We start from the raw sequence: 51,095 nt of genomic DNA, 5'->3' as shown, positions 1-51,095 counted from the left end.
GGAAGATCTCGCCTTCGGCCAGGCCCGACTGCTTCAGGCCCTTCATCAGGTCTTCGGTGCTGATCGCCTTGTTGCCTTCGATCTCGATGCTCGACACCGACGGGCGCTCGACCACGTTGATGATCAGCACGTTACCGTCGCGGTTGAGCTGGATGTCCTGGAAGAAGCCGGTCTTGAACAGCGAACGGGTGGAATCCACCAGCCGCCGGTCATCAGCCTGGTCGCCGACGTTCAGCGGCAGGGCGCCGAACACGCTGCCAGCGGAAACCCGCTGCAGGCCGTTGACACGAATATCGGAGATGGTGAAGGACTCGGCGTGAACTTCAGCGATCATCAGTGCGGACATGACCGCAGTTAGCAGCAGACGTTTCATGAAGTCCTTTTATTCCAACTGGCAATAAACTACCCGCCGCATGGAAACGGCCGGTTCGCAATTGAGCGAAGCTTTTATAGTCGACCCAGATCGTTGATCAGGGCGAGCAACATCACCCCTACGACCAAACTGATACCGATCTGGACCCCCCAACCTTGCACCCGATCCGACAGCGGACGACCGCGCGCCCACTCGACCAGGTAAAACAGCAAATGCCCCCCATCCAGTACCGGGATGGGCAGCAGGTTAAGAACCCCCAGGCTAATGCTCAGGTAGGCCAGGAAATTAAGGAAATCCCCCACGCCGGACTGGGCTGAAGCGCCCGCCACTTTAGCAATGGTTATCGGTCCACTCAAGTTTTTTACCGAGAGCTCCCCGAACAGCATTTTCTTCAGCGATTCAAGGGTCAGGATGCTCATGTTCCAGGTACGCGACAAGCCCTCGCCCACCGCCTCAAGCGGGCCGTAGCGCACCTCGCGAAGCATGCTGGCCGGCCACTCGCCGCCCTTCACGCCCGCGCCCAGGTAGCCACCCACGGCCTTGCCCTCGCCCTTGCGCGCCAGGGTGACGGGCACATCCAGCATCGCGCCATCGCGCTGCACGCGCAGCAGCACCTTGGCCTCGGGGCGGGCACGCACGCTGTCTACCACCTGCTGCCAGTCGCTCAGCGCGACGCCGTCGAGGGCCAGCAGGGTATCGCCAGTCTTCAGACCAGCGGCAGCGGCCGGCCCCTTGGGGTCGATCTCGGCCAGCACGGGTGTGATCGCCGGGCGCCATGGCCGCAGGCCCAGGGATTGAATCGGGTCGGGCTCGTCGGCGCCCTTGAGCCAGCTGTCGAGTTTCACCTGCACCTGATGCTCGGCGCTGGCGCCTTCGTCGCGCACCCCAACCAGCAGCGTGCCGCTCTCGCCCAGGCGGCGAACCAGTTGCAGGTTGACAGCTGACCAACCACTGGTCGGTTTGCCATCGATGGAAACAATTTCCTGACCGGCGGCAAGGCCCGCCGAGGCCGCCAGGCTGCCAGACTCCACCGCACCGATCACCGGGCGAATCTGCTGGCTGCCGAGCATGGCCAGCAGCCAGAAGAACACAATGGCCAGCAGGAAGTTGGCAATCGGGCCGGCAGCGACAATGGCGATGCGCTGGCGCACCGACTTGCGGTTGAACGACTGGCCGGCCAGCGCTGACGGCACGTCGCCCTCGCGCTCGTCGAGCATCTTGACGTAGCCGCCCAAAGGAATCGCCGCCACGACGAATTCGGTGCCCTGTTTGTCATGCCAGCGCAGCAGCGGCGTGCCGAAGCCCACCGAGAAACGCAGCACCTTCACGCCACAGCGGCGCGCAACCCAGAAATGGCCGAATTCGTGGAAGGTGACCAATACACCCAACGCCACCAGGGTGCCGATAATCATGTAGAGCGCAGTCATGTGTTTCTCCGAATGACGTTCAGCAGAACCCCGGGGCCTTGGTAATCAGCGGCCGTGGCGTCGCAGCCACTCGCGGGACAACTCCCGCGCCCGCTGGTCGGCGGCAAATACCGCATCCAGCGAGGGCAGCGCCACCACCGGTTCCTGGTCGAGCACCTGTTCGATCATACCCGCGATCTCCGGGAAGCGGATACGCCGCTGGAGAAATGCCTCGACCGCGACCTCGTTGGCCGCATTGAGCACTGCAGGGGCACTGTTGCCAGCCTCGGCCGCCTGCCGCGCCAGGCGCAGGCAGGGGAAGCGCTGCTCATCGGGTGCCTGGAAGTCCAGGCGGGCGATGGCGAACAGGTCCAGCGGGGCGACACCAGAGTCGATACGCTCGGGCCAGGCCAGGGCATTGGCGATGGGCGTGCGCATGTCCGGGTTGCCCAGCTGGGCCAGCACCGAACCGTCCACGTAGTCCACCAGCGAATGGATCACGCTCTGCGGGTGCACCACCACCTCGACCTTGGCCGGGGTTGCATCGAACAGCCAGCAGGCCTCGATCAGCTCCAGGCCCTTGTTCATCATGCTGGCCGAGTCCACCGAAATTTTCCGGCCCATGGACCAGTTGGGGTGGGCACAGGCTTGTTCTGGCGTGACATCGGCCAGGGCTGCGTGCGGCGTCTCGCGAAACGGCCCGCCCGAGGCGGTCAGCAGGATACGGCGCACGCCCACCTGGCCCAGGCCGCGAGCGTAGTCCACCGGCAGGCACTGGAAGATAGCGTTGTGCTCGCTGTCGATCGGCAGCAGCACGGCGCCGCTGCGGCGCACGGCGTCCATGAACAGCGCGCCGGACATCACCAGCGCCTCCTTGTTGGCCAGCAGCACCTTCTTGCCCGCCTCGACAGCAGCCAAGGTCGGGCGCAGGCCCGCCGCGCCGACAATCGCCGCCATCACCGCGTCAACTTCCGGCGCACCGGCCACGGCGCAGAGGCCCGCCTCCCCTTCCAGCACCTCGGTGGCACAAGCGGCAGCCGCCAGGCCCTCGCGCAGGCGCGCGGCGGCCTCGCCGTTCGGTACCACGGCATACGCCGGGCGATGCCGCACGCAAAGGGCCAGCAGTTCATCGATACGCGAGTAGCCGCTGAGGGCGAACACCTGGTAACGCTCGGGGTGGCGCGCGATCACATCCAGGGTGCTGAGGCCGATCGAGCCGGTGGCCCCGAGCACGGTAATCCGCTGCGGGGCGCTCACATCACACCCCATTCGGCAGCCCACAGCAGCACGGCGAAGATCGGGATGGCCGCGGTCAGGCTGTCGATACGGTCGAGCACGCCACCATGGCCTGGCAGCAGGTTGCTGCTGTCCTTGATGCCGGCGCGGCGCTTGAACATGCTTTCGGTCAGGTCACCGACCACCGACGACATGACCACCAGCGCCGCCCCCATCAGGCCCAGCAGAATCTGGCCGATACCCCAGTCGCGGGTGATACCGACCACCAGGGTGATGACCAGGCTCACCGCCAGGCCGCCGTAAACGCCTTCCCAGCTCTTGCCCGGGCTCACCTGCGCGGCCAACTTGCGCTTGCCGAAGGCACGGCCCGAGAAGTAGGCACCGATATCGGCCGCCCACACCAGCACCATGACCGACAGGATCAGCCAATTACCCAGTTGCCAGTGCTTGAGCAGGATCAAGCCCTGCCAGGCCGGCAGCAGGATCAACAGGCCGATCAGCAGCTTGCAGGCGGCACTGGCCCACAATTCGCTGCTGCGGGGGTAGGTCAACACCAGCCAGGTGGCCAGTGCCCACCAGATCACCGACGCACCCAGCACCCAGGGCGCTAGGTCTGGCATCAGGTGCAGCAGCATCAGCGCACCGGCCACCACGGCGGCATAGGCGATGCGCAGTGGCTGGGCCATCAGCCCGGCCAGGCGCGCCCATTCCCAGGCGCCCAGGGTGACCACGAAGCCGATGAACAGGGCGAAGTCCCCGCCATTGAGCAGGAAAAAACCACCCAGCGCGATCGGCAACAGGATCAGCGCAGTAATGATGCGTTGTTTAAGCATTAAGCACGAGCTCCAGCCTCGACCTGCTCGCTGGTTTTACCGAAGCGGCGCTGGCGCGAAGCGAAATCGGCCAGGGCATTGCGCATGGCCTCGTGTTTGAAGTCCGGCCAGTACAGGTCGGAGAAGTACAGTTCGGCATACGCCAACTGCCACAGCAGGAAGTTGCTGATGCGGCGCTCGCCACCGGTGCGGATGCACAGGTCCGGCAACGGCAGTTCGCCGGTGGCCAGGCACGCCTGCAACAGGCCGGGGGTGATGTCGTCCGGGCGCAGGTGACCGGCCTGAACTTCACGCGCCAGGCGCTGGGCAGCCTGGGCAATATCCCACTGGCCGCCGTAGTTGGCGGCGATCTGCAGGATGAAGCGATTGTTGCCCGCGGTCAGCGCCTCGGCTTCGCGCATGGCGGCCTGCAGCTCTGGGTGGAAACGCGAGCGGTCACCGATGATGCGCAGGCTGATGTTGTTCTCGTTCAGGCGCTTGGCCTCGCGACGCAAGGCCGAGAAGAACAGCTCCATCAACGCCCCGACCTCTTCGGCCGGGCGCTGCCAGTTCTCGCTGGAGAACGCGAACAGGGTCAGTACCTCGACCCCGGACTGGGCGCACACCTCGATGACCGCGCGCACCGCATCGACGCCGGCCTTGTGCCCGGCAACGCCGGGCAACAGACGCTTCTTCGCCCAGCGGTTGTTGCCATCCATGATGATCGCGACATGACGCGGCACCGAGGACGGTGCCGCCAGCTTGGTCTTTTCCATTAAAAAACCCCGGCCTTAGACGGCCATCAGGTCCTTTTCCTTGGCTTTGTATGCAGCATCGACTTCAGCAATGAACTTGTCGGTCAGCTTCTGGATCTCGTCCGCTGCACGACGCTCTTCGTCTTCGCTGATTTCCTTGTCCTTGGTCAGCTTCTTCAGGTCGCCCAGGGCATCGCGACGCACGTTGCGCACGGCCACCTTGGCATCTTCGGCAACGCCGCTGGCCTGCTTGGTGTAGCCCTTGCGGGTTTCTTCGGTCAGGGCCGGCATCGGTACACGGATGGTGGTACCGGCGCTGGATGGGTTCAGGCCCAGGTCGGAGGTCAGGATCGCCTTCTCGATGGCGGCACTGAGGTTCTTGTCGTGGGCAACGATCTTCAGGGTACGGGCATCTTCAACGGTGATGGCGGCAACCTGGTTCAGCGGCATCTCGCTACCCCAGGCAGTGACCTTGACGGTATCCAGGATGCTTGGGTGAGCGCGGCCAGTACGGATTGCAGCCAGGTGGCGACCCAGGGCCTCGATAGACTTACCCATGCGCTCCTGCGCGTCTTTCTTGATATCGTTGATCATTTTTGAACTTCCTCGATCAGAGTTCCTTCCGCGCCGCCATGCACGATGTTCAGCAAGGCGCCGGGCTTGTTCATGTTGAAGACGCGCAGCGGCATCTTGTGGTCGCGGCACAGACAAATGGCCGTCAGATCCATTACACCCAGCTTGCGATCCAGCACTTCATCGTAGGTCAGATGATCGAACTTCTCGGCATGCGGGTCCTTGAATGGATCTGCAGTGTATACACCATCGACCTTGGTTGCCTTCAATACCACGTCGGCATCGATTTCGATGGCGCGCAGGCAAGCGGCGGAGTCGGTGGTGAAGAACGGGTTGCCAGTGCCGGCAGCGAAAATTACCACTTCCTTGGCATTCAGGTGGCGCATGGCTTTGCGGCGATCGTAGTGATCGGTCACACCCACCATGGAGATGGCCGACATGACGATGGCGGTAATGTTCGCCCGCTCCAGCGCATCGCGCATGGCCAGGCCGTTCATCACGGTTGCCAGCATGCCCATGTGGTCGCCGGTGACGCGGTCCATGCCGGCTGCACTGAGCGCCGCACCACGGAACAGGTTGCCACCGCCGATAACCAGACCGACCTGAACGCCGATACCGACCAGTTGGCCGACTTCCAGCGCCATGCGATCCAGGACTTTCGGGTCGATCCCGAACTCTTCCGAGCCCATCAGGGCCTCGCCGCTAAGCTTGAGTAGAATGCGTTTATAGCGAGCCTGATGACCACTGCCCTGCTGAGCCATTGCGAATCTCTCCTGCGGCGTTTGTAAAAATTCTGGCGGGCTGCTTGAGCCTGCATGTAACTCTAACGTGACGCAGCGACTGCGTCAGCGAGCAACGGCCTTGAAAACCGCTCCCGCTTTGACAAAGAGGCTGCGCGCGTGAGCGGGCAGCCTCTTTGGGGCGACAGACGGGGCTGTCTTACTGCTTGGCAGCAGCTACCTGGGCGGCAACTTCGGCAGCGAAGTCGTCGACCGGCTTCTCGATGCCTTCGCCAACCTTGAAGTAGGTGAAGGAAACGATTTCAGCACCGGCTTTCTTGGCCAGCTCGCCAACTTTGACTTCTGGGTTCATGACGAAAGCTTGCTCTTTCAGCGAAGCTTCGGCCTTGAACTTGGCGATACGACCGGCAACCATGTTCTCAACGATGTTTTCCGGCTTGCCGGCGATCTTGTCAGCGTTCAGCTGCAGGAATACGCCCTTCTCGCGCTCGATGGCCTCGGCGGAGATTTCCGACGAATCCAGGAACTCTGGGTTCGAAGCGGCAACGTGCATGGCGATGTTCTTGGCCAGCTCGACGTCGCCGCCTTTCAGAACGACGGTAGCGCCGATCTTGTTGCCGTGCAGGTAGGCGCCGACCACGTCGCCTTCAACGCGCACCAGGCGACGGATGTTGACGTTTTCGCCGCACTTGGCAACCAGGGCTTCACGAGCAGCTTCACGCGAGGCGATCAGCGGAGCGGCGTCGGTCAGCTTCTGGGCGAAGGCTTCTTCCAGGCTTTCGGCCACGAAGTTCTTGAAGTCGTCTTGCAGGGCCAGGAAGTCGGTCTGCGAGTTCACTTCCAGCAGGACGGCGGATTTGCCGTCGGTCTTGACGGCGATGGCGCCTTCAGCAGCCACGTTGCCAGCCTTCTTGGCGGCCTTGATGGCGCCCGAGGCACGCATGTCGTCAATGGCTTTCTCGATGTCGCCGCCGGCCTTTTCCAGGGCCTTTTTGCAATCCATCATGCCTTCGCCGGTACGCTCGCGCAGTTCTTTGACCAGCGCCGCAGTAATTGCTGCCATTTCAAAATCCTCTTGGAAAGTTTTTCAACCATTCCACCCGTTCGACACGGGCGTTAAATTCTGCAAATCGCTGCCTTGATATCAGCTCGCCCATGATGCAGGGCCGTTGCTGACAGCAGGATTTCAAGGTGGCAAAAAGGGGGCCAAGCCCCCTTTTCGCGTGCCAAGTAGACGCTAGCGCCTATTACTCAGCAGCAGGTGCAGCCGCTTCTTCAGCGTAGACTTCAGTGCCGCCGGCAACGTTGTTGCGGCCGCGGATGACGGCGTCAGCCATCGAAGTCATGTACAGCTCGATAGCGCGAATGGCGTCATCGTTACCTGGGATAACGAAGTCAACGCCTTCTGGGCTGCTGTTGGTATCGACAACGCCGATAACCGGGATGCCCAGCTTGTTGGCTTCGGTGATAGCAATGCGCTCGTGGTCAACGTCGATCACGAACAGGGCATCAGGCAGGCCGCCCATGTCCTTGATACCACCCAGGCTGCGATCCAGTTTTTCCAGGTCGCGGGAACGCATCAGGGCTTCTTTCTTGGTCAGCTTGGCGAAGGTGCCATCTTCGGCCTGGGTTTCCAGGTCGCGCAGACGCTTGATCGATGCACGGATGGTTTTGTAGTTGGTCAGCATGCCGCCCAACCAACGGTGGTCAACGTATGGCGAACCTGCACGAGCTGCTTGCTCGGCAACGATCTTGCCGGCGGAACGCTTGGTGCCGACGAACAGGATCTTGTTCTTGCCCTGGGCCAGGCGCTCTACGAACGACAGAGCGTCGTTGAACATCGGCAGGGTTTTTTCCAGGTTGATGATGTGGATCTTGTTACGCGCGCCGAAAATGTACTTGCCCATTTTCGGGTTCCAGTAACGGGTCTGGTGGCCGAAGTGCACACCGGCCTTCAGCATATCGCGCATATTGACTTGGGACATGATAGTTCCTTGATAAGTCGGGTTGGGCCTCCACGTATCCCAATGACCAACCCGCGGATTCGTGAATCCGGGGCACCCAGGCCATCGTGTCGACACGTGTGTGGGTTTAGTGCTGACGGGGTCGTCCCCGAAAGCGGCGCATTTTATACCACAGACCGCGAGCGAACGGAACCCGGATCGGGTCGCGTCCGTCAGCGCTTTTTGCAGCACCCCGGCAAACAGGCCAGAATGCCTTCCATAGACAGCAGCATGGCCGCCTTTATCCCGACAGAATGCCGCCCCGCTCTGTTAGAATCCGGCCTTTCCCGTTTGTTCGCGCCGCCAGCGGCGCCGTAGAGAGCCTGTAATGACCGTCACCATCAAGACTGCAGAAGACATCGAGAAGATGCGCATCGCCGGCCGCCTGGCCGCCGAGGTGCTGGAAATGATCGAGGAACACGTCAAGCCCGGTGTCACCACCGAGGAGCTCGACCGCCTCTGCCACGACTACATCGTCAACGTCCAGCAGGCCATCCCGGCGCCGCTCAACTACAAGGGCTACCCCAAGTCGATCTGCACCTCGATCAACCACGTGGTGTGCCACGGCATTCCCAACGAAAAGCCACTCAAGGACGGTGACACGCTCAACATCGACATCACCGTGATCAAGGACGGCTACCACGGTGACACCAGCCGCATGTTCCACGTCGGCACCGTACCCGTGTGGGCCGAGCGCCTGTCCAAGGTCACCCAGGAGTGCATGTACAAGGCCATCGAGCTGGTCAAGCCGGGGTGCCGCCTGGGCGACATCGGCGAAGTGATCCAGAAGCACGCTGAAAAGAACGGCTTCTCGGTGGTGCGCGAGTTCTGCGGCCATGGCATCGGCAAGGTGTTCCACGAAGAGCCGCAGATCCTGCACTACGGCCGCGCGGGCACCGGCATGGAACTCAAGGAAGGCATGACCTTCACCATCGAGCCGATGATCAACCAGGGCAAGGCCGACACCAAGGTACTGGGCGACGGCTGGACCGCCATCACCAAGGACCGCAAGCTCTCGGCCCAGTGGGAACACACCCTGGTGGTGACCGCCACCGGCTACGAGATCTTCACCCTGCGCAAGGACGACACCATCCCGCGCACCTCGGCCTGATTGCCCCCAGGCCACTTCACAAACAGGAACGCGACGCGATGCCCCAGGTGGATCCCGAGCTGTTCGACCGCGGCCAGTTCCAGGCGGAACTGGCCCTCAAGGCGAGCCCTATCGCCGCTTTCAAGAAAGCCATCCGCCAGGCCGGCGAGGTGCTCGACAAGCGTTTTCGTGCCGGCGCCGAAATCCGCCCGCTGATCCAGGCCCGCGCCTGGCTGGTCGACAACATCCTGCAACAGGCCTGGAACCAATTCGACTGGGGCGACCCCAGCGGCATCGCCCTGGTGGCGGTAGGCGGCTATGGCCGCGGCGAGCTGCATCCGCACTCGGACATCGACCTGCTGATATTGCTCGGCGCCGCCGAGCACGAACAGTACCGCGACGCCATCGAGCGCTTTCTTACCCTGCTCTGGGACATTGGCCTGGAAGTGGGCCAAAGCGTGCGCAGCATCGACGAATGCGCCGAGCAAGCCCGCGCCGACCTGACGGTAATCACCAACCTGATGGAAAGCCGCACCATCGCCGGCCCCGAAGACCTGCGCCAGCGCATGCTCGAAGCCACCAGCACCGCGCACCTGTGGCCAAGCAAGGAATTCTTCCTGGCCAAGCGTGCCGAACTCAAGGCCCGCCACCACAAGTACAACGACACCGAGTACAACCTCGAACCCAACGTCAAGGGCTCGCCCGGCGGCCTGCGCGACATCCAGACGGTGCTCTGGGTAGCCCGCCGCCAGTACGGCACCTTGAACCTGCATGCACTGGCCGGCGAAGGTTTCCTGCTGGAAAGCGAGAACGAGCTGCTGGCCTCCTCCCAGGACTTCCTGTGGAAGGTGCGCTACGCCCTGCACATGCTCGCCGGCCGCGCCGAAGACCGCCTGCTGTTCGACCACCAGCGCAGCATCGCCGCGCTGCTGGGCTACACCGACGAGAACCCCAAGCGCGCCATCGAGCAGTTCATGCAGCAGTACTACCGGGTGGTGATGAGCATCAGCCAGCTGTGCGACCTGATCATCCAGCACTTCGAGGAAGTCATCCTCGCCGATGACGACAGCGGCACCACCCAACCGCTCAACGCGCGCTTCCGCCTGCACGACGGCTACATCGAAGCGGCCAAGCCGAACGTGTTCAAGCGCACCCCGTTCGCCATGCTGGAAATCTTCGTGCTGATGGCCCAGCACCCGGAAATCAAGGGTGTGCGCGCCGATACCGTGCGCCTGCTGCGCGAACACCGGCACCTGATCGACGAAACCTTCCGCAAGGACATCCGCAACACCAGCCTGTTCATCGAGCTGTTCAAGTGCGAAATCGGCATTCACCGCAACCTGCGGCGGATGAACCGCTACGGCATCCTTGGCCGCTACCTGCCGGAGTTCGGCCTGATCGTGGGGCAGATGCAGCACGACCTGTTCCACATCTATACGGTCGATGCGCACACCCTCAACCTCATCAAGCACCTGCGCAAGCTGCAGTACACGCCGGTGTCCGAGAAATTCCCGCTGGCCAGCAAGCTCATGGGCCGCCTGCCCAAGCCCGAGCTGATCTACCTGGCCGGGCTCTACCACGACATCGGCAAGGGCCGCCAGGGCGACCACTCCGAGCTCGGTGCGGTGGATGCGCAGAAGTTCTGCGAGCGCCACCAGCTGCCGGCCTGGGACACCCGGCTGATCGTCTGGCTGGTGCAGAACCACCTGGTGATGTCGACCACCGCCCAGCGCAAGGACCTGTCCGACCCGCAGGTCATCAACGACTTCGCCCTGCACGTGGGCGATGAAAAACGCCTGGACTACCTCTATGTGCTGACCGTGGCCGACATCAACGCCACCAACCCCAGCCTGTGGAACTCCTGGCGCGCCAGCCTGCTGCGCCAGCTCTACACCGAAACCAAGCGCGCCCTGCGCCGGGGCCTTGAGCACCCACTGGACCGCGAGGAGCAGATCCGCCAGACCCAGTCCGCGGCGCTGGACATCCTGGTGCGCGAAGGCACAGACCCGGACGATGTGGAACAGCTCTGGTCGCAATTGGGCGACGACTATTTCCTCAAGCACAATGCCGCGGACGTTGCCTGGCACAGCGATGCGATCCTGCAGCAGCCGGCAGACGGCGGCCCGCTGGTGCTGATCAAGGAAACCACCCAGCGCGAATTCGAAGGCGGCACGCAGATCTTCATCTACGCGCCCGACCAGCACGACTTCTTCGCCGTGACCGTGGCGGCCATGTCGCAGCTGAACCTGAACATCCATGACGCGCGGATCATCACCTCCAGCAGCCAGTTCACCCTCGACACCTACATCGTGCTCGACAATGACGGCGGCTCGATCGGCGACAACCCACAGCGGGTTCGGCAGATACGCGACGGCCTGACCGAAGCGCTGCGCAACCCCGAGGACTACCCGACCATCATCCAGCGCCGGGTACCGCGCCAGCTCAAGCACTTCAACTTCCCACCGCAGGTGACCATCCTCAACGATGCCCAGCGCCCGGTGACCATCCTCGAAATCACCGCACCCGACCGCCCGGGCCTGCTGGCCCGCCTGGGGCGGATCTTCCTGGAGTTCGACCTGTCGCTGCAAAATGCCAAGATCGCCACCCTTGGCGAGCGCGTGGAAGACGTGTTCTTCATCACCGACGCCGACAACCAGCCGCTGTCCGACCCGCAACTGTGCAGCCGCCTGCAGGAAGCCATCGTGCAGCAACTGCAGGCCGGCCAGGCGAGCGACAGCAGCCCGACCCGCGTGACCTTTTAACGACTAGACGATTGACGAGAACTTGCGCCGATGAACCATGCCTTGACCCAGCTTCAGCCCTACCCGTTCGAAAAGCTTCGTGCCCTGCTGGGCAGCGTGCAGCCTGCGGCGGACAAGCGTGCCATCGCCCTGTCGATCGGTGAGCCGAAGCACGAATCGCCGGCGTTCGTCGCCCAGGCCATGGCCGACAACCTCGACAAGCTGGCGGTCTACCCCAGCACCCTGGGCCTGCCAGCCCTGCGCCAGGCCATCGGCCAGTGGTGCGAACGCCGCTTCGGCGTGCCGGCCGGCTGGCTGGACGCCGAGCGCCACATCCTGCCGGTGAATGGCACCCGTGAAGCGCTGTTCGCCTTCACCCAGGCCGTGGTCAACCGCGCCGACGACGGCCTGGTGGTCAGCCCCAACCCGTTCTACCAGATCTACGAAGGTGCGGCCCTGCTGGCCGGGGCTACCCCGCATTACCTGCCATGCCTGGAAAACAATGGCTTCAACCCAGACTTCGACGCCGTGCCGGCCGAGGTGTGGAAACGCTGCCAGATCCTCTTCCTGTGCTCGCCAGGCAACCCCACCGGCGCCCTGGTGCCGATGGACACCCTGAAAAAGTTGATCGCCCTGGCGGACGAGCACGATTTCGTGATTGCCGCCGACGAGTGCTACAGCGAGCTGTACTTCGACGAGGACGCGCCACCACCAGGCCTGCTGAGCGCCTGTGCGGCGCTTGGCCGCAGCGATTTCGCCCGTTGCGTGGTGTTCCACAGCCTGTCCAAGCGCTCCAACCTGCCGGGCCTGCGTTCGGGCTTCGTCGCCGGTGATGCGTCGATCATCAAGCCGTTCCTGCTGTACCGCACCTACCACGGCTGCGCCATGCCGGTGCAAACCCAACTGGCCAGCATCGCCGCCTGGCAGGACGAGGCCCATGTGCGCGAGAACCGCGACCAGTACCGTGCCAAATACGATGCAGTGCTGGAGATCCTGCAGCCGGTGTTGGACGTGCAGCGCCCGGATGGCAGCTTCTACCTGTGGGCCAAGGTGCCGGGCGATGACGCCGCCTTCACCCGCGACCTGTTCGAGGCGCAGCACGTGACCGTGGTGCCGGGCTCGTACCTGTCGCGTGAAGTGGGCGGTGTGAACCCCGGCGCTGGCCGGGTGCGCATGGCGCTGGTAGCGCCGTTGGCCGAGTGCATCGAGGCGGCGCAGCGGATTCGCGCGTTCTTGCAGAATCGTTAACTGCCCCACACCCGTTGGCGGTGGGCCCTGGTAGGAGCGAGCGCAGCTCGCGATGGGGCGCGCAGCGGCCCTAGGTTTTCAGCTTCGCAGCACAGGATGTCGGGGCTGCTTTGCAGCCCATCGCGAGCTCTGCTCGCTCCTACCAGGCCGGCGCAAAATCCGTTGCGCCGGCCTACCTGACCTGCCCCAGGTTGGCCTCACTCATATCCAGCTCGCCCAGTACCTGGCGCACCACCTCATCGCCCACCAAGTGCTGGCGATGCAGGCTGTACAGCTCCAGCCGCTGCGCCCGCAGCGCCCGCAAGCGCAAACGGCGCTCCAGCAAATCCATCTGCTCGGCCAGCGCACGTGCCTCGGCAGTGTCGTTGTAGCTGTCCAGCTCATCCCGGTACTCGGCCATCAACCGCGCCTTCAACTCGGTCGCCAAGGTGGCCTGTGCCGCATCCTGGGGTGCATTGGCATCGATCACTTCCTCTGCTTCCAGGGCGTGGATCGCCGCCTCCGCCGTCCGCCGCCAGGCCTCCTGCACTTCCTGATGCAGCCGTTCGTCAGGGCTCTTGGTGATGCCACGCAGCAACAGCGGCAAGGCGATGCAGGCACCGATCAGCGACAGCAGGATCACCCCGGCGGCAATGAAGATCAGCAAGTCGCGCTCGGGAAACGCCTGGCCCGCCCCCATCAGCAACGGCACCGACATCACGCCCGCCAGGGTCACCGCCCCGCGCACCCCACCCAAGGTCAGTAGCCAGCAGGAACGCATGGTCGGCATCAGCACCAGGGCCGGCTTGCCCCGCCAGCGGCGCACCACGCCAATGGCCCGCCAGATGCTTTGCACCCAGACGAAGCGCAGCAGGATCAGCGCAGCGAAGATCGCCAGCACATCCAGGCAGCGCCAGGCCAAGGTGGGCCATACGGTGGTTTCGTGGCTGACAACGGCCTTGATGATGTCGGGCAATTGCAGGCCCAACAGCAAGAAGATCAAGCCGTTGAAGGCAAACTCCAGCAGCGACCAGACACTGCGGTTGAGCAAGCGGGTGCTGGTCTGGCGTGGCAGCAGGTCGAGCCAGCTCTGCATCATGCCGGCGGCCACTGCCGAGAGGATGCCCGACACGCCCAGGCGCTCGGCGAGCACGTAGGCGGCGAAGGGCAGCAGCAACATGAACACCACGTGGGTGGCCGGGTCATCCCAGCCGCGGGCGATCATCCAGGCGCGCAAACGGCCGATCAGCCAGCTCAGGGCCACCCCCACCGCCAGGCCACCAAGGGCGACCAGCACAAAACTGAAACTGGCATCGGCCAGCGAGAACGCGCCGGTAATGGCAGCCGCCAGGGCGAACTTGAAGGTCACCAGGCCCGAGGCGTCGTTCATCAGGGCCTCGCCCTGCAGCATGTGCATCAGCGGGGTCGGCAGGCGGTCCTGGGTGATTGCCGATACCGCCACCGCGTCGGTGGGCGACAGCACGGCGGCCAGGGCGAAGGCCACCGGCAGTGGAATGCTCGGCAACAACCAGTGAATGAAGTAACCGGCACCGACCACGGTGAACAGCACCAGCCCCACGGCCAAGGCCACCACCGGCCCGCGGATGCGCCAGAGCTCACGCTTGGGGATTCGCCAGCCGTCGGCGAACAGCAATGGCGGCAGGAACAGGAACAGGAACAGTTCAGGGTCCAGGGCCACATGCAGGCCCAATGTCGGCCAGGCCAACAGCGCGCCGGCGGCGATCTGCACCAGGGGCAACGGCAGCGGGATCATGCGCCCGACCAGTTTTGACACGCTTACCAGCGTCAGCAGGATGAGGACGGTGTAGGCGGACTGCATCCGTGAAGGCTTCCTTTCTTGAACCTGAAACGACGAACGGGGGGCGAGAGATCGCCATTGAAACAATATGTTAGCGGTCATCGATGAATCGATACCGCTGCACGATAGTCGCAGGTGCCCGGTAAATATGTAACATGATAATACCCAGGCATCGTGAGTATCTCGGGTGCCTGCGTTCACTTGTAAAGTTGACACAGGGCCGTATAATCAAGCTTAACGAATAACGTTAAGCATTCAGACGCATGATTCGAAGCTTCATCTGTACTGATACGCAAGCACTCTTCACCACTGGGAAGACACGGCGATGGGCTGATATCAAATCAGTCGCAGAACGCAAACTGGCCATGCTCGATGCTGCATCAGAACTACGTGACCTGCGCTCGCCACCCGGTAATCGCCTGGAGGCCCTGAGCGGAAACCGTACTGGCCAGCACAGCATTCGTGTCAATGACCAATGGCGCCTGTGCTTTACCTGGACCGATAACGGTCCGGCCAACGTTGAAATTGTCGATTACCATTGAGGTGCATCATGCTCAAGAACGGTATGCGTCCAATCCATCCCGGTGAAATCCTGCGAGAGGACTTCCAGAAAGAAATGGGCTTCAGCGCCGCCGCGCTGGCCAGGGCCTTGGGCGTCGCTACCCCCACCGTCAACAATATCCTGCGCGAGCGGGGCGGCGTCTCCGCCGATATGGCGCTGCGCCTGGCCGTCTGCCTCGACACCACGCCCGAGTTCTGGCTCAACCTGCAAAGCGCTTTCGACCTGCGCACCGCCGAGCAGCAACATGGCGATGAGATCCTCGGATCGGTTCAGCGTCTGGTCGCCTGAGCGGCATCCCCGATCGATCAACAGGAGCGCCACGGGCGTGGCGCCGCGAGGATCGTTCCCGCATAATCCCGCGACTGACATTCGGAAATGGAGAGATTGGGGCAGCCTTTGGCCTCAATGCACACAATGACCTACACGCTCTACGGCATCAAAGCCTGCGACACCATGAAAAAGGCGCGTACCTGGCTCGACGAAAAAGCCATCGCCTACCAATTCCATGATTACAAGACCCAAGGCATCGACCGTGACAGCCTGAACCGCTGGTGCGACGAACACGGCTGGGAAGTCATCCTCAACCGTGCCGGCACCACCTTCCGCAAGCTCGACGACGCCAGCAAGGCCGACCTCGACCAGGCCAAGGCCGTCGAACTGATGCACGCCCAGCCGTCGATGATCAAGCGCCCGGTGCTCGACCTTGGTGGTCGCACCCTGGTCGGCTTCAAGCCCGACCTGTACGCCGCCGCGCTGGCCTGAGCCCCTACCCTATTTCGCACGAGGTAATCACATGTCCAATACCCTGTTCAGCCTGGCCTTCGGTGTCGGCTCCCAGAACCGCCAGGGCACCTGGCTGGAAGTGTTCTACGCACAACCCCTGCTCAACCCGAGCGCCGAGCTGGTTGCCGCGGTAGCGCCAATTCTCGGCTACGAAGGTGGCAACCAGGCCATCGCCTTCAGCAATGCCCAGGCCGCCCAGCTGGCTGAAGCCGTGAAAGGCGTCGATGCCGCCCAGGCCGCCCTGCTGACCCGCCTGGCCGAAAGCCACAAGCCGCTGGTCGCCACCCTGCTGGCCGAAGATGCAGCGCTGAGCTCCACCCCGGAGGCCTACCTCAAGCTGCACCTGCTGTCGCACCGCCTGGTCAAGCCACACGGCGTGAGCCTGGCCGGTATCTTCCCACTGCTGCCGAACGTGGCCTGGACCAACCAGGGCGCCGTCGACCTGGGCGAACTGGCCGAGCTGCAACTGGAAGCGCGCCTGAAGGGCGAGCTGCTGGAAGTGTTCTCAGTGGACAAGTTCCCGAAAATGACCGACTACGTGGTCCCGGCCGGCGTGCGCATCGCCGACACCGCCCGTGTGCGCCTGGGCGCCTACATCGGCGAAGGCACCACCATCATGCACGAAGGCTTCGTCAACTTTAACGCCGGCACCGAAGGCCCTGGCATGATCGAAGGCCGCGTGTCCGCTGGCGTATTCGTCGGCAAGGGCTCGGACCTGGGCGGCGGCTGCTCGACCATGGGCACCCTGTCGGGCGGCGGCAACATCGTCATCAAGGTCGGCGAAGGCTGCCTGATCGGCGCCAACGCCGGTATCGGCATTCCGCTGGGCGACCGCAACACCGTTGAAGCTGGCCTGTACATTACCGCCGGCACCAAGGTGAACCTGCTGGACGAGAACAACGAGCTGGTCAAAGTGGTCAAGGCCCGCGACCTGGCTGGCCAGACCGACCTGCTGTTCCGCCGCAATTCGCTCAACGGCGCGGTGGAGTGCAAGACCCACAAGTCGGCCATCGAGCTGAACGAGGCGCTGCACGCCCACAACTGAGAACCCATGGCGGTTTGAAGTGTTAAGATCGGGTCTGGCGTGCATGCGCCAGACCCGATTTTCATTCCAGGCCCCGCGAACATGTTCCAGCCCTCCCCCTGGCGCGCCGATTTCCCCGCCATCGCCGCACTGCAACGCCAGCACCAGACTTACCTGGACAGCGCCGCTACCACCCAGAAACCCCAGGCCCTGCTCGACGCCTTGAGCCACTATTACGGCCATGGTGCGGCCAACGTGCACCGTGCCCAGCATTTGCCTGGCGCGCTGGCGACCCAGGCCTTCGAAGCCAGCCGGGACAAGGTGGCTGCCTGGCTCAATGCCGGGACCTCGCAGCAGATCGTGTTCACCCATGGCGCCACCTCGGCGCTGAACCTGCTGGCCTATGGCCTGGAACACCGCTTCGAGGCAGGCGATGAGATCGCCATCAGCGCCGTGGAACACCACGCCAACCTGCTGCCCTGGCAGCAACTGGCGCAGCGGCGCAACCTGCGCCTGGTGGTACTGCCGCTGAACGATCATGGCCACATCGACCTCGACCAGGCCCTGCAACTGATCGGCCCACGCACCCGCGTGCTCGCCATCAGCCAACTGAGCAACGTGCTGGGCACCTGGCAGCCGCTGCCAACGCTGCTGTCCCACGCCCGCGCCCAAGGCGCGCTGACCGTGGTCGATGGCGCCCAGGGCGTGGTGCATGGCCGCCATGACGTACAGCAACTGGGCTGCGACTTCTATGTGTTCTCCAGCCACAAGCTGTACGGCCCGGAGGGTGTCGGCGTGCTGTATGGTCGGCGCCAGGCGCTGGACGCGCTGCGCCACTGGCAATTCGGCGGCGAGATGGTGCAACTGGCCGACTATCAAAGCGCCAGCTTTCGCCCTGCGCCGCTGGGCTTCGAGGCCGGAACCCCGCCGATTGCCGGGGTGATCGGCCTGGGGGCCACGCTCGACTACCTGGCCAGCCTCGACGCCCAGGCCGTGCAGGCCCACGAAGACAGCCTGCACCAACACCTGCTGCGCGGCCTGGCCGACCGCGAGGGTGTGCGGGTGATTGGCTCGCCGCAGGCGGCCTTGGCCAGCTTCGTGATCGACGGCGTGCATAATGCCGACATTGCCCACCTGCTGACCGAGCAGGGCATCGCCGTGCGCGCCGGGCACCATTGCGCCATGCCGCTGCTCAGGGGGCTGGGCCTGGACGGGGCGATTCGGGTCTCCCTTGGGCTGTACAACGACAGTGACGACCTGCAGCGTTTCTTCGACGCGCTCGATCAGGGCCTGGAGTTGTTGCGATGACCCTGCCGATTCCGGCCCAGGAGGCCTTGGCCCAGTTCGAGCAAGCGCGGGGTTGGGAGCAGCGGGCACGGCTGCTGATGCAAATTGGCGATCGCCTGGAGCCCTTGGACGAGGCCGAGAAGGTCGAGGCCAACCGCGTGCATGGCTGCGAAAGCCTGGTGTGGCTGGTGGCCGAACGGGTTGACGGCCTGTGGCGGTTCAAGGCGAGCAGCGATGCGCGGTTGTTGCGGGGTTTGCTGGCGCTGCTGTTGGTGCGGGTGCAGGGGTTGGGCAGTGTGGAACTGGGCGGCCTGGACTTGCGTGAATGGTTCAGCCAGCTGGGGCTGGAGCGCCAGCTTTCGCCTTCGCGCAGCAATGGGTTGCATGCGGTGTTGCAGCGGATGGCGGAGTTGGTGGCTACCGCTTAAGTCGGCGGCGCCTGCTTCGCGGGGCAAGCCCGCTCCTACAGAGACCGTATACGCCGTTGTGGGAGCGGGTTACTCGCGGCACGGTTATTCGGGCTTGACCCGCTCCGAGGGCCGCCGCGCCCCCGCCACCAACTTCTCGATGGCCTTGCTCGCCGCCACCATGCCGAACGTCGCGGTCACCATCATCACCGCACCAAAGCCGCCGGCGCAGTCCAGGCGCACGCCTTCGCCGACGAAGCTCTTCTGCAGGCACACACTGCCGTCGCCCTTGGGGTAACGCAGCTGCTCGCTGGAAAATACGCATGGCACGCCATAGTTGCGGCTGGTGTTGCGCGAGAAGTTGTAGTCCCGGCGCAGGGTGGAGCGCACCCGCGAGGCGAGCGGGTCGTTGAAGGTCTTGTTGAGGTCACCGACCTGGATCTGCGTTGGGTCGATCTGCCCGCCCGCGCCGCCGGTGGTGACGATGGCGATCTTGCGCCGCCGGCACCAGGCGATCAATGCGGCCTTGGCCATCACGCTGTCGATGCAGTCGACCACCGCGTCCAGCTGTTCGGTGATGTACTCGGCCATGCTGTCGCGGGTGACGAAATCGGCCACTGCATGCACCGTGATTGCCGGGTTGATCGCCCGCAGGCGTTCGGCCATCACCTCGACCTTGGGCCGCCCCACCTGCCCTTCCAGGGCGTGGGCCTGGCGGTTGGTGTTGCTGACACAGACATCGTCGAGGTCGAACAGGGTGATTTCGCCCACGCCACTGCGCGCCAGCGCCTCGGCCACCCACGAGCCCACCCCGCCAATGCCGACCACCGCCACATGGGCCTGGTTCAGGCGCTGCAGGCCCTCGTCGCCGTACAGCCGGGCAACGCCGGCAAAGCGTGGATCTTCTGTGCTCATGTGGATACCCCTGGGCGCTCTACCGCAAAAAACCGGCGCGCATTATAGGCCAGTGGCCGCCTCTACCTCCATCGTTAGGAAACACCCTACCATTGCTGCTTTAATATCCTTTCACTTGGACAGAAACGGATCACAATGTCTTCTCGCAAATTCGGCCTCAACCTGGTGGTGGTCCTGGCCATCGCCGCGCTGTTCACCGGTTTCTGGGCGTTGATCAACCGCCCGGTTTCCGCACCTGCCTGGCCGGAACAGATCTCCGGCTTCTCGTACTCGCCGTTTCGCCTTGGCGAAAGCCCGCAAAAGGGCCAGTACCCCAGCGAGGACGAGATGCGCCAGGACCTTGAGCAGCTGAACAAGCTGACCGACAACATCCGTATCTACACCGTTGAAGGCACCCAGGCCGAAATTCCCCGGCTGGCCGAGGAGTTTGGCCTGCGGGTAACCCTGGGCATCTGGATCAGCAAGGACCTTGAGCGCAACGAACGCGAGATCGCCAAGGGCATCGAACTGGCCAACCATTCGCGCAGCGTGGTGCGCGTGGTGGTCGGCAACGAAGCGCTGTTCCGCGAAGAGGTCACGCCCGAGGAACTGATCCAGTACCTCGACCGCGTGCGCGCCGCCGTCAAGGTGCCCGTGACCACCAGCGAGCAGTGGCACATCTGGAAGGAACACCCGGAGCTGGCCAAGCATGTCGACCTGATTGCCGCGCACATCCTGCCGTACTGGGAATTCGTGCCGGTGAAGGACTCGGTGCAGTTCGTGCTCGACCGCGCCCGCGAGTTGCGCCACCAGTTTTCGCACAAGCCCCTGCTGCTGTCGGAAGTCGGCTGGCCGAGCAACGGCCGCATGCGCGGCGGCGCCGACGCCACCCAGGCCGACCAGGCCATCTACCTGCGCACCCTGGTCAACACCCTCAACCGCCGCGGCTACAACTACTTCGTCATCGAAGCCTACGACCAGCCCTGGAAGGCCAACGACGAAGGCTCGGTGGGCGCCTACTGGGGCGTGTACAACGCCGAGCGCCAGCAGAAGTTCAACTTCGAAGGGCCGGTGGTGGCAATCCCGCAGTGGCGAGCCCTGGCGGTGGCCTCGGTGGTACTGGCAATGATCGCCCTGGCCGTGCTGCTGATCGACGGCTCGGCGCTGCGCCAGCGCGGGCGTACCTTCCTGACCTTCATCACCTTCCTGTGCGGGTCGGTGCTGGTGTGGATCGCCTATGACTACAGCCAGCAGTACAGTACCTGGTTCAGCCTCACCGTTGGCGTGCTGCTGGCACTCGGTGCGCTGGGCGTGTTCATTGTGCTGATGACCGAGGCCCACGAGCTGGCCGAGGCGGTGTGGACGCTCAAGCGCCGCCGCGAATTTTTGCCGGTGCACGCCGACAGTGCCTACCGGCCCAAGGTGTCGGTGCACGTGCCTTGCTACAACGAGCCCCCGGAGATGGTCAAGCAGACCCTCGACGCCCTGGCCGCCCTCGATTACCCAGACTACGAAGTGCTGGTGATCGACAACAACACCAAAGACCCCGCCGTGTGGGAACCGCTCAAGGCCCACTGCGAAAAGCTCGGCGAGCGCTTCAAGTTCTTCCATGTGGCGCCACTGGCCGGCTTCAAGGGCGGCGCGCTGAACTACCTGCTCCCGCATACCGCCAAGGACGCCGAAGTCATCGCGGTGATCGACTCGGACTACTGCGTGGACCGCAACTGGCTCAAGCACATGGTGCCGCACTTCGCCGACCCGAAGATCGCCGTGGTGCAATCGCCCCAGGACTACCGCGACCAGCACGAAAGCGCCTTCAAGAAGCTCTGCTACAGCGAGTACAAGGGTTTCTTCCACATCGGCATGGTCACCCGCAACGACCGTGACGCGATCATCCAGCATGGCACCATGACCATGACCCGGCGCAGCGTGCTGCAGGAACTGGGCTGGGCCGAATGGTGCATCTGCGAGGATGCCGAGCTGGGCCTGCGGGTGTTCGAGCAAGGCCTGTCGGCCGCCTACGCCCACAACAGCTACGGCAAGGGCCTGATGCCCGACACCTTCATCGACTTCAAGAAGCAGCGCTTCCGCTGGGCCTACGGCGCCATCCAGATCATCAAGCACCATGCCGGCGCCCTGCTGCGCGGCAAGGGCAGCGAGCTGACCCGTGGCCAGCGCTACCACTTCCTGGCCGGCTGGCTGCCATGGATTGCCGACGGCATGAACATCTTCTTCACCGTCGGTGCGCTGTTGTGGTCGGCGGCGATGATCATCGTGCCGCACCGGGTCGACCCGCCGCTGATGATCTTCGCCATCCCGCCGCTGGCGCTGTTCTTCTTCAAGGTCGGCAAGATCGTGTTCCTCTACCGCCGCGCAGTGGGGGTGAACCTCAAGGATGCCTTCGCCGCGGCGCTGGCGGGGCTGGCGTTGTCGCACACCATCGCCAAGGCGGTGCTGTACGGGTTCTTCACCAGCAGCATGCCGTTCTTCCGCACGCCGAAGAATGCCGATAGCCATGGCTTGCTGGTGGCGATTTCCGAGGCGCGCGAAGAGCTGTTCATCATGTTGCTGCTGTGGGGCGCGGCGGCCGGGATTTTCCTGGTGCAAGGCCTGCCCAGTTCAGACATGCGCTTCTGGGTGGCCATGCTGCTGGTGCAGTCGTTGCCGTATGTGGCAGCGCTGGTGATGGCGTTCCTGTCGTCGCTGCCCAAGCCGGTCGCCGAGGCGCAACCGGTACACACCTGAGCGCAAGGGGTGGCCGCCTGGAGCCGGGGCTCATAGATAGACGAGCTCCAGCGTGGCCGCACCATCGACGGCAATCTCGTCACGCAGGTCGAGCTGGCGCAACGGCGCCACGTAAAGCTCGACCTTCAGCATGGCTTCAAGCCGCCTGATCGATGTGGGGCCAGCGCCTGTGGCTTGGCCACTTGCGAACCCCAGCAGGCGATGGTCGGTGTGAAAGAAAGCCGGGCCCGCGCTCGGTACCCAACCCGCTTCACCCGGCATGGCATACAGCGGGTGCAACGCGCGCCCATCGCCCAGTAGCGCCCCGTCGAACTGCAATGACCAGGCAAGGCCATCATTGGCTTGGCTGCCTGCGCCGAACAGGGCGGTGCTGGCCGCCACCTGCGCGGGGCGCAAGCTGCCTGCCTGGCGGTTATCCATCGCCCGCACGGCGAACCGGGTAGGCCCTTCACAGGCCACGGAGGCAGACAAGGCGCGGTGCAAGGTGCTGGTTGTGTCGGGCGACAACCGGCCGGGCTCGATCACCCCAAAGTCCACCCGGCCGCCATTGCCCAGGTGCAGTGTGCACGCAGCGGGAACGACACGGGCGTGTAACGCCAGCTCAGCCGCCCCACCGCCAACTTCCAGCAGGCCGCTGGCCTGCAGCTGTGCGTCACTCGGCGCCTGGGATGCCTGGCCGAGCCAGCCCTGAACGGTAAGCTGGGCGGCGAACCGTGTACCGCCAAGCGGGCTGTTTGCCTGTAACGGCATAACCTGCATGCCAGGCAGCCAGCGAAGCGGGTCACCCTGTGCCAGCCCATGGTCACGCGAGTTTGCGGCCCCCAAGGCCACTGGCTGCCCATCGAGCCTGGCATCGGAAAGCTGCAGTGAATACGTTCCCCGCTCGCCGAAACCGAAGTGTTCGCCATCTGCCCCATCGGCCAGGTAGCGCAAGACCATTTCCGTGCTCTTAGGGCACTGCACCGCCACTTGCAGCCGCCGCTCCCCCAACCGGTACCGATTGCCCAGGTTTTCCAGCTGGGTCTGGTTGACCTGGCCAAACTCGACCAGCGGCTGCCCAAGCGAAACTTGGCAGTTTGGGGCGGCGGCGAGGGCTGTTTGGGCAATCATCAGCAAACCCAGCCCGCCGAGCAGCATGGCGTACCGACCTGGGCGGCAAGTCGCCGCCTGCATTGGCCTGGCGTTTTCACAAGGCATGGCAGCGCGCCGTGGTCGATTCATAGTAGTGCTCCGGGTCTGTTGGGTCGCCGAGGTTGAATTCAAGCGCACAGCCAGCCCCACCTGGCGAAACCACCTGGTAGCGCTCGCTGTGCTGATAGTCGTGCAGGAATATCAGGCCACCGGCTTGCACCATCGTCACGAAACTGCCGTTGGCGTCGACCACCATCGCACTGTCCGCAGACAACGGCCCCTCGCCCAGGGTCGTTTGCAAGAGCACGCGCCGAGTTCGCTCGACCGCGAAGCTCAACCGGGAAATCGCGCCCCGGCCGGCGCGTACGATGCCCAGGCTGTTCTCCAGTTCGACGTTACGCGGCAGGCTGCGAGGTTCTACCTGAACCCGGTTATCGGCGTAGGGCCGCACCTGCGCGGCAAGCGCCTGCCCTTTGCCATCGGTCCACACTGGGCCGCTGGGCGTCTCGACCTTCACGCCCGGTAGGTCACCCACCTCGATCAGCGCAAAGGTGTCCTGTATCGGGTACGGCGACAAGGTAATGCCATCGGCATGCCCGGCCAGGCCTCCGCGCAGGTTCAACGCAAGGTTCTGTGCGTCGGCGCCGGTTTGCGCGTAGTCCAGCTGTACCTGGCTCAAGGGCGCCAGCCAGGAAACACCCAGGCTTGGCCGCAGCACCGGATCATGGCTTTGATGGCCGCCACCCAGTCGATAGGAAAAGGTGTCGCTTACCTGCTCGCGCAAGGTAACGGAGGAACGGTAGCTGCCACTCGAACCTCGGGTCGATGCATTGAGCCGACGATTGGCGCCCAAGGGCATGCTGGCGCTCAGGTACATCAGCCGCCCCCGATCACTTGCCCCCTTCAGGCGCCATTCCATACCGGCATTCAACGACACCTGGCCAAGGGTCGCCCCCCAGCGCAGGTTGGCCTGGCTGCTGGCGTTGCCACCGTGATTGCGCGCTTGGCTAGCGCCAACGCTGACGTTTCCAAGCGCCGTCCCCTGCCAAGACAGGCCAATACTGGCGTGGTCGCGCAGGCCCGCCGAACGCCGTGGCGGCGCCAGCGCCTGTTGAAGGTCTTGATAATGTTGGCTCTGCAGCCCATACGTGAAGCTTGCCCCCCAGCCTTCGGCAAACTGCTGGCTGAGGGTCACCTGGCTGTGTGTACCGCCCTCACGGCGCAACGGTTGCGCATAACCCAGCGCCCACTGCACCTGGGCCTGCGCCCATGGCTGGGCACCGAGGGCAAAGCCGGTTGCCAGGTAGCGCTCGGTGGCCAGCATACCGCCGCCCAGCGCCACGCCCTCAAGCACACCCCCACTCCACCCGGCACTGAGCACCCAAGGTGAAGCGCTATCACTGTTTCGCAGTTGGCCGACGCCCAACTGATACCCTCCGTTCAGGCCATCAGCACTGGGGGTAGCGGGCAGGACCAGGCGCCGCTCCTCACCCGTGGCTTCATGGATCACCAGTTCCAGTTCGGCAAACGCATCCAGCGGTACCGGGCTGTCGATGGAAAACGGCCCAGGGGGCACAACGGTCGCGTACATCAGGCGGTTACGCTGGTAGATCTCGACCCTTGCCTGGGTCGTGGCGATCCCTTGAACCACCCGTCTTTGCTGCAAGTGCCCCAATGCCTGTTCGGAGAACAGCTGAAAGCCATCGATGGGCACGCCAGACAAGACAGGGTTGGCCATATGAATCTGGCCAACCTGCAATACCGCCCCCTGGTCGGCGAACGTTCGCTGGGCATAGGCTTCCAGTGCGTTGAAGCGGTTGCCCTGCTGGCCAAGGCTGGCAACCTGGCGGCTGCGCACGATCCAGTTACCCAGGTTGAAGCCAGGTTCGGTCAGCACGGTCCAGGCCCTGTTGCTGCCATCGTTGAAGCGGGTGTCGAGCATCGTCACGTCGTAGTTGAACAGGGCCGCGAACCCGCCGGTGTCATAGGCTGAGAGATCATGCGCAGCAACTGGGCGCAGGGCGTGTGCAGGTACCACCATGGACAGGCTGGCCGACTGCGGGTCGGCCTGTATCTGCGATTGTGGGTGGCTGGCCAGCAAGTCGATGCAGGTGTCGGCAGGCTCGCCCGGTGACGGGGGGGGCGGCACCTCTATACCGGCAGCCTCCAGCAGCGCGGCATCGATGCACAGGCTGCCGTCTTCCAGGAACCGTGCCAGGGCCTGCCCTGCCCGGTTGCCATTCACCTGCAAACTCACCGTGTGATTACCTGGCGTGAAGCGGGGCTTTTCCTGAAAGTACCTGGCCAACTCCTCACTCAGCCCCCTCTGACGTAACAGTTCAAGGTCAAAATTGGGGCCCTCGCTGGCGCGGCATTCAAGCAGCAGCAGGGCCAGGGGGAACGCCATCAGGCACTGCCTGGCCACTGCCCGACACGGCCCCACCTGCTCATTCAATTGCGCCCACCCAGCAGTGGGGTTTCGAATTCATCGACGGCAAAGCCGTACACCGTGGCTGGAAACAGCCGCACCCGCTGGTGGTCGCGGGTTGAAGGCGCCTGCCGAAGCGCCAGCGACTCCCCAGGCAACACGTAGGTGCGCGGTAAGTAAGCGGGCTCATCCCCTGGCATCAGCCGGACTTCCTGAGCCAGGCGCACGACGTAGGGGGTCGGGTTCTCGACCTTTATGCCGCTGGCCTCCTGACGCCACTGCAAACCCTCCCAAGGTGACCGGTTGGGCGCCAAGCCCTTGGGGTGGATGATGACCGGCAGGTTCTGCCTCACGCTCACCCCTACCCTGGCGACCCCGGCGGCAGGCACCGCCTGCTGGGGCACGCCTTCGAAAATCACGCGTTTCAAGCGCTGGGTCTGCAACGGTTCAGTTGCACGCAGCATGAACCGCACCCGCTGTTCCTGGCCGGCCTCGACCCGCCAGGCGGGCTGGGTGAGAAACAGCAGCGGCGCTTCGTCTTCCGGCAAGTTCTGCAGGGTCACGAGTAACAGCGCAGGGGTCGGGTCATCATTTCGCACCGAGATCGATGCTTCCCCGTCGGCTTCGTTGACGATCAACACTGACGTTTCCGGGACCATGCCAGCGGCCTGGGCGCCCTGGGCCAATAGCAGCAGGCAACCTGCACTCCAAAACATTCGCTTCAACATGCTCATGCACGACACCCTGCAAGGCAGGTTCGCTGCCCCAAAGGGCAGCGAACAGGTGACAGGAACGCGTCGGGCGCTGGCCAACCTGGCGGCAAGCGCGGCCTCAGCGTGCTTTAGAGGTAGGACACCTCGATGGTCGAGGCGCCATCGATGAGGGTGTCGTCGGTGACTGTCAGGTCATTGAGGGCGGCAATTCGCATGTTTACAAACAAGTCAGCAGTCAGCTGCTTGATGGCAGTAGGTACTTGGGCGCCTACAGCAAAGCCATGGAAGTGCCCCTCAGTGCCGTTGTACAGCGTGGTGATGAGGACATTGCCGTCTACACCCCAGGATGCCCCCCCATCAACAGTCCGCAGGCGACGAACCGAACTGTTGCCGTCAGCTACAAAACTGTTGGCCGGCGCTTGCAAGAAATAGGCACCAATGCGCTGGTTACGATCGTTGGTACCCAGGCCAAAAGCCAAAGGACTGTCCGCATCCCCGATCGCGGTACCTGCCCGGCCATCAACCCCCCGCAAGGCAAACCGGACCGGCGCATCACAGTTCACTGCCAGTTGCTGTACCGGCGATGTGAAGGAAGTTTCCCTGCCTTGCTGCAATTGATTGACCGAAATATTTCCAAAGTCGAATCTCCCTCCCCCGCCCAACGATGGTGTGCACGCTGCCGGCTTGATGACACCGGTCACGATGACATCCGTGCTAGACGCAAATACCGCCGAACTGCACCCCAGTGCCATACCCAGGGCTATCCACTGCTTGATACGCATAACGTTTTACTACCTATGGTTGTGAGTTGGTTTGCCCACTGAGGGCCGACGCAACCTAACCGCCCTGGCAAGCCAGCTTCAGCATGAACAACCTCCCCTGCAGGCAAGCCTTCCGGGTCAATCACGCGAGTGCACGCTTCACACCAGGTTTTTTGCTTTAAACTACCGCTCCTTGCCCGCCTTGCCCTGTTTCCGGAGTTTTACATGACGGCCCCAGCCGAGCTCACGCCTACCCTTCAACTGGCCTGCGACCTGATCCGCCGCCCCTCGGTCACCCCCGTCGATGCCGACTGCCAGGCACAGATGATGAACCGCCTGGGCGCCGTGGGCTTCCAGCTGGAGCCGATGCGTATCGAGGATGTCGACAACTTCTGGGCCACCCACGGCCACCAGGAAGGCCCGGTGCTGTGCTTCGCCGGCCACACCGACGTGGTACCCACCGGCCCGGTGCAGCAATGGCAGCACGAGCCATTCGAGGCGCTGATCGATGCCGACGGCATGCTGTGCGGCCGTGGCGCCGCCGACATGAAGGGCAGCCTGGCCTCCATGGTGGTGGCCAGCGAACGCTTCGTGCAGGACTACCCGAACCACCGTGGCAAGGTCGCTTTCCTGATCACCAGCGACGAGGAAGGCCCCGCCCACCATGGCACCAAGGCCGTGGTCGAGCGCCTGAAGGCACGTAACGAGCGCCTGGACTGGTGCATAGTCGGTGAGCCGTCGAGCACTACCCTGCTCGGCGATGTGGTGAAGAACGGCCGCCGCGGCTCGCTCGGTGCCAAGCTGACCGTGCGCGGCAAGCAGGGCCACGTGGCCTACCCGCACCTGGCCCGCAACCCGATCCACCTGGCCGCAGCGGCCCTTGCAGAGCTGGCGGCCGAGCACTGGGACGAGGGCAATGCCTTCTTCCCGCCCACCAGCTTCCAGATTTCCAACCTGAACTCCGGTACCGGTGCCACCAACGTGGTGCCGGGCGAACTCACCGCGCTGTTCAACTTCCGCTTCTCCACCGAGTCCACCGTTGAAGGGCTGCAGGCGCGGGTTGCGGCGATTCTCGACAAGCATGAGCTGGATTGGACGATCGACTGGGCGCTCTCCGGCCTACCGTTCCTCACCGAGCCTGGCGAACTGCTCGATGCCGTGGCCGCCAGCATCAAGGGTGTCACTGGCCGCGAAACCCAGCCGTCCACCAGCGGCGGTACGTCCGATGGTCGCTTCATCGCCACCATGGGCACCCAGGTGGTCGAGCTTGGCCCGGTCAACGCCACCATCCACCAGGTCGATGAGCGGATTCTGGCCAGCGACCTCGACCTGCTGACCGAAATCTACTACCAGACCCTGGTCCGGTTGCTCGCCTGATGCTGGCCTGCCCTCTTTGCCAGGCGCCCTTGAGCCCGCTCGACAACGGCGTGGTGTGCCCGGCTGGCCACCGCTTCGACCGGGCCCGCCAGGGCTACCTGAACCTGCTGCCGGTGCAGCACAAGAACAGCCGCGACCCAGGTGACAACCAGGCCATGGTCGAAGCCCGCCGGGCGTTCCTCGACGCAGGCCACTACGCCCCGGTGGCCCGCCGCCTGGCCGAGCTTGCTGCCCAGCGCCAGCCCGGCGCCTGGCTCGACATCGGCTGCGGCGAAGGCTACTACACCGCGCAGCTGGCCCAGGCCTTGCCTGGGGCTGACGGCTACGCCCTGGACATCTCCCGCGAAGCGGTCAAGCGTGCCTGCCGCCGCGCGCCCGAGGTGACCTGGATGGTCGCCAGCATGGCGCGTGTGCCCCTGGCCGACGCCAGCTGCCAGTTCATTGCCAGTGTGTTCAGCCCGCTGGACTGGGCCGAGGCCAAGCGCCTGCTCAGCCCAGGTGGCGGCCTGATGCGCGTCGGCCCCACCAGCGGGCACCTGATGGAGCTGCGCGAAGTGCTCTACGATCAAGTGCGCCCCTACGCCGACGACAAGCACCTGGCCCTGATCCCCGAAGGCATGGCCCATGCCCATGGCGAAGTCCTCGAGTTCCGCTTGAGCCTGGCCGAACCCAAGGCCCGTGCCGACCTGCTGGCGATGACCCCGCACGGCTGGCGCGCCAGTGCCGAGAAACGCGCCCGGGTGATCGACCAGCCCGAGCCGTTCGAGGTCACCGTTTCCATGCGTTATGACTATTTCGTGCGCCAAGACTGAGCACACCCGGAGCCCTTATGCGCCAACCTGATATCGAGATTTACCTGAAGGACACCGACGTCGACCACCAGCAGATTGCCGCGTGGTTGGCCCAGGCCATCGGCCCGTGCAGCGAATGGAAACAAAAAGGCCAGACCTTCAAGTGCCAGGCCGGTAACATTCCAGTCACTTGGTTACCCAAGGCTGTAGGGAAATGGAACAGCCTTTACCTGGAAAGCGACCAGACGCCGTGGGCCGATGATGTCGCCTGCGCCCGCGCTGCGTTCGCCGCACTGAACGTGGAAGTGCGTTGCGCGCCGGGTGGCTGGGTGGAGGAAGACGGAGAGGAAGATGCCGACCGCTGGGTGCGCATCAGCGCCGACGGTGAAGAGGAAATCACCTGGCGTACCTGAAGGCCTGGCCTTCTCTGTAGGAGCGGGGTTGCCCCGCGAAGCCGCCAGCACGGTGGCGGGCACCGGCAGCGCCGGTGTTCACGGGGCAAGCCCGCTCCTACAAGCCCGTGGCTCAGAGGCCTACTACGTCCTCGGCTTGCAGGCCTTTCTGGCCCTGCACGCAGGCGTATTCCACCCGCTGCCCTTCGACCAGGGTACGATGCCCCTCACCGCGGATCGCCCGATAGTGGACGAACACATCCGCACCACCTTCGCGCTGAATGAAGCCATAGCCCTTGGCATCGTTGAACCACTTTACATTCCCAGTCTCACGAGACGACATCTGAACTACTCCGGATTTTTATTGTGAAGATCGCCTTGTAGACACAGGGTGTCCTCCCTATGTCGACGCCGCTTGCCGAAATATCTTGCAAGGGGCAGGCCGAGTATATGACACAGAACAAAAAATATTCATGACCGCCGCGCTATTTACCGTATTTTGCTGAACTTACGCCGATACGACAGACTAAATGGCTGTCCACTCTTCGAATTCATACCCAGGGCACTCACCCCATGACCCGTTCCCCTCTGCGCCGCCTGATTTTCGGCGCCCTGCGTCGCCTGATGTACCTGTGGGTGCGCTCCGAGACCATCAACCAGTCCTCGCTGACCCTCAAGCTCGACCGCAGCCGGCCGGTGTTCTATGCCCTGCCTTCGCCCTCGCTCACCGACCTGGCCGTGGTCGACCGCGAATGCACCAAGGCCGGGCTGCCACGCCCGGTGCTGCCGGTGGCGGTCGGCCCGCTGCATGAGCCTGCGGCGTTCTTCTACCTGACGCCGGACCCAGACTGGCTTGGCCGCCACGACAAGCGCGGCGCCCCGCCTACCCTGGAGCGCCTGGTCGCCGCCATCAGTCAGCACGCCGAGGAAGACGCGCAGATCATTCCGGTCAGTGTGTTCTGGGGGCAGACCCCGGCCAGCGAGAACAGCCCGTGGAAGCTATTGTTCGCCGACAGCTGGGCAGTCACCGGGCGCCTGCGCCGGCTGCTGACCGTGCTGATCCTGGGGCGCAAGACCCGCGTGCAGTTCTCCGCGCCCATTCACCTGCGCGAGCTGGTACAGCACAACAAAGGCCACGAGCGAACCGTGCGCATGGCCCAGCGCCTGATGCGCGTGCACTTTCGCAACCTCAAGAGCGCCGTCATCGGCCCGGACATCTCGCACCGGCGCAATCTGGTCAAAGGCCTGGTACACGCCCCCCTGGTGCGCCAGGCCATCAGCGAGGAGGCCCAGCGCGAGAACCTGCCCCAGGCCAAGGCCGAAGCCCTGGCGCTGCGCTACGGCAATGAAATCGCCTCGGACTACACCTACACCGCCATCCGCTTCCTCGAAGTGGTGCTGAGCTGGTTCTGGAACAAGATCTACGACGGCATCAAGGTCAACCACATCGAGCAGGTACAGGGCATCGCCCCGGGCCACGAAGTGATCTACGTGCCCTGCCACCGCAGCCACATCGACTACCTGCTGCTGTCCTACCTGCTGTTTCGCAACGGCCTGACACCGCCGCACATCGCCGCCGGCATCAACCTCAACATGCCGGTGATCGGCGGCCTGCTGCGCCGCGGCGGGGCGTTCTTCATGCGCCGCACCTTCAAGGGCAACCCGCTGTACACCGCGGTGTTCAACGAATACCTGCACACCCTGTTCACCAAGGGTTTCCCGGTGGAATACTTCGTCGAAGGCGGGCGCTCGCGCACCGGGCGCATGCTGCAGCCGCGCACCGGCATGCTGGCGATCACCCTGCGCAGCTTCCTGCGCTCCTCGCGCACGCCCATCGTGTTCGTGCCGGTGTACATCGGTTACGAGCGGGTGCTCGAAGGCCGCACCTACCTTGGCGAATTGCGCGGGAAAACCAAGAAGAAGGAGTCGATCTTCGACATCTTCAAGGTGATCGGCGCGCTGAAGCAGCGCTTCGGCCAGGTGTCGGTCAACTTCGGCGAGCCGATCCGCCTGGCAGGGTTCCTTGACCAGCAGCAACCCGGCTGGCGCGAGCAGGAGCTTGGCCCGCAGTTCCGCCCGGCCTGGCTGAACGCGGCCACCACCCGCCTGGGTGAAACCGTGGCCCGTCACCTGAACGAGGCCGCGGCGGTCAACCCGGTCAACCTGGTGGCCCTGGCGCTGCTATCCACCAGCCGCCTGGCCCTGGACGAACGCGCCCTGAGCCGTGTGCTGGACCTGTACCTGGCGCTGCTGCGCAAGGTGCCTTACTCGGCGCACACCACCCTGCCCGACGGCGACGGCCAGGCGCTGATCGAGCACGTGCGTGGCATGGACCTGCTGGCCGAACAGAAGGACGCCCTGGGCCGCATCCTCTACCTGGATGAAGCCCAGGCCGTGCTGATGACCTACTACCGCAACAACGTCCTGCACATCTTCGCCCTGCCGGCGCTGCTGGCGAGCTTCTTCCTCAGCAGCTCGCGCATGAGCCGCGAACTGCTTGGCCAGTACGTGCACGCGCTGTACCCGTACCTGCAGGCCGAGCTGTTCCTGCGCTGGGCACCGGAGCAACTGGACGAGGTGATCGACCAATGGCTGGCGGCGTTGGTCGAGCATGGGTTGCTGCGCCAGGAAAACGGCGTGTACCTACGCCCGGCACCCAGCTCGCGGCCGTTCGTGCTGCTGACCTTGCTGGCGCGCACCATCACCCAGACCCTGCAGCGCTTCTACATGGCCACCTCGCTGCTGCTCAACAGCGGCCAGCACAGCCTGAACGCCGAGGAGCTGGAAGACCTGTGCGTGATGATGGCCCAGCGCCTGTCGATCCTGCATGGCCTGAATGCGCCGGAGTTCTTCGACAAGACCCTGTTCCGCCACTTCATCCAGACCCTGGTGCAACAAGGCGTGTTGCGCCCGGACGGCAACGGCAAGTTGGGCTATCACGACAAGCTCGGCGAACTGACCGAAGGCGTGGCCAAGCGTGTGCTGTCGGCCGAGCTGCGCCTGTCGATCCGCCAGGTGGCCCTGCACCGCGATGAACCGGTGGACAGCGTGCAAGGGTAAGGGTTTCTATCTGCCATCGGCCCTTGGTGGGAATCAGGATGAGCTCGCTGCATCACCTGAATCCCGCTCAAGGAGCATGATATGACCCAGATGAAATCGCTCGACGTTGAAATCGTTTCCTCCGACGACAACACCCTGCCGGCCTCTGGCCTGGTTCAACTGAGCTTGCTCGATGTGTCGCTGGCCGATGGGCCATCGGTAAGCCTTGCCGAGCTGCGCTTGCGCTGTGCTGGCCGCTTCCCGGTCCGGCTGCAACTGACTTTCGATAGCAGCCAGATCGACCCTCGCCACAGTTACAGCCTGGCCGTGCGCATCGAGCAGGATGGCCAGCTGCTGTACATCAACACCAGCCAGCATCCTGTCGATCTGCAAAGCGTCACCGGCAGCCAACAGGTTACCGTCGACAAGATTGACTCGAACGACGAAGGCTACTTCTGCGGCACCGTGGAAGAAGGCATCCACGGCGGCAACCTGACCGACGGTATCCACGGCGGTAACCTGACCGAAGGTATCCACGGCGGCAACCGCATGGATTGACCACCCGGCGCGGAAAATCCGCTAAAGTCCGTGGAGTTGGCCACAAGCCGACTCCAAGGACACCGGAGATTCCATGAAAAAGCTCTTTATGCTGTGTTGCGCATCCCTGCTCGCGGCCTGTTCCAGCCATACCCCGTCCCCCCAGGCCAGCCTGGCGGGTGAAGTTTTCTACGTGCAGCGCATCGCCCTGCCACCGGCGGCCACCCTCAGCGTCGAGCTGCAGGACGTGTCACTGATGGACGCCCCCGCCGTGACCCTGGCGCGCCAAGCCGGCCCGATCAAAGGCAATGTGCCACTACCCTTCCAGCTCAACTACGACCCGGCGCAGGTCAAGCCTGGCCACCGCTACGCGGTCAGCGCGCGGATCGAGCTGAACGGCAAGTTGCTGTTCATCAACACCGCACACCATGGCGTGGCGCTCGACGGCAGCGACCCGCAACCGCTGCGGATCAAGGTCGACCCGGTACGCTGAGCCCGAACATTCTCGTCTGACAAGGAACTTCCCATGATTCGCGCCTCCCTGCGCTTCACCACCCTGTGCGCCGGCCTGCTGCTGTCGGCCAGCGCCCTGGCCCTGTCGCTCGGCGACCTGAGCCAGTCCGATGCCAGCGGCGGCCTGAAGGACGCCCTCACCCAGGGTGCACAAATTGCCGTCAAGCAGCTGAGCACCCCCGGTGGTTTCAGCAACAACCCCGATGTGCGCATCGAACTGCCGGGTAACCTCGGCAAGGCCGCCAAGGCGATGAAGATGTTCGGCAAGGGCGATCAGGTCGACGCCCTGGAAACCAGCATGAACAAGGCGGCCGAGGCGGCGGTGCCACAAGCCCAGGCCATTCTGGTGGATGCGGTGAAAAAGATGACCGTGACCGATGCCAAGGGCATCCTCAGCGGCGGCAAGGACTCGGCCACCCAGTACCTGAACAAGAGCAGCCGTGAGCAGATTCGCGCCAAGTTCCTGCCGATCGTGAAACAGGCCACCGACAAGGTGGGCGTCGCCCAGCAGTACAACGCCTTCGCCGGCCAGGCCAAGGGCCTGGGGCTGATCAAGAATGACGCGAACATCGAGAACTACGTGACCGAGAAGGCCCTGGACGGGCTGTTCGAGATGATCGCCAAGCAGGAAGAAAGCATTCGCCAGAACCCGGCGCAGGCAGCTACCAGCCTGGCCAAGAAGGTGTTCGGCGCCCTTTGAGGGCCCTGTCGCGAGCGCCTACCCCGGCCCTGGCCTTTGCGCCGCCCCGGGGTAGGAGCGAGCACAGCTCGCGATGGGGCGCGCAGCGGCCCCAAGGTTTCAGCTTCGCAGCGGATAGCCCCGGGGGCTGCTTTGCAGCCCATCGCGAGCGTTGCTCGCTCCTACCGGGGATTGCGTTACGGCTCCCTGCTCGGCAGCGCAACCATCAGCCCTTCCTGACCCTGAACCATGCCGCATACAACGCCGGCAGGAACAGCAAGGTCAACGCCGTGGCCACGATCAACCCGCCCATGATCGCCACCGCCATCGGCCCGTAGAACACGCTGCGTGACAGCGGAATCATCGCCAGCACCGCCGCCAATGCGGTCAGCACGATCGGCCGGAACCGCCGCACCGTGGCCTCGATGATCGCCTGCCAGCGGTCCAGCCCCGAGGCGATGTCCTGCTCGATCTGGTCCACCAGAATCACCGAGTTGCGCATGATCATCCCCGCCAGGGCGATGGTGCCGAGCATGGCAACGAAGCCGAACGGCTGGCGGAACACCAGCAGGAACAGGGTGACCCCGATCAGCCCCAGGGGCGCGGTGAGGAACACCATCACCGTGCGCGAGAAGCTGCGCAGCTGGATCATCAGCAAACTCAGCACCACCACGATGAACAGCGGCATGCCGGCGTTCACCGACTTCTGCCCACGCTCGGAGTCTTCCACCGTGCCACCGACTTCCAGCAGGTAGCCATCCGGCAGCTTGTCCTTGATCTGCTGCAGGGTCGGCAGTATCTGTTGCACCAGGGTCGCGGGTTGCTCCTGGTCGTAGATGTCGGCGCGCACGGTCACGGTCGGCAGGCGGTTGCGGTGCCAGATGATGCCTTCCTCGAAGCCGTACTCCAGGGTCGCCACCTGCGACAGCGCAACGCTCTGGCCGTTTTCGGTGGGCACCGCCAGGCTGCCGAGGTTGGCCAACTCACCCCGCTCCTGCTGGGTGCCGCGCAGCAGAATCTCGATCAGCTCGTTGTCCTCGCGGTACTGGCTGACCGCACTGCCGGTCAGCGAACTCTGCAGGAAACTCGCCAACTGCGCGGTGCTTACACCCAGGGCGCGGGCGCGGTCCTGGTCAATGTCCAGAAACACCGCCTTGCTCGGCTCTTCCCAGTCCAGGTGCACGTTGACCACATGCGGGTTCTCGCGCACCTTGTCCGCCACTTCCCGGGCCAGGGCACGGGCCTTCTCGATATGCTCGCCGGTGATACGGAACTGCACCGGGTAGCCCACGGGCGGGCCGTTTTCCAAACGTGTCACGCGGGCGCGCAGGTCGGGGAACTGCTGGTCCACGGTGGCGATCAACCAATTGCGCAGGCGCTCGCGGTCATCCATCGACTTGGCCAGAACCACGAACTGGGCGAAGCTTGCCGCCGGCAATTGCTGGTCCAGCGGCAGGTAGAAGCGCGGCGAGCCACTGCCGACGTAGGCCACGTAGTTGTTGATGCCCTCCTGCTGCGCAAGCAGCGCCTCCAGTTGTTTCACCCGCTCGGCCGTGTTGGCCAGCGAAGCACCTTCGGCGAGCTTCAAGTCGACCATCAGTTCCGGGCGCCCGGAGGCTGGGAAGAACTGCTGGGGCACGAAGCGGAACAGCAGGATGCTGCCGACGAACGCCGCGATGGTCAGCACGATCACCGTCTTGCGCCGCCGCACGCACCATTCCACCACCCGCCGCACACGCTGGTAGAACGGCGTGCCGTAAGGGTCTGGCGCATGCCCGTCCTTGCCATGCCGGGCGGCGTGCAGCTTGGCCAGGTCCGGCAGCAGGCGCTCGCCCAGGTACGGCACGAACACCACGGCGGCCACCCAGGAGGTGAGCAGGGCAATGGTTACCACCTGGAAGATCGAGCGGGTGTATTCCCCCGTGCTCGACGCCGCGGTGGCAATCGGCAGAAAACCTGCGGCGGTGATCAGGGTTCCGGTCAGCATCGGGAAGGCCGTGCTGGTCCAGGCGTAGCTGGCCGCCTTGAGGCGGTCGAAGCCCTGCTCCATCTTGATCGCCATCATTTCCACGGCAATGATCGCATCGTCCACCAGCAAGCCCAGCGCCAGCACCAGCGCACCCAGCGAGATCTTGTGCAGGCCGATGCCGAAGTAGTGCATGGCGGCGAAGGTCATGGCCAGCACCAAGGGAATGGCCAGGGCCACCACCAGGCCGGTGCGCAGGCCCAGGGAGAAAAAGCTCACCAGCAACACGATCACCAGCGCCTCGACCAGTACCTGGACGAACTCGCCAACCCCAGCTTTCACCGCTGCCGGCTGGTCGGACACCTTATGCAGCTCCATGCCCGCCGGCAGGTTGTGCGCCAGGCGGTCGAACTCGCTTTCCAGGGCCTTGCCCAGCACCAGAATGTCACCGCCTTCTTTCATCGATACGGCCAGGCCGATGGCATCCTCGCCCATGAACCGCATGCGCGGTGCGGGTGGGTCGTTGAAACCGCGGTGTACGTCGGCAACGTCGCCGATGCGCAGCGTGCGGTCGCCCACACGGATGGGGAACTGGCGAATCTGGTCGACATTGTCGAAGCGCCCGCTCACCCGCAACTGCAGGCGTTCGCTGGGGGTTTCGAAAAAGCCTGCGGTGCTCACCGCGTTCTGCTCGCGCAGGGCCTGTTGCACAGCCTGCATCGGTACGCCGAGGGTGGCCAGCTTGAGGTTGGACAGCTCGATCCAGATTTTCTCGTCCTGCAGGCCGACCAGCTCGACCTTGCCCACGTCCTTGACCCGCTGCAGCTGGATCTGGATACGGTCGGCGTAGTCCTTGAGCACGGCGTAGTCGAAGCCGGGGCCGGTCAGTGCGTAGATATTGCCGAACGTGGTGCCGAACTCGTCATTGAAGAACGGCCCCTGGATTTCCGGCGGCAAGGTGTGGCGAATGTCCGCGACTTTCTTGCGGATCTGATACCACAGCTCGGGGATGTCCTTGGAGTGCAGCGAATCACGGGCCATGAAGGTGACCTGCGACTCCCCCGGGCGCGAGAACGAAACGATTTTCTCGTACTCGCCGGTTTCCATCAGTTTCTTCTCGATGCGCTCGGTGACCTGGCGCGACACCTCTTCAGCCGTAGCCCCCGGCCACAGGGTGCGGATCACCATGGCCTTGAAGGTGAACGGCGGGTCTTCGCTCTGCCCCAGCTTTGTGTAGGACATGGCGCCAATAGCGGCCAGCAGAATCATCAGGAACAGCACGATCTGGCGATTGCGCAACGCCCATGCGGAAAGGTTGAAACCCATCGGGACTTACTCCTTGGCCGCCAGGTTCACCACGCGGTTGGTGCGGTCCACTGGCCGCACCGCCTGCCCCTCGCGCAGCACATGGCCACCGGCAGCCACCACCCAGTCGCCTGGCGCCAGGCCTTCGAGCACCGGCACGGTTTCGCTGCCATACGCCCCCAGGCGCACCGGCACCCGCTCCAGGTGCGCGTCGGCCTTGACCCGCCAGACATAGGCCTGGCCGTTTTCCGCCGTCACCGCCGACAACGGCACCGCCAGGGGAATCACGCCGTCATGGGCGATGAACACCCGTGCGCTCTGGCCCAGTTCCGCCGGCGCCTTGGCCGAGGTGAAGGCAATGCGCGCGGCAAAGGTGCGCGAGCGCGGGTCTGCTGCCGGCGACAGCTCACGGATACGCCCCTCGAAGCGCTGGTTGGGGTGCGACCACAGCTCGACGCTGACGGCCTGGCCCACGGCGAAACGGGCGAACTGCTGCTCTGGCAGGCCGATGGCAACTTCCCGCTCACCGTCGGCCGCCAGGGTGAACACGGTCTGCCCGGCAGCCACCACCTGGCCGACTTCAACCTGACGCTTGGCAATCACCCCGGCCTGGGGCGCGCGCAGCACCGCGTATTCAGCCTGGTTGCCAGCCACGTCAAACTCGGCCTTGGCCTGTTTGACGCGGGCCATGCCGGCGCGGTAGAGGTTTTCGGCGTTATCGAACTGCGAATGGCTGACCATCTGCCGGTCCAGCAATTTCTGGTAGCGGTCGCGCTCGGCGCGCACCAGCGACAGGTTGGCTTCGGCGGCGGCCAGTTGGGCGCGGTTGGCTTCCAGTTGCAGGCGCACGTCTTGTGGGTCCAGCTCGGCCAGCGGCTGCTCGGCCTTGACCCGCTGGCCTTCCTCGACCAGGCGCTTGCTAACCTTGCCGCCAATGCGGAAGGCCAGTTCCGGCTCCAGGCGCGCGCGCACCTCGCCAGGGTAGCTGTCGGCGGCGGCTTCGGCCGGCTGTGGCTGAACCACCAGGGCCGGGCGCGGCGCAGCGGGTGGGGCGGCTTCCTGGCCACAGGCCGCGAGCATCAGCACGGCAGCGGCGGGCAAGGCGAGGGACAAGGCATGACGCAACATGATGAATCCTTTCGCGAGGTGCACATCGAATATTTATACTGGCGAGTATATTAAGTCAGGGAACCGAGGCCGGGAAGCGGGCGTCGGAAAGAAAATCGACATTAACGAGGGCAGTCACCTGCAGCCGGAAGCCGTTACAGCCGGTAAGATGGGCGCCCCTTCAAACGGATGTGTATTGCAATGTCCCACGACGCACCCATCGGCCCAGGCCGGCCCAAGGACCTGGCCAAGCGCGAGGCGATCCTCGAAGCCGCCAAGGCCCTGTTCCTCAGCCTTGGCTATGCCAGCACCAGCATGGATGCAGTCGCCGCGGCGGCAGGTGTTTCCAAACTCACCGTGTACAGCCACTTCACCGACAAGCAGACGCTGTTCGGGTCGGCGGTGATGGCGACCTGCCAGAACCAGCTACCCGACATGCTGTTCGCCTACCCCGAAGGGGCACCGGTGGAAGACGTGCTGCTGGCCATTGCCCGTAGCTTCCAGGCGCTGGTGAGCAGCGACGAGGCGGTCAAGCTGAGCCGCCTGATCATGGCCCAGGGCAGCCTGGACCCAAGCTTTGGCGAGTATTTCTACGAAGCTGGGCCCAAGCGGGTGCTGGCGGGGATGGAAGCCTTGCTGCGCGGCATCGATGAGCGCGGCTTGCTGCGCATTGAAAATCCGTTGCAGGCGGCCGAGCACTTCTTCTGCCTGGTCAAGGGCGCGCCGGATTATCGGCTGCTGCTGGGCTGCGCCGGGCCGCTGGAAGGGGATGAAGCCGAGGCGCATGTGCGCGAGGTGGTCGGGGTATTCATTCGGGCATTCAGGACTTGAGTTTTCCTGGGCCGCCCCTTCGCGAGCACCTACCAAGGCATACACAAATCCGGTAGGAGCGAGCAAAGCTCGCGAAGAGGCCCGTACAAGCAATCAGGCTTTCAAAGCTTTCTTCGGATAGATGTCATACCGGCTGGACTTGCCTTCCAGGCTATGGCTCGGCTTGGGCCCGTCGATGATCGGCGCCTTGCGCGGGCGCTTCACCACCACCCGGTGGCTGGCCAGTGCCAGTGCCGCCTCCAGCAACGCCGGGGCATCCAGGTCATCGCCAACCAGTGGCCGGAACACCCGCATTTCCTTCTTCACCAGGGCGCTCTTGTCCCGGTGCGGGAACATCGGGTCGAGGTAGATCACCTGCGGCGGCTCGCCCTCCCAGGCGCGCATGCGCTCGATGGCATTGCCGGTGAGCAGGCGCATGCGGCCAACGATCTGCCCGACTTCATCATCGCCCCGGGCCCGTGCCAGGCCATCTTCCAGCAATGCGGCAATCAATGGCTGGCGCTCGATCAGGGTCATCTGGCAACCGAGGCTGGCCAGCACGAAGGCGTCCTTGCCCAAACCTGCCGTGGCATCCAGCACCTGTGGCCGCACCCCCTGGGCGATGCCAACGGCCTTGGCGATCATCTGCCCGTTGCCACCGCCGAACAGCCGACGATGGGCCGCCTGGCCCTCGACGAAATCGACTCGCACCGGCCCCGGTGCCTGCGGCCCCAGCTGCTGGATCTGCAAGCCTTCGGCGCCCACCTGCACGGCAAACCCGGCAGCGTCATCCGCCAGCGGCAAGCCCAGGCGCTCAGCCCATTGCGCGGCCTGTGCCGTGTATTCCGGGGCCAGCGCCTCGACCCTCAGCCCTGTGCCCTGCTCCTGCTCTTCCATCACAACCTGCACTCGAAAAATTTGATGAAGCCCTTAATGAATCACCGGCAACGGCCGATACAGGCAATATCCCGCTATTCTGCCAGAGCACAACGCGCGCGACTGCCATGACAGATACTCTTCCCATCGGTTTGACCTATTTGTCGCCTGTCGGCAACTACGGTCGGCAGAATACCCAGGCACTTGGGGGCGTCAGCCACCTGTGGCAGGATTTCTTCGCCCGCGCCATGGCCGAGCAACAGGCAGAAGCGCCAGACAGCGTCAGCCAGGCGATGGTGCAGTACGACCAGGAAAGCGGCGAGCCGATCGGCGGGGCCAAGGCCCTGGCCATGATCGAAACCCAACGCGCCTGCCCCGTGCAGGACACCATAGTCGCCCCGCCCGAGCCGCTGTTCCTGCCCAAGGCAGAGCTTGAGGCCAACCTGCTGGAACCGGCGCCAGAGCCGTTCAGCGTGGCCGACATGATCCAGCAACAGCGCCAGCTCGACATCAGCAACACCTGGCTGCGCCCGATCGTGATGAGCCAGGGCCAGCCACTGCCCGAACCTGGCCCAGCCCCCGCCCAACGCCCACTGCACCTGCCCATCGCCGAGTTCGAGATGGGCCTGCTAGACCCGGCGCCGGAACCTTACGACGCCACGACCTTGGCCAAGCAACAGAACGACCTGGAGTTCGACATGCACTGGGCCCGCCCGGTGGTGCTGAACAACGTGCGCGTACACGCCTGAATCAGCGCCGGAACAGATCGTTCAACTGGGCGAACGGCAAGCCCTGCTCACCGTAGCTGAAGGTTCCCTGGTCATGTATTTCCAGGGCGGCGCGCTGCAAGGCGCCCAGCGCTGCACGGGCCAGCGAGGAACCCACGCTGATTCGCCGCACCCCCAGGTCCTGCAACTGATTCACGCTCAAGGCCACGCCTGCCATGCCCATCAGCACATTGACCGGTTTCGGCGCCACCGCCTGCACCACCGCGCGCACCTCCTCGACGCTGCGCAGCCCTGGGGCATAGAGCACATCGGCACCGGCTTCGGCAAAGGCCTGCAGGCGCAGGATGGTATCGTCCAGGTCCATGCGCCCGTGCAGCAGGTTTTCCGCACGGGCGCACAGGGTGAACGGGAATGGCAGGCTGCGCGCAGCTTGCACCGCCGCCCGCACCCGCGCCACGGACAATTCGAAGTCGTAGATCGGCGCCTCGGCGCGGCCGCTGGCATCCTCGATCGAGCCACCCACCAGCCCGGCCTCGGCGGCCCGCAGGATGGTTTGCGCGCAATCCTCGGGCAGGTCGCCAAAGCCGTTCTCAAGGTCAGCGGCCACCGGCAGCGGCGTGGCATCGACGATCATGCCAGCATTGTCCAGGGTTTCGTCCAGGCTCAAGGCGCCTTCGGCGTCCGGGCGCCCCAGGCTGAATGCCAGGCCCGCACTGGTGGTGGCCAATGCCTCGAAGCCAAGGCTGGCCAGCAGCTTGGCCGAGCCTGCATCCCAGGGGTTGGGAATGACGAAGGCGCCATCGCGCTCGTGCAGCGCCTTGAAGGCCTCGGCTCGCAGGGTTTGTACATCCATGGTCACAACCTCCGGGGTCAGGGAATGGTCAGAGTAGCCCCAGTTGTTCGACCTCGGGGGCGCGTGGCAATTCCGGCAAGGGCGCCAGGCCCGGCAGGCGCGCCATCAAGCGCTGGTGAAAACGCTGGGCCAAGGCCGCCGCCAGGCGGTTGTCCGAGGTGTGCAGGAAGATATAGGGGCGCAGCCCGGCTTCGATCCAGGCGGCCACCTTGTCCACCCAGGGCGTGAGGAATGGTTCATTGGCGGCAAGCTCAGGGTGGCCGATGAAGCGCACCTGGGGGTGCTGGCTGAAGGCAGCCGGGCGTGGTGGCACCTTGGGCTTCTTCGACTGGGCGTGCAGCACGGCGGGGTCGCGCGAGGTACAGCTGAACAGTGCGCGCGGGTCGAGGCAGATACGCTCCACGCCGCGCTCGTGCAACAGGCGGTTGAGCAGCCGCTCCTCCTCGCCCTTGGCAAAGAACGCCGGGTTGCGCACTTCAACGGCCACCGGCGTACCGATTTCATCAAGAAAGTGGCACAGCTCACCCACACGTGCGGGGCTGAAGTGGGCCGGCAATTGCAGCCAGTAAGGCGCCACGCGCTGGCCCAGCGGCGCCATCAGGCGGGTGAAGTCGAAGGCAGGCTCCAGCTGGTCGCGCAGGTCGCCTTCGTGGCTGATGTCGCGGGGGAACTTGGCGGTGAAGCGAAAGTGCTCAGGCATCACCTGCGCCCAACGGGCAATGGTGCCAGGTGCAGGGCGGGCGTAGAAGGTGGTGTTGCCCTCGACGGCGTTGAACACCTGGCTGTAATAGCCAAGCATCTCGCCGGTAGTGGCATCGGCGGGGTACAGGTAGTCACGCCAGGCGTTTTCGCTCCAGGACGGACAACCCACGAAATAAGGCAGGGGTGATGGGTTCATCCATCAAATGTACAGGTCGAGCCCCAGCACTTCCATGTCCCAATCGGTAAAACCGGCGGTGCTCAGGTAGCTGGCTAGCGCGGTGGCGGTGCGCCGGTCACGGGCGCGGGGGAATACCATGTCCTGCTGGCGGGCCGGCAGGCCTGCGGGGCGACGGCGAGCGGCAGGCTCGGGCGCCGCCTCGATGTCCTCGACCAGGTCGGCATCGTCGGCGGGTTCATCACGCAGGCCTGCCTTACGCGGGGTGCGCTTGATGGGGTAGGACTGCGATGAAAAACCGTCGATACGCATGATGAGCACTCAGAACCGGTGATGGCAATTTAGCAGCATCAGAGTTCCGTCGCTAATGCTCAAGTGCTAACTGGACCACACAACGCGCATAAGGTTTATCGGAAACGGCAATAACCGACGAACAGCACTCAGCGCGCCTTGGGCGTAGCTACATTATCGCGCAAGTAAACCGGTTGCGCCTGTTCGGCGACGATTGCCTCGCCACGCGCCCAGGCAAAGGTTGCCAGGCTGAGGACATCCAGGGCATTGGGCAGTGCCGCTAGGTTGCTGGCACTGGCTTGCACCGCCAGGCGCTCGGCATAGCCCCAGCCGGTGCCGGCGCCAAACCAGTCGCCGCTGCTGCCATCAGGCAGTGCCACGCGCTCTGGCGGCAGCACCGCTTCCTGGCCCTGCAGGCGCATTTCGCCGGCCTGGGCCTGGTAGCAGCCCCAGTACACCTCATCCATGCGCGCATCGATGGCAGCGGCCACCTGCTGCACGCCGTGCTCTCGCAACGCACCCTGGGCCAGTGCCGCCAGGTTGGACACCGGCAGCACCGGCCGCTCCAGGGCAAATGCCAGCCCCTGCACCACGCCAATGGCGATGCGCACACCGGTAAACGCACCCGGGCCGCGACCAAAGGCGATGGCATCCAGGGCATTGAGCGAAACACCGGAATCGGCCAGCAGCTGCTTGATCATCGGCAGCAGCTTCTGTGCGTGCATGCGCGGGATCACCTCGTAATGGCTGGTTACCTTGCCGTCATGCAGCAACGCGACGGAACAAGCTTCGGTGGCGGTATCCAGGGCCAGCAGGGTGGTCATCGAACGGGTATCCAGGTGCAGGGGGAAAAGAGCGGCAGTATAAACGACAACGGCCCGCAAGCGGGCCGTTGTCGACGTGCAGCCTAAGGCTGATCAGCTCAGGGCTGCCAGTACCTTGGCGGTGATCGACTCGACCGAGCCGACGCCTTCGATGTGGCTGTACTTCGGCTTGCCGGCATTGGCGGCCGACAGCTTCTGGTAGAAGTCCACCAGTGGCTTGGTCTGGCTGTGGTAAACCGACAGGCGATGACGCACGGTTTCTTCCTTGTCGTCGTCGCGCTGAATCAGGTCTTCGCCGGTGACGTCGTCCTTGCCTTCCACTTTCGGCGGGTTGTACTGAATGTGGTAGGTGCGGCCCGAGGCCAGGTGCACGCGGCGGCCCGCCATGCGGCCGACGATTTCTTCGTCGTCGACGGCGATTTCGACCACGGCGTCGATGTCTACACCGGCAGCGACCATGGCTTCAGCCTGGGGAATGGTGCGCGGGAAGCCGTCGAACAGGCAGCCCTTGGCGCAATCTGGCTGGGCGATGCGCTCCTTGACCAGGCTGATGATCAGATCGTCGGAAACCAGCTGGCCGGCATCCATGACTTTCTTCAGTTCCAGGCCCAACGGGGTGCCGGCCTTGACGGCGGCACGCAGCATGTCACCGGTGGAAATCTGGGGAATACCGAACTTTTCGGTGATGAACTTTGCCTGAGTACCTTTACCGGCCCCGGGAGCTCCCAGCAGAATTACGCGCATCTCGTGCTCCTCAAATTTTTTTATGAAATTCAATGGATTCGGCGACCAGGGCCAAGTCCGGAAAATCGGGTATGACCATAAATCGGTCAGAAGGCTGCTCAAGATACACAGCGCCCGGCAGCCAGACAAGCGCCCCAAAGTTGCAGTATTGCGTCATTCGCTCCCTTGGGTGCAGGGGGTTGCGCCCGGCGCAACCACCCCTCTGGCCCTGTTCTGGCCCGCGCAATGCCTGCTTGAACAGGCACCACCCATGCGCTTCAACCGGTATTGCGCAGGCCGGCGGCAATACCCGCCACGGTCACCAGCAAGGCCTGCTCCAACGGGCTGTCCAGAGCGGCTTCGCGGCTGCGCGAACGGGCCAGCAATTCGGCCTGCAGGCGGTGCAGCGGGTCCAGGTAGGTGTTGCGCAGGCTGATGAATTCCAGGGTTTCGGGGCTGTGCGCCAGTAGCACCTGCTGCCCGGTCAGGCCCAGCACCACCTGGCACGACTGCGACAATAGGTCGCGCAGCTGCGCACCCAACGACAGCAAGCCCGGTTGCACCAGACGTTCGTCGTAGGCCTTGGCGATTTCGGCATCGGCCTTGGCCAGCACCATTTCGAGCATGTCGATGCGGGTGCGGAAGAATGGCCACTGCTCGCGCATCTGCGCCAGCAGGTCGCCCTGGCCGCGCGCCAGGGCATTGCCCAGGGCGGTTTCCCAACCCAGCCAGGCCGGCAACATCAGGCGGGTCTGGGTCCAGCCGAAGATCCACGGAATGGCCCGCAGGCTTTCAATGCCGCCGGCGCGGCGCTTGGCTGGGCGGCTGCCCAGTGGCAAGCGGCCCAGCTCCTGCTCCGGGGTCGACTGGCGGAAATACTCGACGAAATCCGGGTTCTCCCGCACCACGGCGCGGTAGGCTTTCAGGCCATCGGCGGCCAGCTGGTCCATCACTTCGCGCCAGGCCGGCTCAGGGGGCGGTGGCGGCAGCAAGGTCGCCTCCAGCACGGCGGCCAGGTAAAGGTTGAGGTTCTGCTCGGCAATGCCCGGCAAGCCGAACTTGAAGCGAATCATCTCACCCTGCTCGGTGGTGCGGAAACGCCCCGCCACCGACCCTGGCGGCTGCGACAGGATCGCCGCGTGAGCCGGGCCACCGCCACGGCCCACGGTGCCGCCACGGCCATGGAACAACAGCAGCTCGACCTGGTGCTCGCGGCAGATACGCACCAGATTTTCCTGGGCGCGGTACTGGGCCCAGGCGGCTGCCGTGGTGCCCGCATCCTTGGCCGAGTCGGAATAGCCAATCATCACTTCCTGCGGGCCTCGCAGCCCGGCGCGATAGCCGGGCAGGCCGAGCAGGCGCTCCATCACCGGGCCCGCATTGTCCAGGTCGGCCAGGGTTTCGAACAGCGGCACCACGCGCATTGGCCGGGTCAGCCCGGCTTCCTTGAGCAGCAATTGCACGGCCAGCACATCGGAGGCGGCGCCGGCCATGGAAATCACGTAGGAGCCCAGCGATGCCCCCGGTGCCGCGGCAATTTCACGGCAGGTGGCCAGCACTTCGGCGGTATCGGCCTGGGGTTTGAAATGCGCCGGCAACAGCGGACGGCGGTTTTTCAACTCGGCCTGGAGGAAGCCGATGCGCTGTTCTTCGTCCCAGTCGGCATAGCTGCCCAGGCCCAGGTAGTCGGTGATTTCCGCCAGGGCATCACGGTGCCGGGCGGCATCCTGGCGCACGTCCAGGCGGCCAAGGAACAGGCCAAAGGTGACGGCCCGGCGCAGGCTGTCGAGCAGCGGGCCATCCGCGATCACACCCATGCCACATTCATGCAGCGACTGGTAGCACAACTCCAGCGGGGCGATCAGGTCGCGGTTGTCCACCAGCACCTCGGCACTGGCCGGCTGGCTGCTGTTCAACGCCGCGTGGGTCCAGGCGCGGGTGGCGCGCAGGCGCTCGCGCAGCTGCTTGAGCACGGCCCGGTAAGGCTCGGCGCTGTCCCCTACCCGCTCGCGCAAGGCACTGCTGGCCTGCTGCATGGACAGCTCGGCGGCCAGGGCATCGACGTCGCGCAGGAACAGGTCGGCGGCCATCCAGCGGGCCAGCAGCAGCACTTCGCGGGTGACCGCGGCAGTCACGTTGGGGTTGCCGTCGCGGTCGCCGCCCATCCACGAAGCGAAGCGAATGGGCGCGGCCTCCAGCGGCAAATGCAGGCCCGTGGCCTCGAACAAGGCACTGTCGACCTTGCGCAGGTGGCTGGGGATAGCGTGCCAGAGGGAGTGCTCGATCACCGCAAAGCCCCACTTGGCCTCGTCCACCGGGGTGGGCCGGGTGCGGCGGATTTCCTCGGTGTGCCAGGCCTCGGCAATCAGCCGGCGCAGGCGTTCACGCACCTGCTGGCGCTCGGCGGCGCTAAGGTCGCGGTGGTCCTGCACAGCCAGCTGGCCGGCGATGGCGTCGTATTTCTGGATCAGCGTGCGACGAGCCACCTCGGTGGGGTGGGCGGTGAGCACCAACTGGATATCGAGTTTGGCCAGCTGCCGGGCCAGGGCGTCATCCTTGTGCCCGGCCTGCTTGAGGCGCGCCAGCAGCTCCGGCAGCACCCGTGCCTCGAACGGTTCGGCCTGCTCGCCATCACGGCGGCGGATCAACTGGTACTGTTCGGCCATGTTGGCCAGGTTGAGAAACTGGTTGAAGGCGCGCGCCACCGGCAGCAAGTCTTCCTCGGCCAGATCGGCCAAGGTCGAGCTCAGCTGCTCGCCGGGCCCGCGGCGGTCGGCCTTGGCGCTCTGGCGGATATCCTCGATCTTCTGCAGGAACGCCTCGCCGTGCTGCTGGCGAATGGTGTCGCCCAGCAACTCCCCCAACACATGGACGTCTTCACGCAGGCGCACATCGATATCGGTCATTGGTCCTCTCTTAGGCGCGGTTGCTCCGCGCTCGTCTCAGGAAACAACTGCCCCAAGAGTGCCCACACGCCGGGCGTGCTGGCAAGCTGCGATGCGCAAAGCAAACTAAAGTCAATGTTGCACAGTCCGATGCAATGCAGCCTTCGATGGCGTTGACAGAGGTCACCATGAAAATCCGCGAACTCGCCCAGCACTGGGAACAGAATGCCGCCGGCACCCTGAGCCCTACCGGCCATGCCTTGCACCTGGACCTGGAGTCCGAGGCACGCCTGGCCGCCCTGATCGACATGTACCCCAAGCGCACCGCCGAGGCATTGCTCGGCGAGCTGGTGGCGGCCGCACTGGAAGAACTGGAAGCCAGCTTCCCCTACGTACAGGGCCGCAAGGTCATCGCCACCGATGAGGAAGGTGACCCCTTGTTCGAGGACGTGGGCCCTACGCCGCGTTTCCTGGCGCTGTCGCGGCGCCACCTGCACGACATGAGCAATGCCGGCGAAGACACCGGCAACTGACCACACCGTCTCCTGTTCCGGGCCTGCAATGGGCCCGGAATACCCCACCGAAACCTGAAAGTTCAAGGCAAAAGCCGCTGACCGATTAGTCAGAAATAGATAGCCGAATTCGGCAACTTTTTCTGAACTATTCAAAAAATGCCCAAGTCCCAGCCAATAGCCATCACGCTAAAACCCTGCACACCTGCCGTGTCGCAGCACCCTGCAAAAAGCGCCTGCAGAGGCCAGGGATTGAGCGATGGACTGCTACGGACATCGTCGTTATCAGGAGTGATCCAATGGAGCTGACCACCATGAAGACCCGCACCGAGAAGTGCTCATCCATCCCTGTGCGCGGGCTCAAGCTGGCCGCGCTGGCCCTGGGCAGTAGCCTGGTCCTGGCCGGCTGTGCAGGCAACCCGCCCACCGAGCAGTACGCCGTCACCCAGTCTGCGGTGAACTCCGCCGTCAGCGCTGGCGGTACCGAGTACGCTGCGGTGGAAATGAAAGCGGCCCAGGACAAGTTCAAGAAGGCTGAGATCGCCATGCACGACAAGAAGTATGACGAAGCCAAGCTGCTTGCCGAGCAAGCGGAATGGGACGCGCGCGTCGCCGAACGCAAGGCCCAGGCAGCCAAGGCCCAGAAGGCCGTGCAGGACGCTCGCCAGGGCGTCCAGGACGTACGTGAGGAAGGCCTGCGCAGCGCTGAATAAGCGCAGCCTCGCCCCTTAAGCCTTCGCAATCGATCAAAGGATGAACACTATGCGCAACTACGTCATGATTCCCGCCCTGCTGGCCCTGAGCGTTGGCCTGGCCGCCTGTTCCCACGACCCGAACGCCAACCTGGAATCGGCCCGCAGCAATTTCTCGGCGCTGCAAAGCGACCCGCAATCGAGCAAGGTCGCGGCCCTTGAAACCAAGGACGCCCAAGACTGGCTGAACAAGGCCGACAAGGCCTACATGGACCGTGAAAACACCAAGAAGGTCGACCAACTGGCCTACCTGACCAACCAGCGTGTCGAAGTGGCCAAGCAGACCATTGCCCTGCGCACCGCCGAGAACGAGCTGAAAAATGCCTCGGCCCAGCGCGCCCAGGCCAAGCTGGACGCCCGCGACGCGCAGATCAAGAAGCTGCAGGACAGCCTCAATGCCAAGCAGACCGACCGTGGCACCCTGGTAACCTTCGGTGACGTGCTGTTCGATTTCAACAAGGCCGAGCTCAAGAGCAACGCCTACCCGAACATCACCAAGCTGGCGCAGTTCCTTCAGGAAAACCCTGAGCGCAAGGTGATCGTCGAGGGCTACACCGACAGCGTAGGCTCGGCCAACTACAACCAGTCGCTGTCCGAGCGCCGCGCCAACAGCGTGCGCATGGCCCTGGTACGCGCCGGGGTCGACCCTGCGCGTATCGTTGCCCAAGGTTACGGCAAGGAGTACCCGGTGGCGGACAACGGCAGCAACTCGGGCCGGGCACAGAACCGTCGGGTGGAGGTGACCATCTCCAACGACAACCAGCCGGTGGCACCGCGCTCGGTGAGCCAGGTTAGCCAGTAAGGCGCTGAGCCCCACAACCCCGCCGTCATGGCGGGGTTTTTTGTGCAAAAACGACAAAAAACACCTTTAAAAGCACTCTTGCAAGCACTAATATCAATCTATTACTTATCATGTTCACGGGTTGATACAACTATGACCTTCCCAGTTCTCGCCGATCTGGCAGCATCCATAACCGACCTGAAAAAAGACCCTATGGGCACTATCCGCGAAGCGGCTGGAGAAACTGTGGTCATCCTCAATCGCAACGAACCGGCGTTCTATGCAGTGCCCCCCGAGCGCTACGAGGCGATGATGGAACTGATTGACGACATTCAACTGGCCAAGCTTGTTCGCCAACGACGCGGAGGGGCCACAGTAAAAGTGGATATCGATGAGCTCATCGCCGAAGCCGAAGGAAACCAACAGCTACACCCTTGAATTCGACCTGCGGGCAAGGAAGGAATTTCGCAAGCTCGATGGCGCATTACAGCTTCAGTTTGCACGAAAGCTGAAGGAGCGGCTGGCTCATCCCAAAGTGGATAAGGACAAGCTCGCGGGTATGGCTGGTTGTTACAAGATCAAGCTGAGGTCGGTGGGTTACCGGCTGGTGTATCGAGTCATTGACGAAAGAGTTGTCGTCCTCGTCATCGCTGTAGGAAAGCGCGAGCGCAGCGATGTCTACGATGTTGCGCAGGCCCGATTCCTGTAGGAGCGGGCTTGACCCGCGAAGCAAGCGCCGCGGTGCATGGCACCGGCTGCGCCGGTGTTCGCGGGGCAAGCCCGCTCCTACAGGTACATCACGAGGCTTGAGAGGGGTGAAAATCCTTGTGGGAGCGGGCTTGAACTGGCCTAATGATTTTGGACACCTTCATCGGGCGCTATGATGGCGCCCAATTGGAGGCAAAATCAGTGCGTAAATCTTACTCAAGAGAATACAAAGTCCAAGCCGCTGAAATGGTGCTGGACG

General features: G+C 64.2%; 48 protein-coding genes and 1 pseudogene. 24 read left to right on the top strand and 25 right to left on the bottom strand.

Going from position 1 to position 51,095, the window contains the following annotated elements; translation table 11 throughout:
• The 9 genes and pseudogenes from F3J45_RS27185 to rpsB form a co-directional block, all read right to left on the bottom strand.
• Window positions 1-373, bottom strand: a pseudogene (locus F3J45_RS27185) (outer membrane protein assembly factor BamA); the annotation flags it as partial.
• 74 nt (window positions 374-447) lie between these two features.
• On the bottom strand, window positions 448-1,800 hold the full coding sequence (gene rseP, locus F3J45_RS27180) for an RIP metalloprotease RseP (RefSeq protein ID WP_167070323.1): 1,353 nt from the start codon (window positions 1,798-1,800) through the stop codon (window positions 448-450).
• A gap of 45 nt (window positions 1,801-1,845) precedes the next feature.
• Window positions 1,846-3,036: a 1-deoxy-D-xylulose-5-phosphate reductoisomerase gene (gene ispC, locus F3J45_RS27175; protein WP_167070321.1), complete on the bottom strand. Its 1,191-nt coding sequence runs from the start codon at window positions 3,034-3,036 to the stop codon at window positions 1,846-1,848.
• Entirely contained in the window at window positions 3,033-3,848 is an 816-nt protein-coding gene (locus F3J45_RS27170) for a phosphatidate cytidylyltransferase (RefSeq protein ID WP_167070319.1), read from the bottom strand. The genes ispC and F3J45_RS27170 overlap by 4 nt, the downstream gene beginning before the upstream one ends.
• Window positions 3,848-4,603 (bottom strand): polyprenyl diphosphate synthase, encoded by a 756-nt coding sequence (uppS, locus tag F3J45_RS27165; protein ID WP_167070317.1) that lies wholly within the window; start codon window positions 4,601-4,603, stop codon window positions 3,848-3,850. Before uppS ends, F3J45_RS27170 begins: the two co-directional genes overlap by 1 nt.
• 15 nt (window positions 4,604-4,618) lie before the next feature.
• Window positions 4,619-5,176 (bottom strand): ribosome recycling factor, encoded by a 558-nt coding sequence (frr, locus tag F3J45_RS27160; protein WP_167070315.1) that lies wholly within the window; start codon window positions 5,174-5,176, stop codon window positions 4,619-4,621.
• Entirely contained in the window at window positions 5,173-5,916 is a 744-nt protein-coding gene (gene pyrH / locus F3J45_RS27155) for a UMP kinase (RefSeq protein ID WP_027920035.1), read from the bottom strand. The genes frr and pyrH overlap by 4 nt, the downstream gene beginning before the upstream one ends.
• A gap of 178 nt (window positions 5,917-6,094) precedes the next feature.
• Entirely contained in the window at window positions 6,095-6,958 is an 864-nt protein-coding gene (gene tsf / locus F3J45_RS27150; RefSeq protein WP_167070313.1) for a translation elongation factor Ts, read from the bottom strand.
• A gap of 184 nt (window positions 6,959-7,142) precedes the next feature.
• Window positions 7,143-7,880 carry a 30S ribosomal protein S2 gene (rpsB, locus tag F3J45_RS27145; protein ID WP_027920037.1) on the bottom strand — a complete coding sequence of 246 codons (738 nt, stop codon included), beginning with the start codon at window positions 7,878-7,880 and terminating at the stop codon, window positions 7,143-7,145.
• Between the two features lie 346 nt (window positions 7,881-8,226).
• Here rpsB and map point away from each other — a divergent pair, with 346 nt between their 5' ends.
• The 3 genes from map to dapC are packed head-to-tail and all read left to right on the top strand — an operon-like array spanning window position 8,227 to window position 12,977.
• The gene (map, locus tag F3J45_RS27140) at window positions 8,227-9,009 is read left to right on the top strand and encodes a type I methionyl aminopeptidase (RefSeq protein ID WP_167070311.1); all 783 of its coding nucleotides are present in this window, start codon (window positions 8,227-8,229) and stop codon (window positions 9,007-9,009) included.
• Between the two features lie 38 nt (window positions 9,010-9,047).
• Window positions 9,048-11,750, top strand: coding sequence for a [protein-PII] uridylyltransferase (locus F3J45_RS27135; RefSeq protein WP_167070309.1), 2,703 nt, complete (start codon window positions 9,048-9,050; stop codon window positions 11,748-11,750).
• Between the two features lie 30 nt (window positions 11,751-11,780).
• Window positions 11,781-12,977, top strand: coding sequence for a succinyldiaminopimelate transaminase (gene dapC / locus F3J45_RS27130; protein ID WP_167070307.1), 1,197 nt, complete (start codon window positions 11,781-11,783; stop codon window positions 12,975-12,977).
• 172 nt (window positions 12,978-13,149) lie between these two features.
• On the opposite strand, the gene F3J45_RS27125 is transcribed toward dapC, so the two are convergent.
• Window positions 13,150-14,796: a Na+/H+ antiporter gene (locus tag F3J45_RS27125; RefSeq protein WP_167070305.1), complete on the bottom strand. Its 1,647-nt coding sequence runs from the start codon at window positions 14,794-14,796 to the stop codon at window positions 13,150-13,152.
• A gap of 242 nt (window positions 14,797-15,038) precedes the next feature.
• On the opposite strand from F3J45_RS27125, the gene F3J45_RS27120 reads away from it, so the two are divergent.
• The 6 genes from F3J45_RS27120 to F3J45_RS27095 all read left to right on the top strand — a co-directional run bounded on the left by F3J45_RS27120 (window position 15,039) and on the right by F3J45_RS27095 (window position 18,859).
• Window positions 15,039-15,317 (top strand): type II toxin-antitoxin system RelE/ParE family toxin, encoded by a 279-nt coding sequence (locus F3J45_RS27120; RefSeq protein WP_167070303.1) that lies wholly within the window; start codon window positions 15,039-15,041, stop codon window positions 15,315-15,317.
• A gap of 8 nt (window positions 15,318-15,325) precedes the next feature.
• Entirely contained in the window at window positions 15,326-15,625 is a 300-nt protein-coding gene (gene graA / locus F3J45_RS27115) for a type II toxin-antitoxin system antitoxin GraA (protein ID WP_167070301.1), read from the top strand.
• A gap of 126 nt (window positions 15,626-15,751) precedes the next feature.
• The gene (locus tag F3J45_RS27110; protein WP_205300703.1) at window positions 15,752-16,099 is read left to right on the top strand and encodes an ArsC family reductase; all 348 of its coding nucleotides are present in this window, start codon (window positions 15,752-15,754) and stop codon (window positions 16,097-16,099) included.
• A gap of 31 nt (window positions 16,100-16,130) precedes the next feature.
• Entirely contained in the window at window positions 16,131-17,165 is a 1,035-nt protein-coding gene (gene dapD, locus F3J45_RS27105; RefSeq protein WP_167070297.1) for a 2,3,4,5-tetrahydropyridine-2,6-dicarboxylate N-succinyltransferase, read from the top strand.
• Between the two features lie 81 nt (window positions 17,166-17,246).
• Entirely contained in the window at window positions 17,247-18,452 is a 1,206-nt protein-coding gene (locus tag F3J45_RS27100; protein ID WP_167070295.1) for a cysteine desulfurase, read from the top strand.
• Window positions 18,449-18,859, top strand: coding sequence for a SufE family protein (locus F3J45_RS27095; RefSeq protein ID WP_167070293.1), 411 nt, complete (start codon window positions 18,449-18,451; stop codon window positions 18,857-18,859). Before F3J45_RS27100 ends, F3J45_RS27095 begins: the two co-directional genes overlap by 4 nt.
• Before the next feature lie 84 nt (window positions 18,860-18,943).
• Here the strand turns inward: F3J45_RS27095 and tcdA are convergent, their stop codons facing one another.
• Complete coding sequence (gene tcdA / locus F3J45_RS27090; protein WP_167070291.1) at window positions 18,944-19,753, bottom strand: tRNA cyclic N6-threonylcarbamoyladenosine(37) synthase TcdA; 810 nt, start codon at window positions 19,751-19,753, stop codon at window positions 18,944-18,946.
• Window positions 19,754-19,888: 135 nt separating this feature from the next.
• On the opposite strand from tcdA, the gene F3J45_RS27085 reads away from it, so the two are divergent.
• Window positions 19,889-22,477, top strand: a complete 2,589-nt coding sequence (locus F3J45_RS27085) for a glycosyltransferase (protein ID WP_167070289.1) — start codon at window positions 19,889-19,891, stop codon at window positions 22,475-22,477.
• A gap of 30 nt (window positions 22,478-22,507) precedes the next feature.
• On the opposite strand, the gene F3J45_RS27080 is transcribed toward F3J45_RS27085, so the two are convergent.
• The 4 genes from F3J45_RS27080 to F3J45_RS27065 all read right to left on the bottom strand — a co-directional run bounded on the left by F3J45_RS27080 (window position 22,508) and on the right by F3J45_RS27065 (window position 27,531).
• Window positions 22,508-23,587, bottom strand: a complete 1,080-nt coding sequence (locus F3J45_RS27080; protein WP_167070287.1) for a DUF1120 domain-containing protein — start codon at window positions 23,585-23,587, stop codon at window positions 22,508-22,510.
• A 76-nt stretch (window positions 23,588-23,663) separates the two neighbouring features.
• Window positions 23,664-26,015 (bottom strand): fimbria/pilus outer membrane usher protein, encoded by a 2,352-nt coding sequence (locus tag F3J45_RS27075; protein ID WP_167070285.1) that lies wholly within the window; start codon window positions 26,013-26,015, stop codon window positions 23,664-23,666.
• A 44-nt stretch (window positions 26,016-26,059) separates the two neighbouring features.
• Window positions 26,060-26,770, bottom strand: coding sequence for a fimbria/pilus chaperone family protein (locus F3J45_RS27070; RefSeq protein ID WP_167070283.1), 711 nt, complete (start codon window positions 26,768-26,770; stop codon window positions 26,060-26,062).
• Between the two features lie 107 nt (window positions 26,771-26,877).
• Entirely contained in the window at window positions 26,878-27,531 is a 654-nt protein-coding gene (locus tag F3J45_RS27065) for a DUF1120 domain-containing protein (RefSeq protein WP_167070281.1), read from the bottom strand.
• A gap of 204 nt (window positions 27,532-27,735) precedes the next feature.
• Between F3J45_RS27065 and dapE the strand changes: the two genes are divergently transcribed.
• Genes dapE through F3J45_RS27050 form a run of 3 tightly spaced genes read left to right on the top strand, consistent with a single transcriptional unit; the run spans window position 27,736 to window position 30,091 of the window.
• Window positions 27,736-28,887 carry a succinyl-diaminopimelate desuccinylase gene (dapE, locus tag F3J45_RS27060; protein ID WP_167070279.1) on the top strand — a complete coding sequence of 384 codons (1,152 nt, stop codon included), beginning with the start codon at window positions 27,736-27,738 and terminating at the stop codon, window positions 28,885-28,887.
• Window positions 28,887-29,699 carry a putative RNA methyltransferase gene (locus tag F3J45_RS27055; protein WP_167070277.1) on the top strand — a complete coding sequence of 271 codons (813 nt, stop codon included), beginning with the start codon at window positions 28,887-28,889 and terminating at the stop codon, window positions 29,697-29,699. The genes dapE and F3J45_RS27055 overlap by 1 nt, the downstream gene beginning before the upstream one ends.
• 17 nt (window positions 29,700-29,716) lie before the next feature.
• A complete protein-coding gene (locus F3J45_RS27050; RefSeq protein WP_167070275.1) occupies window positions 29,717-30,091 on the top strand; it encodes a hypothetical protein in 375 nt (124 codons plus the stop codon).
• Window positions 30,092-30,203: 112 nt separating this feature from the next.
• Here the strand turns inward: F3J45_RS27050 and F3J45_RS27045 are convergent, their stop codons facing one another.
• On the bottom strand, window positions 30,204-30,413 hold the full coding sequence (locus tag F3J45_RS27045) for a cold-shock protein (protein WP_003252255.1): 210 nt from the start codon (window positions 30,411-30,413) through the stop codon (window positions 30,204-30,206).
• A gap of 230 nt (window positions 30,414-30,643) precedes the next feature.
• Between F3J45_RS27045 and plsB the strand changes: the two genes are divergently transcribed.
• The 4 genes from plsB (at window position 30,644) to F3J45_RS27025 (ending at window position 34,859) form a co-directional block, all read left to right on the top strand.
• Entirely contained in the window at window positions 30,644-33,130 is a 2,487-nt protein-coding gene (gene plsB / locus F3J45_RS27040; RefSeq protein ID WP_167070273.1) for a glycerol-3-phosphate 1-O-acyltransferase PlsB, read from the top strand.
• An 81-nt stretch (window positions 33,131-33,211) separates the two neighbouring features.
• Window positions 33,212-33,667 carry a YbaY family lipoprotein gene (locus F3J45_RS27035; protein ID WP_167070272.1) on the top strand — a complete coding sequence of 152 codons (456 nt, stop codon included), beginning with the start codon at window positions 33,212-33,214 and terminating at the stop codon, window positions 33,665-33,667.
• A gap of 73 nt (window positions 33,668-33,740) precedes the next feature.
• Window positions 33,741-34,139, top strand: a complete 399-nt coding sequence (locus F3J45_RS27030; RefSeq protein WP_167070271.1) for a YbaY family lipoprotein — start codon at window positions 33,741-33,743, stop codon at window positions 34,137-34,139.
• Window positions 34,140-34,172: 33 nt separating this feature from the next.
• Complete coding sequence (locus tag F3J45_RS27025) at window positions 34,173-34,859, top strand: DUF4197 domain-containing protein (protein WP_167070269.1); 687 nt, start codon at window positions 34,173-34,175, stop codon at window positions 34,857-34,859.
• Window positions 34,860-35,064: 205 nt separating this feature from the next.
• Here F3J45_RS27025 and F3J45_RS27020 read toward each other — a convergent pair whose 3' ends face one another.
• Window positions 35,065-38,130 (bottom strand): efflux RND transporter permease subunit, encoded by a 3,066-nt coding sequence (locus F3J45_RS27020; RefSeq protein ID WP_167070267.1) that lies wholly within the window; start codon window positions 38,128-38,130, stop codon window positions 35,065-35,067.
• Window positions 38,131-38,136: 6 nt separating this feature from the next.
• Entirely contained in the window at window positions 38,137-39,237 is a 1,101-nt protein-coding gene (locus F3J45_RS27015; protein ID WP_167070265.1) for an efflux RND transporter periplasmic adaptor subunit, read from the bottom strand.
• A 180-nt stretch (window positions 39,238-39,417) separates the two neighbouring features.
• Between F3J45_RS27015 and F3J45_RS27010 the strand changes: the two genes are divergently transcribed.
• On the top strand, window positions 39,418-40,047 hold the full coding sequence (locus F3J45_RS27010) for a TetR/AcrR family transcriptional regulator (RefSeq protein ID WP_205300176.1): 630 nt from the start codon (window positions 39,418-39,420) through the stop codon (window positions 40,045-40,047).
• A gap of 93 nt (window positions 40,048-40,140) precedes the next feature.
• Here F3J45_RS27010 and F3J45_RS27005 read toward each other — a convergent pair whose 3' ends face one another.
• Window positions 40,141-40,923 (bottom strand): class I SAM-dependent methyltransferase, encoded by a 783-nt coding sequence (locus F3J45_RS27005; protein WP_167070261.1) that lies wholly within the window; start codon window positions 40,921-40,923, stop codon window positions 40,141-40,143.
• A gap of 107 nt (window positions 40,924-41,030) precedes the next feature.
• Here F3J45_RS27005 and F3J45_RS27000 point away from each other — a divergent pair, with 107 nt between their 5' ends.
• Window positions 41,031-41,651, top strand: a complete 621-nt coding sequence (locus F3J45_RS27000; protein WP_167070259.1) for an energy transducer TonB — start codon at window positions 41,031-41,033, stop codon at window positions 41,649-41,651.
• A gap of 1 nt (window position 41,652) precedes the next feature.
• Here F3J45_RS27000 and F3J45_RS26995 read toward each other — a convergent pair whose 3' ends face one another.
• The 6 genes from F3J45_RS26995 to ppc all read right to left on the bottom strand — a co-directional run bounded on the left by F3J45_RS26995 (window position 41,653) and on the right by ppc (window position 48,104).
• The gene (locus F3J45_RS26995) at window positions 41,653-42,483 is read right to left on the bottom strand and encodes an oxaloacetate decarboxylase (RefSeq protein ID WP_167070257.1); all 831 of its coding nucleotides are present in this window, start codon (window positions 42,481-42,483) and stop codon (window positions 41,653-41,655) included.
• A gap of 28 nt (window positions 42,484-42,511) precedes the next feature.
• Window positions 42,512-43,381, bottom strand: a complete 870-nt coding sequence (locus tag F3J45_RS26990) for a DUF72 domain-containing protein (RefSeq protein ID WP_167070255.1) — start codon at window positions 43,379-43,381, stop codon at window positions 42,512-42,514.
• Between the two features lie 3 nt (window positions 43,382-43,384).
• Window positions 43,385-43,672: a hypothetical protein gene (locus tag F3J45_RS26985; protein ID WP_167070253.1), complete on the bottom strand. Its 288-nt coding sequence runs from the start codon at window positions 43,670-43,672 to the stop codon at window positions 43,385-43,387.
• 128 nt (window positions 43,673-43,800) lie between these two features.
• Complete coding sequence (tsaB, locus tag F3J45_RS26980; protein WP_167070251.1) at window positions 43,801-44,475, bottom strand: tRNA (adenosine(37)-N6)-threonylcarbamoyltransferase complex dimerization subunit type 1 TsaB; 675 nt, start codon at window positions 44,473-44,475, stop codon at window positions 43,801-43,803.
• A 93-nt stretch (window positions 44,476-44,568) separates the two neighbouring features.
• A complete protein-coding gene (gene adk, locus F3J45_RS26975) occupies window positions 44,569-45,219 on the bottom strand; it encodes an adenylate kinase (RefSeq protein ID WP_167070249.1) in 651 nt (216 codons plus the stop codon).
• Window positions 45,220-45,476: 257 nt separating this feature from the next.
• Entirely contained in the window at window positions 45,477-48,104 is a 2,628-nt protein-coding gene (gene ppc, locus F3J45_RS26970; protein WP_167070247.1) for a phosphoenolpyruvate carboxylase, read from the bottom strand.
• A gap of 167 nt (window positions 48,105-48,271) precedes the next feature.
• Between ppc and F3J45_RS26965 the strand changes: the two genes are divergently transcribed.
• From F3J45_RS26965 to F3J45_RS26945, 5 genes are all read left to right on the top strand, one after another.
• Window positions 48,272-48,616 (top strand): pilin assembly protein, encoded by a 345-nt coding sequence (locus F3J45_RS26965; RefSeq protein WP_167070245.1) that lies wholly within the window; start codon window positions 48,272-48,274, stop codon window positions 48,614-48,616.
• Window positions 48,617-48,894: 278 nt separating this feature from the next.
• Window positions 48,895-49,308 carry a DUF4398 domain-containing protein gene (locus F3J45_RS26960; protein ID WP_167070243.1) on the top strand — a complete coding sequence of 138 codons (414 nt, stop codon included), beginning with the start codon at window positions 48,895-48,897 and terminating at the stop codon, window positions 49,306-49,308.
• Between the two features lie 49 nt (window positions 49,309-49,357).
• Window positions 49,358-50,149, top strand: a complete 792-nt coding sequence (locus tag F3J45_RS26955) for an OmpA family protein (protein WP_167070241.1) — start codon at window positions 49,358-49,360, stop codon at window positions 50,147-50,149.
• 132 nt (window positions 50,150-50,281) lie between these two features.
• Window positions 50,282-50,566, top strand: a complete 285-nt coding sequence (locus tag F3J45_RS26950; protein WP_167070239.1) for a type II toxin-antitoxin system Phd/YefM family antitoxin — start codon at window positions 50,282-50,284, stop codon at window positions 50,564-50,566.
• On the top strand, window positions 50,520-50,837 hold the full coding sequence (locus F3J45_RS26945; RefSeq protein ID WP_167070237.1) for a type II toxin-antitoxin system RelE/ParE family toxin: 318 nt from the start codon (window positions 50,520-50,522) through the stop codon (window positions 50,835-50,837). Before F3J45_RS26950 ends, F3J45_RS26945 begins: the two co-directional genes overlap by 47 nt.
• The last annotated feature ends 258 nt before the right edge of the window (window positions 50,838-51,095 follow it).

It is taken from the genome of Pantoea sp. Ap-967, from assembly GCF_011752565.1.
Taxonomy (GTDB): Bacteria; Pseudomonadota; Gammaproteobacteria; order Pseudomonadales; family Pseudomonadaceae; genus Aquipseudomonas.
This window is presented reverse-complemented; position numbering and strand designations above follow the sequence as displayed.

What these genes read in the sequence shown, in the direction of transcription:
- rseP (WP_167070323.1), bottom strand. Translation starts at nt 1,800, where the DNA reads ATGACTGCGCTCTACATGATTATCGGCACCCTGGTGGCGTTGGGTGTA.
- F3J45_RS27170 (WP_167070319.1), bottom strand. Translation starts at nt 3,848, where the DNA reads ATGCTTAAACAACGCATCATTACTGCGCTGATCCTGTTGCCGATCGCG.
- uppS (WP_167070317.1), bottom strand. Translation starts at nt 4,603, where the DNA reads ATGGAAAAGACCAAGCTGGCGGCACCGTCCTCGGTGCCGCGTCATGTC.
- frr (WP_167070315.1), bottom strand. Translation starts at nt 5,176, where the DNA reads ATGATCAACGATATCAAGAAAGACGCGCAGGAGCGCATGGGTAAGTCT.
- pyrH (WP_027920035.1), bottom strand. Translation starts at nt 5,916, where the DNA reads ATGGCTCAGCAGGGCAGTGGTCATCAGGCTCGCTATAAACGCATTCTA.
- tsf (WP_167070313.1), bottom strand. Translation starts at nt 6,958, where the DNA reads ATGGCAGCAATTACTGCGGCGCTGGTCAAAGAACTGCGCGAGCGTACC.
- rpsB (WP_027920037.1), bottom strand. Translation starts at nt 7,880, where the DNA reads ATGTCCCAAGTCAATATGCGCGATATGCTGAAGGCCGGTGTGCACTTC.
- map (WP_167070311.1), top strand. Translation starts at nt 8,227, where the DNA reads ATGACCGTCACCATCAAGACTGCAGAAGACATCGAGAAGATGCGCATC.
- F3J45_RS27135 (WP_167070309.1), top strand. Translation starts at nt 9,048, where the DNA reads ATGCCCCAGGTGGATCCCGAGCTGTTCGACCGCGGCCAGTTCCAGGCG.
- dapC (WP_167070307.1), top strand. Translation starts at nt 11,781, where the DNA reads ATGAACCATGCCTTGACCCAGCTTCAGCCCTACCCGTTCGAAAAGCTT.
- F3J45_RS27125 (WP_167070305.1), bottom strand. Translation starts at nt 14,796, where the DNA reads ATGCAGTCCGCCTACACCGTCCTCATCCTGCTGACGCTGGTAAGCGTG.
- F3J45_RS27120 (WP_167070303.1), top strand. Translation starts at nt 15,039, where the DNA reads ATGATTCGAAGCTTCATCTGTACTGATACGCAAGCACTCTTCACCACT.
- graA (WP_167070301.1), top strand. Translation starts at nt 15,326, where the DNA reads ATGCTCAAGAACGGTATGCGTCCAATCCATCCCGGTGAAATCCTGCGA.
- F3J45_RS27110 (WP_205300703.1), top strand. Translation starts at nt 15,752, where the DNA reads ATGACCTACACGCTCTACGGCATCAAAGCCTGCGACACCATGAAAAAG.
- dapD (WP_167070297.1), top strand. Translation starts at nt 16,131, where the DNA reads ATGTCCAATACCCTGTTCAGCCTGGCCTTCGGTGTCGGCTCCCAGAAC.
- F3J45_RS27100 (WP_167070295.1), top strand. Translation starts at nt 17,247, where the DNA reads ATGTTCCAGCCCTCCCCCTGGCGCGCCGATTTCCCCGCCATCGCCGCA.
- F3J45_RS27095 (WP_167070293.1), top strand. Translation starts at nt 18,449, where the DNA reads ATGACCCTGCCGATTCCGGCCCAGGAGGCCTTGGCCCAGTTCGAGCAA.
- tcdA (WP_167070291.1), bottom strand. Translation starts at nt 19,753, where the DNA reads ATGAGCACAGAAGATCCACGCTTTGCCGGCGTTGCCCGGCTGTACGGC.
- F3J45_RS27085 (WP_167070289.1), top strand. Translation starts at nt 19,889, where the DNA reads ATGTCTTCTCGCAAATTCGGCCTCAACCTGGTGGTGGTCCTGGCCATC.
- F3J45_RS27080 (WP_167070287.1), bottom strand. Translation starts at nt 23,587, where the DNA reads ATGATTGCCCAAACAGCCCTCGCCGCCGCCCCAAACTGCCAAGTTTCG.
- F3J45_RS27075 (WP_167070285.1), bottom strand. Translation starts at nt 26,015, where the DNA reads ATGGCGTTCCCCCTGGCCCTGCTGCTGCTTGAATGCCGCGCCAGCGAG.
- F3J45_RS27070 (WP_167070283.1), bottom strand. Translation starts at nt 26,770, where the DNA reads ATGAGCATGTTGAAGCGAATGTTTTGGAGTGCAGGTTGCCTGCTGCTA.
- F3J45_RS27065 (WP_167070281.1), bottom strand. Translation starts at nt 27,531, where the DNA reads ATGCGTATCAAGCAGTGGATAGCCCTGGGTATGGCACTGGGGTGCAGT.
- dapE (WP_167070279.1), top strand. Translation starts at nt 27,736, where the DNA reads ATGACGGCCCCAGCCGAGCTCACGCCTACCCTTCAACTGGCCTGCGAC.
- F3J45_RS27055 (WP_167070277.1), top strand. Translation starts at nt 28,887, where the DNA reads ATGCTGGCCTGCCCTCTTTGCCAGGCGCCCTTGAGCCCGCTCGACAAC.
- F3J45_RS27050 (WP_167070275.1), top strand. Translation starts at nt 29,717, where the DNA reads ATGCGCCAACCTGATATCGAGATTTACCTGAAGGACACCGACGTCGAC.
- F3J45_RS27045 (WP_003252255.1), bottom strand. Translation starts at nt 30,413, where the DNA reads ATGTCGTCTCGTGAGACTGGGAATGTAAAGTGGTTCAACGATGCCAAG.
- plsB (WP_167070273.1), top strand. Translation starts at nt 30,644, where the DNA reads ATGACCCGTTCCCCTCTGCGCCGCCTGATTTTCGGCGCCCTGCGTCGC.
- F3J45_RS27035 (WP_167070272.1), top strand. Translation starts at nt 33,212, where the DNA reads ATGACCCAGATGAAATCGCTCGACGTTGAAATCGTTTCCTCCGACGAC.
- F3J45_RS27030 (WP_167070271.1), top strand. Translation starts at nt 33,741, where the DNA reads ATGAAAAAGCTCTTTATGCTGTGTTGCGCATCCCTGCTCGCGGCCTGT.
- F3J45_RS27025 (WP_167070269.1), top strand. Translation starts at nt 34,173, where the DNA reads ATGATTCGCGCCTCCCTGCGCTTCACCACCCTGTGCGCCGGCCTGCTG.
- F3J45_RS27020 (WP_167070267.1), bottom strand. Translation starts at nt 38,130, where the DNA reads ATGGGTTTCAACCTTTCCGCATGGGCGTTGCGCAATCGCCAGATCGTG.
- F3J45_RS27015 (WP_167070265.1), bottom strand. Translation starts at nt 39,237, where the DNA reads ATGTTGCGTCATGCCTTGTCCCTCGCCTTGCCCGCCGCTGCCGTGCTG.
- F3J45_RS27010 (WP_205300176.1), top strand. Translation starts at nt 39,418, where the DNA reads ATGTCCCACGACGCACCCATCGGCCCAGGCCGGCCCAAGGACCTGGCC.
- F3J45_RS27005 (WP_167070261.1), bottom strand. Translation starts at nt 40,923, where the DNA reads ATGGAAGAGCAGGAGCAGGGCACAGGGCTGAGGGTCGAGGCGCTGGCC.
- F3J45_RS27000 (WP_167070259.1), top strand. Translation starts at nt 41,031, where the DNA reads ATGACAGATACTCTTCCCATCGGTTTGACCTATTTGTCGCCTGTCGGC.
- F3J45_RS26995 (WP_167070257.1), bottom strand. Translation starts at nt 42,483, where the DNA reads ATGGATGTACAAACCCTGCGAGCCGAGGCCTTCAAGGCGCTGCACGAG.
- F3J45_RS26990 (WP_167070255.1), bottom strand. Translation starts at nt 43,381, where the DNA reads ATGAACCCATCACCCCTGCCTTATTTCGTGGGTTGTCCGTCCTGGAGC.
- F3J45_RS26985 (WP_167070253.1), bottom strand. Translation starts at nt 43,672, where the DNA reads ATGCGTATCGACGGTTTTTCATCGCAGTCCTACCCCATCAAGCGCACC.
- tsaB (WP_167070251.1), bottom strand. Translation starts at nt 44,475, where the DNA reads ATGACCACCCTGCTGGCCCTGGATACCGCCACCGAAGCTTGTTCCGTC.
- adk (WP_167070249.1), bottom strand. Translation starts at nt 45,219, where the DNA reads ATGCGCGTAATTCTGCTGGGAGCTCCCGGGGCCGGTAAAGGTACTCAG.
- ppc (WP_167070247.1), bottom strand. Translation starts at nt 48,104, where the DNA reads ATGACCGATATCGATGTGCGCCTGCGTGAAGACGTCCATGTGTTGGGG.
- F3J45_RS26965 (WP_167070245.1), top strand. Translation starts at nt 48,272, where the DNA reads ATGAAAATCCGCGAACTCGCCCAGCACTGGGAACAGAATGCCGCCGGC.
- F3J45_RS26960 (WP_167070243.1), top strand. Translation starts at nt 48,895, where the DNA reads ATGGAGCTGACCACCATGAAGACCCGCACCGAGAAGTGCTCATCCATC.
- F3J45_RS26955 (WP_167070241.1), top strand. Translation starts at nt 49,358, where the DNA reads ATGCGCAACTACGTCATGATTCCCGCCCTGCTGGCCCTGAGCGTTGGC.
- F3J45_RS26950 (WP_167070239.1), top strand. Translation starts at nt 50,282, where the DNA reads ATGACCTTCCCAGTTCTCGCCGATCTGGCAGCATCCATAACCGACCTG.
- F3J45_RS26945 (WP_167070237.1), top strand. Translation starts at nt 50,520, where the DNA reads ATGAGCTCATCGCCGAAGCCGAAGGAAACCAACAGCTACACCCTTGAA.